Below are 57671 nucleotides of genomic sequence, written 5' to 3' on the forward strand. Positions count from 1 at the left end.
CCCCCCACCAACACCCCATCTCCCCGGGCTAAACCGGCAATGGCGCCCCCACCCACCTTGGGGGGGTGGGCGGCCCCCCCCGCTCCTACAACAGCTGCGGGCCCCGCTGATTCCGCAGGTGCTGCCGTTGCCAGCCCCGCCTGTTTACGCAGGGCCTTCAATTTGTCCAGGCTGATGCTCATGGCAGCAGGTCGACGGCCTCGTCCATGACGATGGTTGGCACCTGGTCGCAACGCTCGGCCGACAACAGCGACAACACGGTCAATGCCAATGCGCGTGGTGTCGGTCCCTTTTCATCTTCCTGCGCAGCCAGCACCGGGCCAACGCAGGCCGGACAGCCGGCATTGCAGTCGCAACGCTCCACCAATTCCAACGCGCGCTGCACCAGCTCGCCTTGGCGCTGCCACAGTGGTTCGCTCAGGCCCACGCCACCGGGGAAGTTGTCGTACAGGTAGACCGTGGGGACGAAACTCTGCATCAGTTCCACCGAGGCTTCGCCGGCTTCATTACCACGCAGCTGACCGCGGCCGGTCTGGTCGGCGATTGCAAACCAGGCACCATCGCCATTGCCCACTGCTTTCTGCAGATCGCGGGCGTCGGCCATCACCGCGACGGTGGCGACGATGTGCAGCGCATAGGCGGCACCGAGGAAACCGTCCAGTGCATCCTGCTTCTGCGCGAAGCTACGCAGCAACGTCGCCTGCGGCAGCTGCCACCAGACGGACGTGGTGTGCAGTTCCTGATCGGGCAGGTTGACCGGGCCGTAGCCGATGTTCTCGTGCGTGTAGTAGCGGATCTTCTTGTAGCCGGCCACGCGCCGCACCACATGCACTTCGCCGTGGTGTGAATCGCCACGGCCGGCGCCGTTGCCATCAAAGCGGTCCAGTACTTTCAGCTTGGTGTAGTCGATGCTGTCGGTGTAGTAGTCGACGTGCGTGCGGGTCACGTAGGCCTTGCGGCCGTCCCAGTCCAGCCGCTCCACCTGGTACGGCGTGCTCTGCACCATGTGGATGGCGCCTTCGTACAGCGTCAACGCAGCGGCGGAGTAATCCACCTCGGCGATGATCTGCTGCTTGCCGTCGCTGCGGTCCACCACCACGAAGTTGCCATCGGCCACCGCGCGCAGGCTCACTGCGTTGGCGGGATAGCTGTCGGCGATCCACTCCCAGCGGTCGCCTTCCTGGTGCACCACTTCGGTCTCGGCCAGCGCCTGCAGGAATACCAGCGGATCGATCGGCCCGAACGGCTCACCAGCCAGGAAGGGCAGCTCGAACGCCGCACAGCGGATGTGATCGAACAGGATCAGCGGCTGGTCCGGCGAAATGCGTGCATGCTCGGGCGTCGCGTTGGCGAAGAAATCCGGATGCCGCACCACGTACTGGTCCAGCGGCTGGCTGCTGGCCACCATCACGCCCAGCGCGGCCTGCTGACGACGACCGGCGCGGCCGAAGCGTTGCCATGTCGCCGCAACGCTGCCGGGGTAGCCGTTGAGGATGACCACGTCGAGCGCGCCGATATCCACGCCCAGCTCCAGCGCCGAGGTGCTGACGATGCCGTCGATGTTGCCGGCGCGCATCGCCCGTTCCACCTCGCGGCGCTCGGTCGGCAGGTAACCACCGCGGTAGGCGCGGATGCGCGCCGGCTTGCGCGGGTCGTTGTCGAAGATGTCCTTCAGGTACTTTGTCAGCACCTCCACCATCAAGCGCGTCTGTGCGAACACCAGGGTCTTCAAGCCGCTCTTGATCGCGATGCGGGCAATACGATTGGCTTGTGATCGTGCCGAGGCACGCAGGCCAAGGTCCGGGTTGATCACTGGGGGGTTCCACAGCAGCACGTGCTTGGGCCCGGTCGGTGCGCCGGACTCCGTGATCGCATGCACCTTCTCTTCCACCAGCGCCTCGGCATGCGCATGCGGGTTGCCGATGGTGGCCGAGCACAGGATGAACTGTGGTTGCACGCCGTAGAACGCGCAGATGCGCTTGAGCCGGCGGATCACATTGGTGACATGGCTGCCAAACACGCCGCGATAGGTATGGATCTCGTCGATCACCACATAGCGCAGGTTCTCGAAGAACTGCGCCCATTTGGTGTGATGCGGCAGGATGGCCTGGTGCAGCATGTCCGGGTTGCTGACCACGATGTCACCATGCAGGCGGATCGCTTGCCGCGCATCGCCGGGCGTGTCGCCGTCGAAGGTGAAGGCCTTGACGCCGAGGTCACCGGCGCGGTTGAGCTCCAGCAGTTCGGCCACCTGGTCCTGCGCCAGCGCCTTGGTCGGGAACAGGTACAAGGCCTTGGCATTGCCCTGCATCGCCGCGCTGACCACCGGCAAGGTGTAGCACAGCGATTTGCCGGAGGCGGTAGGCGTGACGATGGCGACGTGCTCGCCACGCTGGCTGGCGTCCCAGGCCTCGGCCTGGTGCGAGTACAGCTGCTCGATGCCGCGTGCCTTCAATGCGGCTTTCAGCGCCTCGGGCACGTCATCGGGAATCGGCGCATAGCTGCCTTCGCGGCCGGGAATGGTGAAGCTGCCGGTGACCCGGTCCTTGTAGCGCCGGGCCAGGCGCTGGCCGAGCAGCGAGCCGTCACGCGATGGCAGGCCATCGGTGGTTGCCAGCGCCCGTTCGCTGGCTTCGGTGCGGGGAGCGAGGGAAAACGCCATGCACGCAACTGCCGATCAAAGAGTCTTATGGAAGCATATCGCCGTCTCAATGGCTGAGACGGCGATATGCCGAAGCGAGCGGCATGCCTGCGCAGCACGCCGCGCTCCAGGTTCGGGTCCTTGCCGGCGAAGCTCAGAGCATCTGTTGCTGCCCGGGGGGCGGGCGCTTGCGCATATCCTCGGTCAAGCCTGTACGCCGCCGCCTGGCGTTGCGTATGCCAATGAACAGCCGTGGCAGTTGGCTGCCGAGCAGGGCCAGGGTCAGCAAAAGCAACAAGGTGGCGCCGATGGCGGAGGGCGTTTTGCTGGGGTCGCCGTCCAGCGCCGAGAGTTCCACACGCAAGCCGTCGCCGGTTTGGGTCACTCCAACGACGCGGGCATTGATTTCGAATGGTGACTCCTTACCCAGCAGCTGCTGGGTGCGCTGCCATTGCTCCAGCAAACCGTTCGCGCCGTGGTGGTCGTCGCTTCCGTAGTCGCGACCGCTATCAGCATCTTCGGCAGAAGGATCTGCAGCGCGTTCATCCACCGCCAGCGTCACCCCATCCTTGCCTTGAGCCAGGATCTGCGCTGTTTGCCTGGACAGCGCGTGGGCGATGTCGGCGGAGGCGAAATCACGGGTAAGCCCGCGGATGTTCTCGACGTCAGCGATGTTCAGTTCGATGCTGTTGAAGGCACGTGGAAGGTCCCCCAGCTTGCGCAGTTCCTGCGCCAGCGCCGGCCAGTCCGTCAGCGACCTGCTCCCGTTCTCATCATGGACTTCAAGTTGCAGCGCTTGTGCCAGCGAGCTCTTCAATGCATCACATTCGGCAGATGCGGTGGCGCAAACAGTCTCCAGCAGAGACACCAGGTCATGCAGCCCACTGACTTCCAGCACCGACGCGGATGCGCCGAAGGGATAGCTGCCCGTACCTGCCATCATTGCGGTGAGCATCGCCTGTGAACTGGACCTGCGTGTCTGCAGGTAATCGCCGGAGTACAGCGCCATGAGCGCTGGATCCAGCTGGAGCGAGCCCGCCTGGACGGGCTTGCCGCCCCAGCGGACCTGCAGGCAATCGGCGCTGGCAATCATTTCGCCGGAGTCGTCGCGGTGCGATGTGGGTGCACAGAACCCCGTACCGGAGAGGCGCAGCGTATCTCCGCGCGATGGCGGATTCTTCAGCAGCGATTGTGCGCTTGCATCCTCTCGCACCTTGCCGGGGATGATCGCGGCAATGCTGGTTTTCAGCTTCGGGATGACGCCATCATTTCCCGCCAGCAATAGCATCAGCGCAAACACGCCCACCAAACTCAGCAACAGCGGTGTGCGCCAGCGGGCTTCAGGGAAGCGTCGCTGTTCGTCTTCCAATGACCAGCCGTTGCCGAGCCCGAGGACTCGGCCACTGTCGCGGTCAACCTCGATTTCGACCGATTCGCCGGAAGTGACGCGGCCGCTGTTGCGCCAATGAGCGGGCAGGTGCAGCTTCAGGCTGTCGCCGAGAAGTGCATGGGTGTTGACCACGGCGGCGTTGCCGGCGGCGCGTTGGGTGAACATCAACAGCGGGCCGCGGGCGCGATCAACCTGGCGTCGTGGGAGGGCATCCGCGCGCGGGCGTCGCAGCGCCAGCATGATGCCGACAAGCACGCAGCCCAACCCGCCAACGATGAACATCGTCTGCGCAATCCTGCCCAACGGGCACGCCCCAAGCCACAGCAGGATCACCGCTGCCAACCAGACCAAGGCCAGTGCTTTTTTCCAGCGTTGCTGCAGGCGCAGCTGCGCTTCGACCGCGGTCTCGGTGCGCTGATGCAACCATTCAACCGGATCAGCAGTCGGCGTGGTTGGGGCAGTCGGCACAACGCTTCCGGGAGCACGCTCGGACCGCGCGGGTGCGGCGTCTGTTGCGGCGGCAGTTGCTGGCGTGCCTGCTACCGCACGCTGGCGGCCGCTCACCACATCGAAGCCGTTCAATGTGACGACGATGGCGATATCGCCGGAAATCACCACTTCCGCATCGTTGTCGGCGCCCACAAACGCCGGGGCGTCGTAGGGCATCAGCACGGTCACGTCATTGATGGTGTCGTGCAGGGTGGTGCCACTGTTGATGCTCACACCATGCTGGCGGTACGGCCCTGTCAGGCGGCGGACCTCGGGTTGGAACAGCAACTTCTCCGTGACCTTCAGCGGCTCCAGGGCTGCGATTTCCGGTTCCGTCAGCGGGCGCGTGACCGGCGTCCTGCGTAATACCTGCAAGGCATCATGGTTGGCCGAGCGCCGTGACTGGTAGATCAGATAGCTGACCAGGGCGAAACCCAGCAGCAACAGTTTCACAACGATATAGAAGCTCATGAATGCAACCTCTGCGCGGTTGCCCCATTTGAGCGCGCATACGCGCCTGCCATCCTGACCATCGTTCCTCCTATGAACTGATCGGCGAAATCCATTTTGTGCTGCAGTCAGTGACCGTCGCCAGGCACTGCACCGGTGAATGTGAATGGACATCATGGGTGCCCGGCCACCTGCCACGAAATTTGAAGGTGGCGCCGGTAATATCGTGTGGCTCGGGCGTTCATGATAGGACGGGTAGGTGATGTGGCGATACAGGACGATGCTGGTAGTGCTGGGGGCCCTGGCATGCTTCCACGCGCAGGCCCAACAAGTGCCGGTAGCACCGCCTGCGGAAACCACCGCTGCGCCTGAAGCGACCCTGCCGACGGATCAGGATGCGCAACTGCCTGCAGGGCAGGACAACGTCACCACCCTGGGCGAGGTGCGTGCCATCAAGCCCGAGGACGACGAGCCGCTGGACCTGTACCGCTTCAAGAACCCGGTGCAGGCCGCGCCCAACCGTTTCAGCAAGAACTGGAGCGAGCCACCGACGCCCGAGCAGGTCGGCATGAGTGGCGGCTACCTGATGATGGGCATCGGCTATGGCCTGATGAAGGCCGCGCAGGGCCTGAACAAGCTCACCGGCGGCCCCGACCAGATCCAGTCCGCGATTGCCCGGCCACCGCCGGAGCTGACCGAGGACGAGCAGCGGCGGGCGGCCGAGTACTGCGCGATCAACGGCTGCACCGTGCCGGAACGCTGATACGGGGGCTGTTCCTGGCATGGCGGCAGCGGCGTCAAGCCGCGCGGTATCGGCCGGATCCGATTAAAGTAGCGCCCATGGATAACCAACAGATTCCCGGTGGCCTGCTCATTGCCATCGAAGGCATTGATGGCGCTGGCAAGACCACGCTCGCTCACACTCTGGCCCAGCACCTGCGCGCTGCAGGGGCACAGGTCGTACTGGGCAAGGAACCGACCAACGGCCCATGGGGCACCCGCCTGCGCGCCACCGCCGCCACCGGCCGGCTGAGCCCGGAGCAGGAGGTCGAATACCTGCTGCACGACCGTCGCCAGCATGTGGAAGAGGTCATCACCCCGGCCCTGGCCCGTGGCGAGATCGTCATCCTCGATCGCTACTTCCCGTCGATGGTCGCCTACCAGGGCGCCGCCGGCCTGCCGCTGGACGAGATGCTGCAGGCCAACGACTTCGCGCCGCGCCCGAATTTGCTGCTGTTGCTCGACCTGCAGCCGGAGCAGGGCCTGGAGCGCATCCGCGCGCGTGGCGACAAGCCCAACCACTTCGAAACCGCACAGAACCTGGAGCGTTGCCGGCTGATCTTCCAGCAGCTGGAGCTGCCCAACAAGCAGATCATCGACGCCAGCCGCAACGAAGCCGAAGTGCTGCGCGATGCGCATGCGGCGATTGCCGCGGCCTTGGCGTTGCGCGTCGGTGAAGCGGGTGCGCAGCTGCTGCAGAACGTGCAGGGTTTGGAGCTGTAGAAGGCTGTTGAACCTGTAGGAGCGGCGTAAGCCGCGAAGCTGACAATGCCTCAGGTGCAGGCAATACATGTCATCTGCTGCTGTACGTGCTTCGCGGCTTACGCCGCTCCTACAAGCACACTGATTGCCCTGGTTCGTCACCCCTAGCGCTCAACAAGAACATGATTTCCCGGCTACAACGCTCGAACAGGCAAGCAGCGGCACAGCCGCCGCTGCACCCCCGCAACCGTCACCAGGGCCGCTATGACCTGGTGCGCCTGGTCGCGGCAAATCCGGCCTTGCGTGCGCACCTGATCCGTACCCCGGCCGGCACCGACAGCATCGATTTCAGTAACCCGGCTGCCGTGCGCGAACTCAACCGCGCGCTGCTCGCCAGCGACTACGGCATCCAGCAGTGGGATATCCCGGAGGGTTACCTGTGCCCACCGGTGCCGGGCCGGGTCGACTATCTGCATTGCCTGGCGGATCTGCTGGCTGCAGACAACAACGGCGTGATCCCACGCGGCCCCGGCGTGCGCGCGCTGGACGTCGGCGTCGGCGCCAACTGCATCTACCCACTGCTGGGGCAGGCCGAATACGGTTGGCGTTTCCTTGGCAGTGATATCGATGCGGATGCCTTGCAGGCCGCCAATGCCAATGTGCAGGCCAATGGTCTCGGCCAGATCATTGAACTGCGCCAACAGCATGCACGCGGCAATCTGTTCGCTGGCCTGCTGCAGGCCGATGAGCGTTTCCACGTGACCCTGTGCAACCCGCCGTTCCACGCATCGGCCAAGGAGGCCGCGCAAGGCAGTCAGCGTAAGCTGCGCAACCTCGGCGGCGCGCAGGCAGGCTGCCGCAAGGCACCTGCGCTTAACTTCGGTGGCCAGGCCAACGAGCTGTGGTGCACCGGTGGTGAGGCCTCATTCCTGCGGCGGATGATCCGCGAGAGCGCGGATATCCGGAATCAGGTGCTGTGGTTCAGTTCACTGGTGGCCAAGAGCGAGCATCTGGCCGATATCCACAAGCAGCTGGGCAAGGTTGGCGCAGCTGAGGTGCGTGAAGTGGCAATGGCGCAGGGCAACAAGCAGAGCCGCTTCGTTGCCTGGAGTTTCCATTCAACCGCTGCGCGCAAGGCGTGGTTGCAGGCAACGCAGGCCTGAATCGTCAGACCGTAGCCCGGGTAAGCGCAGCGCACCCGGGAAGTGGGGAGCAGGAAGTCTTTCCGAGCACGCCCCAACAGCCCGGGTGCGCTGCGCTTACCCGGGCTACACGAGCCAATCGCACGTCGCCCAATTGCAACGCTGCGTGGTTTCAAACCGGCTTCAAGCCGATACGCCGGCCAGCACCGCGTACATCACCACGAAGGTGACCAGGAAGAAATAGATGAAACCGATGAAGCTGTAGCGCAGCAGGGTCAGGATCGGATTGCCGCCGTATACGCGCTGCTGCATCCAGAACAGGTAGACCGGCACCGCCAGCCACAACAGCACATACAGCCAGGCGCAGATCGAGCTGACCACCGCATTGCCGATCGCGCCGCTGATACCGGCGATGAGGAAGGTGGTCAGCAGCACCAGCATCAGCCAGCAGTGGCTGTACAGCGCCACCACCAGATGCTCCAGATAGCCCATCGGCCGGCGCAGGATGTAAGCGACGCGCAACACCAGCGCGAAGATCGGCATCAGGAAGAACAGCGCGCCGGGCAGTGAGGTCAGGATGGCCTGGACATACAGATCGGTCTTGTTGCCCATGCGCTCGACGTTGGCCTGGCCATTGGCCAAGCGACGGTTCAACCAGTTGCTGACGAATTTCGGCCAGCCCTCCAGCACGATGGGATTGGTCTCGGCGTCCCAGGGTTTGCCGTTGACCGGGACATTGATGAAGACGGCCTTCTTCTCGGCGCTGACGCGGTCCGCTGCGTCGTTGGCACGCGCCAGCGCCGAGTCGGTAGCGCTGCGTGCGGATGGCTGCGTGTTTGCTTCGAGTTCCGCAGTGCGCTGCGCAGCTGAGGTGTTGATCGCTGCCATGGCAATGGCAAGCGCTGGCACCGCCGCAGGGTTCGTCTTCTGCTGTTGCTCGATCTGCGCCACCTGGGTGGCGCGCACGGCTTCCACCTCGGCCACGGTCTGCGCCTTGGCGAAGGCCGGATCGGCGTTGCTGCCGGTGCCGAAGTCGTCGCTGTGCAGGGTCAGTTTGCCGACGAAGAAGGTAAACAGGGTGAGGATCACGAACAGCCGCAGCGGCTGCACATAGCCGACGCGCTGGCCCTTGAGGAAGTTGACGGCAATCCGGCCCGGCACCAGCAGATCGCGCAGGGTGCGGAAAATGCGCCCATCCAGATGCCAGAACGATTCGAACACCTCCTCGACCGCATGCCCGAAGTTCTTCAGCGGGTTATGCGCCGACTGCCCGCAGCCATGGCAGTAGTGGCCCTGCAACGGCGTGCGGCAGTTCTCGCAGGCACCGTGCTCGGAAGTGGAATGCACGACTTCGGTCTGGCTCATGGCTGGCGCGGCGGGCAACGGTTGGAAGCCGCATACGATAACGGGGTTTTCCGGCTTCGTTCAGTATCAGTTCAAGAAAAATTCAAAACGAAGTAAAGCCCCTCTCCCGCCTGCGGGGGAGGGGTTGGGGTGGGGGGAAGCTTCTGGCACGTAGACCCAAAGTCCAAACCACCCGACTCAGGAACCCCGCACCTTCCGGTGCCACAACGCATTGACGATCACCCAGCGCCCGTCAAACCGGCCCATCTGCAGGTGATCGATGAACCATGGGCTTTCCAGCCGCACCGTGGCGATATCCTCGTCCACCTGCAGCACCGTCACCGTGCGCTGCCACTGCTCGCGCGGCGTCTTCAGCGCGCCCTCGCGGGTGAAACGGATCAGCTCATCCGAACTCATCCGGCCCAGCCCCAGGGTTTCATTCGGGTTGGCAACGAGGTTGCGCTTGGCCAGGTCTGGATGCAGCGCACGCGTCACCCGTGCGACATCGCCTTCCAGCTGGCCGTCCATGTAATCGTAGGCGGTGGCCTCGATGGCCTGCAGGGTGGCCGCATCCGGAGGCGACGCCGCGGCGCTGCCGGCGACGCAGAGCATTCCCACGACAAACACGCGTAGTGCGGCAGACAGCATGACGAGCCCCTGATAGTTGGAACAAAAAACTGCGCGGCGATGGGACGCCGCGCAGCGCAAGCTAGCTATGAGCTTGAGATTAGGCTTGAGCGAATATAGTTGCGGGACGAATCAATAAATTTGGTTAGCCATTTTGTATCTTCGCTCAGATTCTCAACGGTTCTGTCCAAAATCAAAAGTGATCCGTGTGGATTTGATAGTGAGAGCGGAGCAGATATGTTAAGTATGACTGCTACATCCGTGAAATTTATATCTATCTTCTCTGAAAGGTCTGTGCACTTTTTCAGTGCTACTTCAGAGAAACCAGGGGCTGGTCTATGCAGTATCTCATTGGTCAACTTTCTGTAAGGTAGTAGGGCATTATGAAGTGATGGCCGCCGGTTCTTATCGTAATAGTAGGGATGAGTTACGCCAGCGGCACCTATGGTGCACATAGGATATATGCCCGTATTGGCCATCGCGGTGACGAAATTCTGCAAAGAGTTGACTATGTGCATGTTTGCAGACAGGCGATCAGTTGCGCGCAGCGTGGGTCCGACAGATAGGCATCTGTACATCAAGTATAGAAGTTTTGCGCGTCGCTCAATTGCGGGATAGTTCTGCAAATCTTTCAGCGAGGTCTTTCTTGTCATCATTTTGAATATTTCTGCAGGATCGTTGTGAAGCGCGCAGATAAATTCAATGACAGATGACCAGGATTCATCCTCTAGATGTGTCTTTACCAGCTCAAGATCCCTTCGGCATTCGATCGAATTTTTGGCAACAAAGTAGTCCTGGATTGATGCGTGACTAAAGCAAAAAGACTCAATGGAGTGTCTCTCGAGGATTCCGTGGTGGCGCTCAATTTCTTCCACCACATTCCGAACTTCAGAAATGTCAATGCCAATTCTTTCTAGGTACGTGGCAGCAAGCGAAAAAACCGATTCGTCCGTGAACGTATAGGTTAGGCTCTGGCTAGATGCTTCTCCCGCAATGTGTTCAAAAAGCCGCTCCTTGTGCATGTCTGACAACGATTCATAAACAGACATGCGCCTAAAACCACGAGTTGTATCCCAGTCGCGCAAGAGAGTCTCGACACATCGCTTGTAGACCTCCACTTTTCGTCTCGGAAGCGCAAGATCGTGTTTGAACTGGATGCAGAGAAGACTGAGTAGAAGAGGAGTCTCTGTCAGCTCTGAGAGACTTTGATCATTATTGATGACGCCAATAAGCTTCTCGCCCATTGGTCGATCACTTTTGAACCAAGATCGTATGATTCGCTCAACCGCGACTTTCGTTAGTTTTACAATTTCGACTTCGTCAAAATTTGATAGAACTTCTTTATAGTCGGCGGCTCTGCAAGAAACGGCTATTTTATTGTCGGGGTAAAGAGTGCAGAACTCAGTTATCCGCTCTATTACCTGCTTTCGAGACCCGTCAGGGACTTCATCAAGTGAGTCAAGTAGAACTACGGACAGGCCCTTTTTTATTGATCTTTCAATAAAATACTTGGCATGCTCACCTTCTTTGCTGATAAGTGGGCGGCAGATGTATTCTAAAAGAGTAAGATTGCTTCTAGATAGCTCTGGAAGCGATATGTAAAAAGGCAGTTTTGATGTTCGGAGCTTGCTGTCTTCGAATATCTCTTTATCCGAGTACGCTAGTGCGAGGAATTTCAGAAAGGTGGTCTTGCCCGCGCCCGGCCCTCCAAGTACTACCAGTCTGTCGCTTTTCTCAAATTGCTCCGCCCCATCGATTTTTTTCGACTTGGATTTATCAAGAGCTGAGTCTATCTTCGCGCTTTCAATGGAGTGCCACTCTGGGGCATAGAGTCTACGCTTGATTGCGCTTGAGACAGTTGTTGGATAATAGAGATCCCGAAGTGGCATGGAGTTAGTCATGCCCAGGACTTTCATTTTTCCTACAACTTCCTTCAACTGAGAAAAGTGGGTTGATCGATATTTATTAAATATATCAATCGCCTCAGTCCCGTTGTTCAGTCCTTTGAAAACTGCTGCGATAGATGATTTGATTGGCTCATCAAACCAATTTATTACTGGAATTTCCATAGTCCGATCTGACTCCCCTGATCCATTGGTAGTGACGTGAAGATTCCTTCACGCCGCGCAAGATTTCAAGAGGTATCGAGCGAGGCGGTTACCTACAGCTCGTTGCTGGAGGATTGTGTTAGCCGCATGGGGGATCGTTATTGCTTCTGCGCGATCAGTTAGCTGGATAGCTCAAGCAATGATGAGCTCCTAACGCTGTTGGTGAATTATTCGTCGGAATTTAGTGAAAGCCCCTGCCGAGCATGGCTCGGCACTACAGGGGGGCAGAAAGCAGAACGCCACGCATTGCGTGGCGTTCTGTGTTCAACAATTGCGGTAAGCCATCAAGGCATTACGGGTGGCGTATACGCCAGCGTCGCACCCAGTGCCCACAACAGCAGCAGTACCAGCGGGGTGTGCACCAGCAACTGCACGAAGGTGAAGCCGATCAGGTCGCGTGCCTTCAGGCCGAGTACGCCGAGCAGCGGCAGCATGTAGAACGGGTTGATCAGGTTGGGCAGGGCTTCGGCGGCGTTGTAGATCTGCACCGACCAGCCGAGGTGGTAATGCAGTTCATTGGCCACCTGCATCACGTACGGGGCTTCGATGATCCACTTGCCGCCGCCGGACGGGATGAAGAAGCCCAGCACCGCCGAGTAGCTGCCCATCAGCAGCGCGTAGGTGTCGTGGCTGGCGATCTGGGTGAAGAAGGTGGAGATGATGTGGGCCACGCTATGGCCTTCGCTGCCGTTGACCGTGGTCATGATGGCGGCGATGGAGCCGTACAGCGGGAACTGGATCAGCACGCCGGTGGTTGAGGGCACGGCGCGCGATACCGCATCGAGGAAGCTGCGCGGGCGCCAGTGCAGCAACGCGCCAGCCATCAGGAACAGCAGGTTGTAGGTGTTCAGGCCAGAGATCGCCTGGATCGCCGGTTTGGTGCTGAACTCGTGGATCAACCAGCCAGCAGCCAGCGCAACCAGCAGCAGGATCAGCAGCGGGCTGTGCTCCAGCCATTCGCCGGGGCGGGTCGGCTTGGCCTTGGCCGGGGCGGCATCGGCGGTGACATCGACGCCGCAGTCGGCGGCATCGCGCGCCGAGTTGGCGGCCGGTGCGGTGACGTAGGCAATGATCAGTGACACCACGACCAGCGCGGCCAGCAGCACGCCGGACTGCCACAGGAAGATGGTTTCGGTGAACGGGATGACGCCGGTGATCGACAGGATCGACGGCGGCAGGCTGGCCGGGTTGGCCTGCAGCTGTGCAGCCGAGGACGACAGGCCCAGGGCCCATACCGCACCGAGGCCGAGATACGCCGCCGCACCGGCGGCGCGGTAATCCATCTTCAACTCGCTGCGGCGGGCCAATGCACGCACCAGCAGGCCAGCGAATACCAGGCTCAGGCCCCAGTTCAACAACGATGCGGTCATCGACACGATGGCGACCAGGGCGACCGCGCTGCGGCCGTTCTTCGGCACGCGGGCCAGCCGATCGATCAAATGCGAGGCCGGACCCGACGAAGCCACCACATAGCCGCCGATCACCACGAAGGCCATCTGCATGGTGAAGGGGATCAGGCTCCAGAAGCCATCGCCGAAGGCCTTGGCGGTGTCGGTAGGCGCGGCGCCTATGGACAAGGCCGCCAATGAGACGGCGGCCAGGGCGAGGGCGGCGAACACCCAGGAGTCGGGGAACCAGCGTTCGGCGAAATTCGCACAGCGGATCGCAAAGCGCGCCGAGGCGGTGTCTTGGGTGGTGGGCTGCATGGGGCGGATACCGTGGGGAAGCAACCCGGGGACGGTAACGCGGCAGCGATGATGCGCGGAACTGGACCTTCGGATAGTGCCCGCGTATTCATGCGAAGACGCCGCCTGCGGCGAAGCGGCGTCTCCGTGCTTACCCAGCGGCTTACTTGCCGGCAGTCAGTGTGGTGTAGCTGGTGATCAGGTTGCGGTAGTCGGGAATGTGGTTGGAGAACAATGCACCCAGGCCTTCCACGTCGTTGCGCCAGTCACGGTGCAGCTCGCAGGCCACGCCGAACCAGGTCATCAGCTGCGCGCCAGCCTGTTCCATGCGGCTCCACGCGGCCTGCTGGGTCATGCTGTTGAAAGTGCCCGAGGCATCGGCGACGACGAACACCTCGAAGTCCTCGGCCAGCGCCGACAATGCCGGGAACGCCACGCAGACCTCGGTGACGACGCCTGCAATCAGCAGCTGCTTCTTGCCGGTGGCCTTGACCGCCTTGACGAAGTCTTCGTTGTCCCAGGCATTGATCTGGCCAGGGCGGGCGATGTACGGCGCATCCGGGAACAAGGCCTTCAGCTCCGGCACCAGCGGGCCATTCGGGCCGTTCTCGAAGCTGGTGGTGAGGATGGTCGGCAGCTTGAAGTACTTGGCGATGTCGGCCAGTGCCAGCACATTGTTCTTGAACTTGTCCGGATCGATGTCGCGGACCAGCGACAGCAGGCCGGCCTGGTGATCGACCAGCAATACGGCAACGTCATCTTTGTTGAGGCGGGTATAGGGCTTGCTCATGTGAGGCTCCGATGTTTCCTTCTCCCTCCGGGAGAAGAGCTTGTCCCCGCGAAGGCGGGGATGCCCCGAAGGGGCGGATGAGGGTGTGGGTGCGCACTGCTGTGATGCTGAAAGAATTGGATGGTTTGTTTATCGCTGGCTTCGTCTGCCTTCACCCCAACCACCGCTCCGCTGCCTCTCTCACCCCGAAGGGAGAGGGGCTTGCTTAGAGACTTGCTTCAGCTGCGCTGCGAATCCAGCTGCTCGTGGTTGGTCACCACTTCCTGCGCCTTGCTGTAGCTCTCGATCAGCAACTGGTAGTTGGGGAAGATATTGGTATAGGCCTGCGCCCATTCGGCGGCGTCTTCGCGGTTCCAGGTCTTCTGCAGTTCCGAGGCGACAGCAGCCACATCGATGACCACGACGCCGGCCTGCATCATCCGCGCCAAGGTGATCTCCTGCGCCTGCTTGGAATAGGTGCCGGAGGCATCAATCACCGCGAACACCTGGTAGCCATCGGCGACCGCTGCAATCGACGGGAATGCCATGCACACGCTGGTGATGGTGCCGGCGATGATCAGCTGCTGCTTGCCGGTGTCCTTCACGGCCTGCACGAAGTCGGGGTTGTCCCAGGCGTTGATTTCACCCTTGCGAGCCACGTACTTGGCGTGTGGCGCGTTCTGGTGGATTTCCGGAATCAGCGGGCCGTTCGGGCCCTGCGGCACCGAGGCGGTGGTGATTACCGGGATCTTCGCCAGCGAGGCCAATTTGGCCAGCGTCGAGGCCAAGCGCCGCAGCGTGGTGAACGGCATATCGTGCACGGTCTGGAACAGGCCGCTCTGGTGGTCGATCAACAGCATCGCGACGTTGTTCGGGTCGATGACGGGTTTTGCGCCGTTGAAGTTGGCTACTTGAGGGAAGGTATACATGGCGAGACTCTCTTGGATCTGGATGACATCGCAGCGTGCGCAGAGCAGCGGTGCGGGGAAGAGATGACCGGGATGGGCCCTGTCATCGGGGACTACGCTGTTGTTTGCTTGGTACTGACTTCGTTCGCCCTCACCCCAACCCCTCTCCCATGGGGAGAGGGGCTTGAGCATCACGCTGCGATCTGGCCGAAGCGGCCGGAGTTGAAGTCATCCATCGCCTGACGGATTTCTTCCTGGGTGTTCATCACGAACGGGCCGTAGCCGGCGATGGGCTCATCGATCGGTTCACCGGCCAGCACCAGCACGGTGGCGTCGGCGTTGGCTTCCAACTGCACTTCGCCGGCCTGGCGGTCGAACAGCACCAGCTGGCCTTCGCGGGCAACCTGGCTGCCGTTGAGCAGCACGGTGCCGTGCAGGATCACCATCGCCACGGTGTGGCCCTGCGCGAACTGCAGGGTGGTGTGCTGGTCACGCGACAGGCGCATGTCCCACACGTCCATCGGCGTATGCGTGCGGGCCGGGCCGCGCTGGCCGCCGAACTCACCGGCGATCACCCGCACCGTGCCGGCACCATCGGCCAGTGGTACCACCGGGATATCGGCGTTGCTGATGTTCTGGTAGCCCGGTGCGGCCATCTTGTCCTTGGCAGGCAGGTTGACCCACAGCTGCACCATCTCCAGCTTGCCACCGCGCTGGGTGAAGGCTTCGGAGTGGAATTCCTCGTGCAGGATGCCCGAGGCAGCGGTCATCCACTGCACGTCACCCGGGCCGATCTCGCCACCGGCGCCGGTGGAGTCGCGGTGCGCCACTTCACCGTCATAGACGATGGTGACGGTCTCGAAACCACGGTGCGGATGCTGGCCGACGCCGCGCGGGGTCGGCGCGGGCTCGAACTCGGCCGGGCCTGCATGGTCCAGCAGCAGGAAGGGGCTGAGCTGGCGGCCGTGGGTGTTGTACGAAAACAACGAACGGACCGGGAAGCCATCACCGACCCAGTGCGGGCGGGGCGCGCTGTACAGGCCACTGATCTTCTTCATCTGTCTGCTCCTTGGGCGGCGCGGGGTGCGCCGGCGTTGGAGCAAAGATTAGATTTGGGACGATCACGCCGGTAGACGGCAAATAATGGTCTGATAGTCCTATTTGGTGAACACTGGAGCCGCAATGCTCGACCTGAACGACCTGTACTACTTTGCCAAGGTGGTCGAGCACGGCGGCTTTGCCCCGGCCGGCCGCGCGCTGGGCGAGCCCAAGTCCAAGCTGAGCCGGCGTATCGCCCTGCTGGAGGAACGGCTGGGCGTGCGCCTGATCCAGCGTTCCACCCGCCACTTCTCGGTCACCGAGGTCGGCCAGACCTTCCATGCGCATTGCCGGGCGATGCTGGTGGAGGCCGAAGCCGCGGCCGAATCCATCGAGTTGACCCGTTCGCAGCCGCGCGGTGTGGTGCGGGTCAGCTGCCCGACCATGCTGCTGGATTTCCGGGTGGCGGCGATGGTGGCCGAGTTCATGGCGCACTGCCCGGATGTGGAAGTGCACCTGGATGCCACCAACCGCCGCGTCGATGTCATCGCCGAAGGCGTGGATGTGGCCATCCGCGTGCGCCCGCCGCCGTTGGAGGACAGCGAACTGGTGCTGAAGGTCTTGGGCGAACGTACCCAGTGCCTGGTAGCCGCGCCGTCGTTGCTCGAAACGCACGGGCATTCGCACGGCCCCGCGGATCTGCACCTGCTGCCCAGCGTCGCGCTTGGTGTGCCGCAGGGCGAACACGTCTGGCGTCTGATCGGCCCTGATGGCGCGATGGCCGAAGTGCCGCATCATCCGCGTTTGATCACCCGCGGCATGATGGCGTTGCGTGCCGCGGCACTGGCGGGCGTCGGCGTTGCACAGTTGCCAACGATGATCGTGCGCGATGCGCTGGATGCAGGGCAATTGGTCAACGTGGCCCCGGACTGGGCGCCGCCGAAGGAAATCATCCACGCGGTGTTTCCCTCTCGTCGCGGTTTGTTGCCGTCGGTGCGTTTGTTCATTGATCACCTGGCGGCGTCCTTCGCTGCGCTGGATGAATCCTGATCGAGGCACCGACCGCCAAGCGGTGGTCACGGAAATTGAACGGCGCATTGGCAAGAATGAGCGCTTCGCACAAACGGAGTTGCTGCATGCGTGTTGCTGTCCTGTCACTGGCTTGTCTCAGCGTTCTTGTCGCCGCCTGCGGGCGCGATGCGCCTGCCGATCAACCTGTTGCTGCAACGCCGGAAGCTGCACCTGCAGCGACCGCTGCGCCAACGGCCTCCAACGCGGAAGTGCTGACCGCAGGCAGCATCGAGTTTCCGGTGATACCGACCATCATGGTGCCCAGCATCATCGGCAGCGGCCCGGCACAGAAGCGTCTGGAGCTGTCGATGCAATCATTGATCGATCCGGTCGCCGGCATCAGCGTGCGCCCGGCCAACTGCGCCACCGATGGTGGACTGGTCAATGAAAGCGGCTTCACCAATGTCGACGCACAAGGCAACCTGGAGCGCGTCGGCGGGCACGGCGTGTTCAACATCGGTGCCGATGGCAGCGGCCAGGCGGTAACCGGCGACGGTGTGGTGGAAGTGAAGCCCGATGGCAGCGGCAGTGTGGTCAACGAGGCCGGTACCTTCGAGGTGAATGCCGATGGCTCAGGCACCTATGTGGGCGCGCACGGCAATATCGAGCTGGATGGCAAGGGTGCCGGCAGCTGGGTAGGTGGCTTCGGCAGCATCGAGAACCACGGTGATGGCTCAGGCAGCTGGGTGGGCAGCGATGGCAACATCGAGATCAACGCCGACGGTTCTGGCAAGTGGATCGGCGGCCCTGAGGGTATCGTCGAAAATCGCGGCGACGGTACCGGCACCATCGGTGCGGTGCCGCGCGAAGTGAAGATGGCGCCACTGCCGCCGTTGCCGCCCGCCGGGAAGTTCCCGCTGCTGGACAAGTTCAAGCCGTCCGGTGCGCCGTGCGGCTACGTGATCACCCTCAACGACAAGGTGTTGTTCGATTTCGACAAGGACATCATCCGTCCTGATGCCGGCAAAGTGTTGGATGTACTGGCGACGGCGCTGGGTAAAGTGCCGTCCAGCGCGATGGAAATCCGTGGTCACACCGATGCCAAGGGCAGTGACGACTACAACCAGGACCTGTCCGAGCGCCGCGCCCAGGCCGTGCTTGCGGCATTGCGCCAGCGTGGCAGTGCCACCGACGCGGCAGCACATGGCTATGGTGAATCACAGCCAGTTGCGCCCAATGAGGTAGGCGGCAAGGACAACCCGGGCGGCAGGCAGTTGAATCGTCGCGTGGAGATTTTTGTAAGAACCTGACGGCTGTTCTGTAGGAGCGGCGTAAGCCGCGAAGCCACTGCTCCCACCGGAGCAGCAGACAGCCAGATCCAACCCGGCCGAATAGCAATAGCCACGAATGCCCAGCTTGCAGGCATTCGTGGCTTCGCGGTTTACGCCGCTCCTAAAAAACCGGGCAATCTGGTGATCATTGGTTGGTGCATGAGGCCCCTGCCGAGCATGGCTCGGCACTACCGATGATCTGCAGATGACCATCGGCCCGTGTCATGCCGGTCGGGCTTGTCGCATCATGGTCTTCTCAGACATACGAGAGGTTGGTGATGCATGTGTTCCGTCCTGCAGTACTGGGGTTGGCCCTGATGGCCGCCATGGGTTTGGCCAACGCGGCGCCGGCGGTGGCTGACGTGGACGCACGCGGGGTGAAGATCAGCGAGGCCGCGTATCCGGGCACCATCCGCCTCGAAGTGGACGCCACCGACCTGGGCCAGCGCGTGTTCAAGGTGCGGCAGACCGTACCGGTGCAGCCGGGCCTGCAGCGCTTCCATTACCCGGCCTGGTTGCCGGGCAGCCATTCGCCCAGCGGCCAGATCGAAAAGCTGGCCGGGCTGGTGATCAACGCCAACGGCCAGCGTCTGGAATGGGTGCGCGACCCGCTCGATGTCTACACCTTCAACGTGCAGGTGCCCGAAGGCGTCAATGAGCTGCGCATGGATTTCCAGTTCCTCAGCCCCACCGATTCGGCACAGGGCCGCACGGTGATGACGCCGAACATGCTCAACCTGCAGTGGAACGCGATGCTGCTGTACCCGGCCGGTCACGCCGCACATGCCATCACTTACCAGGCCAGTGCGCGTTACCCGCAGGGCTGGGATGCAGCCAGCGCCCTGACCGTGGCCAGCCGCAACGGCGACACCGTCAACTATGCACCGACCAATCTGGAAATCCTGGTGGATTCGCCGGTGTTCGCTGGGCGTTACCATCGCATGTTCGATCTGGCCCCGGCCGGTACGCGCCCGGTGCGCTTGAACGTGTTTGCCGACCGGGCAAAGGATCTGGAAGCCAAGCCCGAGCACATCGAGCAGCACCGCGCGCTGGTGACCCAGGCACGCAAGCTGTTCGGTGCCGAGCACTACGACCATTACGACTTCCTGTTCGCGGTGACCAACCAGCTTGGCGGCATCGGCCTGGAACACCAGCGTTCCAGCGAGAACAGCGAAGACCGCGATTACTTCAGCGGTTGGGATGCCAAGGTCGGTAGCAGTGATCTGCTCGGCCATGAGTACACCCACTCCTGGGATGGCAAGTACCGTCGCCCGGCCGACCTGGCCACGCTGAACTACAACGTGCCGATGCAGGGCAGCCTGCTGTGGGTCTACGAAGGGCAGACCCAGTACTGGGGCAATGTGTTGACCGCGCGCGCTGGTATCCGACCTTTGGACGCCTCGCGTGATGCGCTGGCGATGGTTGCTGCAACGTATGCAGACAACCGCCCCGGCCTGGAGTGGCGTTCGTTGGGCGACACCACCAACGACCCGGTGATCGCCCGTCGCAAACCCAAGCCGTACCGCGGCTACCAGATGAGCGAGGACTACTACCAGGGCGGGCAGATGCTGTGGCTTGAAGCCGACGTGCGCCTGCGCACGCTCAGTGGTGGCAAGCGCAGCCTGGATGATTTCGCCAAGGCCTTCTTTGGCCAGAATGATGGCCAGTGGGAGCGCCCGGATACCTATACCTACGACGACGTCGCCGCGACCCTGGAGCAGGTGCAGCCGACCGGTGACTGGTCGCAATTTCTGCGTGATCGTCTCGAACGCAGGACCGGCCTGGTTGGCGGTATCGAAGCGGCTGGCTGGAAGCTGGTCTACAAGGACAAGCCCAGCGCCTACTTCAAGGCGACGATGAAGGGCCGTGGTGCCAACTTCATCTATTCGCTTGGTGTTTCCTTGAGCCCGGCCGGTTACGTCAACGAAGTACGCTGGGACAGTGCGGCGTTCAACGCCGGCGTCGGCACCGGCATGCAGGTGCTGGCAGTGAACGACCTGCAGTACAGCGCCGACGAGCTGGAGGAAGCCGTGCGTGCTGCCAAGGACAGCAAGCAACCGGTGCGCCTGCTGGTGAAGGAAGTGGATGTCTACCGCACGCTGAGCATCGATTACCACGGTGGCCTGCGTTACCCAACGCTGGAGCGGATCGAGGGCAGCACCGATTACCTCACGCCCATCTTCACCGCCCGCAAATAAACGGGGGACTGTAGTGCCGAGCCATGCTCGGCAGGGGCTTTACCAGCAAGATCAACAGCCTCCCCCTCATCCCAACCCTTCTCCCGCAAGCGGGAGAAGGGCTAAAGCCAAAGCCAAAGCCAAAGCCAAAGCCGAAGCCGAAGCCGAAGCCAAAGCAGAAGCCAAAGCCGAAGCCAAAGCCAAAGCAGAAGCCAAAGGCCGCCGGCACCTGTAGTGCCGAGCCATGCTCGGCAGGGGCTTTGCAAGGAAAGCCACAGCCCAGGATGGCTGCGCTCTACAGGTAGGGCCGCCGGCTCCAGGCAGATCAGTTCGCTATCTGCACATCATCGATATACACATTGAGGTCATACGCAGTGTTGGCGTGATACAGCCAGATCGCATCCAGCGTGACATTGCTGCCGGTGATCGCCCCATTGCCATTCACCCACGCATTCCACTGCGCCGCGTCGTTCAATGACCACGATACATAGGTCCAGGTATTGGCAGCGATGGCCTTGCTGCTTGAGCGCTCGGTGCCATCACTGTCGTCGATACCGATGCCAACCGTGGTTCCGGTACCGCCACTCCATACCCAGAACCCGACGACACCATTGGCGCGGGTCAGCGCGGTATTGCTTGCAGGCGCACCACTTCCCGACAGCAGACGCACCGCCCAGTCGGCAGCGCTCGCGGTGTTGTCCTTCAGCAGCAGCCGCAACGAACAGCTCCCGTTCTTCTGCGTGGTGCAATCCCTTGTGGCGGTGGATGCCGTGCTGATGCCGGTAGTGCTACCCGAATAGCTGGGGCTGGTATCGAAATGGCCGACGCTGCTCTCGAAGCGATCCAGGTACGTGACCGTGCCGGTGCCACCACCGCTGCCCGGATTCAGCAGCGCGTAGTACTTGGACCAGTTCCAGTTGATGCCCGGGTCGGTATGCGTCTGCCCGCTGTAATGCTGGTGGCCCTTGATCTTGACGCTGGCAGCCAACACGTTGATGCCGCTGCTGGATGCCCCGCTATACGCACTGGCGCAACTGATCGCGCTATACGTGGCGCAGAAGTTGCGAACCAGTGCTGCCGAAGCGTCATACATGGCATTGGTGTACCAGGAGCTGTTGTCGACGTAGCCCTCGTGCTCGATGCCCAAGGTGTAGCTGTTCTGGCTGCCGACGTGCCAGGCGGTATCGGCATTGCGCACCATCTGCGTAACCTGTCCGTCGGAGGAGCGGATGACATAGTGCGCGCTGACCTGCGCGGAAGCATTCTTGAACCAGGAGATGGTGCCGGCGTAGCTGCCCTGCGTGGTGTGGATGGTCACTGCACTGATCGTTGCCGAACGCGATGCCGCGTAGTTGGAGGTCGAGGCGGCGCTCCAGATCGCGGGGCCATAGTCGGTGCTCTGGATGCTGGCATCCAGCGCGGGGTTGGCGGCGGTGTCTCCGGCCGCAGTGCTGCCTGCCTGCAGGGTTTCGCTGATCGGGTCGATACGGAACGCGTCGGTCTCGATGCGATCCCTGCTCACATCCAGGCGCACCATCGGCGCGCGCAATGTCACCAGCTGCGGCGCGTCGAAGGCCAGCTCCCAGGCGATGGCGCGCTCGGGTACGACGATGCCGCGATCATTGACGCCGCGGTCCTGCGCCAGCAGCACATCGTAGGCAAAGCTGGTGCGCGCATAGTCGTCGACTGCGCTGCGTGCAGCCAGGCCGCTGCCGCGAGGTGCGTAGCCGGCGTAACGCATCAGCGCAGGGCGGATCGCTTCAGCTGTCGGCGTGCTGCCAGTGCCGGCACCGGGATGATCCTGGCGGATCTGCGCATCAAGCAAGGCAGCGGCGGCGAGGATATTGGTGGCCGCGTCGCTGCGCACGGCAGCTGCGGATACGCCAAGCAGCTTGGCCGCTTCGCCAACCTGGTCCTCGAAGCCGCCACCGGCATACAAACCCATCACGCCCCACGCGGGTGGCATGCGCAGATGCGCTTCATCCTGATCGGGTGCATCGGGTTGCAGCGGCGACCAGCGGCTCTGCACAAATGCCAACGACTCCAGCGTGCCGCGCGGGATGCTGGGGTAGCGTCGATAGGCTTGCTGGAAGTAGCGCACATACATCGCCCGCAAGGGCAGCATGCGTGCTTCTTCCATCTTCAACTGCATGTCCAGCACCTGTTCGTTGTTGGCAACAGGTGCCTTGATCGTGGTTTGGGCAAGTGCGGGAACAACTACGGCACTGTTGATCACGGCAGACAGCAGCACGGCGGTATGACGGTGCATCATCGGTAGGACCCCCAAAGCTTGGAACCCCCTGCGGTTGTGGTTCTACCGCAGCGGGCCCGCTCGCGGGTGAAGGGGAAGATCAATCAGTGATGGGGTTCAAGGAGTTGTTGGATGGGTTGCATGTGGGTGCGACCGCAATCCAAAGCGAAAGGCACGCCTCCCCAACCCGTCCGGCCCGAAGGCGTAGCCTTCGGTCGTTCATCAGGCCGCGCGCCAGTGGCGCGCAAGCAGGCCTTCTTCACCCCCTTGCCTGCGGCAAAGGGAGGGGGCTGATCATGGGCTCCGAAACGTTATGTGCTGACTTGCCTTCCCATGCATGCGGGGGAAGGTGCCCGAAGGGCGGAAGGGGGCGTTGTTGATGTTGCTCTTTCCGAGCCATCACTCACTTCAGTCTTGCGCTGCCGCTCCACCTGTTCGCCTGCGCTCCAGCCACCAAAGCAAGGAGGCGATCAGCACGAACCCCAGCAACCAGGGCCAACGCGGCCCCGGGATCGGCAGTGGGGTTGCACGTACTGCACTGTCGCTCAATGCAAACGTCGCATCGCGCATCTGTTGTGCATGCAATGCGACTGCTTTCTCCGGATCCAGCAGCAGCAAGCTCTGTTGCTGTTCGCCTGCTTCAACGCGGTGCCATCCGGCCATCTGTGGCCACGCCGCAACACAGTTGCCAGCGGAAGGATCGGGCAGTAGTTCGGTACGACTCCCGTCCTCGGCGACCATTTGCGCCGGAGCGGTCAGTCCGCAGAGGCTGATGCGTTCGCCACTCCAAGCCCAGGCGGGCAGTGGCAGCGTGGGCGAATCCGCAAGCGATCGGGCTGTGCTCGCCAAGGCGGCGTTCCACAGTTCGGCGTGTGCGTCGGCATGGCCCGAGAGCACCAGCGCATAGCTGTCAGTGATCGGCAGCACGCCAACCCTGCCCAGGCCAAGTGCGCGCCAGCCACCTATCGCGCTGCCGTCCGCGGCGCGCAGCAAGGGCACCACATCAGCGCTGCTGAATTCCAGATTGAAGCGCTCGACCGCGAGCGTGGTCCTGTTCTGTTCGGCATCGGTGATGTTGCGTAGTGCGACCGGCTTGGTCTGGTCACCGCCGCGTGTCTCCAGGCCCCATTCGCGCAACGCGCGGCGAGCGCTGCCGTCGAGTGCACCGCTGGTACGCACCAGTACACCCAGTCCGCCGCGTATCGCCTCGGTGATCGCCGCACGCTGCGCGGATGACAGGCCCGCAAGCCGGCGCTCATCAAGCAGCAGCAGGTCCAGGCGGGCGAGACTGGCAGCATCGAGAGAGGCCGGCGCATCGCCCATCTGCAAGCCGCCACCGATCAACATGCTGGTCTGCAGCTTTGCGCCGATATCGCTGCCCCAACGTTGCAGGTACTTCAGTTCAGGACCAGGTGCACCGGCGAGCACGCGGATGCTTGGCGCAGTGCTTGCGCGTACACGCACGGGTACCGGAAGTTGGTCCACTATCTTGCCGCCGGCATCCAACACGCGCAGCGTAAAGACCACGTCGCCGGGCTCGCGGGCGCTGGCACGCAAGTCCGCACGGCCTGCTGCGTCAACAGCACTGATATCGACACGATGAGCGGCAGGGTCCAGCAGTTCGACGCGGGCATCAGACAGGCCCTGCACGCGGCTGTGCACGGTAAAGGCCGCACCCGGCGCGAGCAACGGCGGCGCCTGCAACTCCACCAGCCCCCGTGGTGCAGGGCCGGGCAGGAAACGCAGCGGCGGCAGCGCGATATCACGATCACGTGCAGGCAGGCCTTGGCCGACGATCACCAGCTCGCGCGTGCCCGGATGCTGGCGCAATGCGGTTGCAAGATCCGGCGCCGCTGCTGCTGACAGCAAGGTCGTCGCTTCGGGCAGGCGCACATAGGCCGCCGCGGGCACGGCAGCCAGGTCAGCGGCACCAGCCCCTGCCGTGGCTACAACCAGCGTTCCAGCGTGTCCGGGGCGCGATGGTGGCTGCAATGTGAAATAGAGCAACACCCCGGCTGCAAGCTGCAGCAACAGCAGCGCGGCAAGACGCGGTGCGGAAGGTCGTGGCGATAGCGCGAAGCGCAGACTGCCCAACACCACGGCCAGTGCAATCAACGCAAGCGGGAGCCAAGCCATCATCGTGCTGGCTCCTGCGGTGCCGAAAGTGCTTCAAGGTAGCGGCGGCCGCTGGCGTCCGCGGCAGCGCGGCGCGCGGGAGGTCCTTCAGCGCGTCGCAGTGCCGGCCACAGTTGCGCACGCAGTTCGTTGCGACATGTGCGGCAATCGGGCTGCTGGCGAAGCGCGTCTATCGCGGCAACGACGTCCAGTGCATCCGGTACGGCATTGGGGTTTGCATCCAGCCAGCGCGACAAGGCATCAAGATCGACACTCTCGTCGCTGGATGCCAATGCATGCCATGCGCTCGCAACGACAGCATCTCCCGCAGGACGCGCTGCCAGTTGCACGCTGCGATTGCCAAGCCCATCGCGCTTGCCGGTCATGCGGCGCGCCATGTCGATAGGCGGCAGCTCGCTGCCCACGCGGGCCAGATAGATGCGCTCGGCCTGCTGTACCTGCTTGATGAAGGCCAGTGCCTTGTAAGCGTAAGGCAGCGCCTGGTCCGGATGGCCCTGGCGCAGGTGGCCCTCGGACTGCCACATCTGGTCGAGCGCGGACTTGAGGATGGCGCGGGTCTGCGGATCGAGCAGGGTGGCGGCTTCGGCGTGGTCGTGGGTATGTCCGTACTCGGACAGCACGTCGGTGGCGCTGCCGAACACCGGTGTGCTTTCAGCTGTGCCGCCGTGGTCGTGGCCGTGTCCATCATCTTCGGCATGATTGGCGTGATCCGCATGCCCTTCGCTGCTTGCGGCATTGCCTGTGGGCAGATCACCGGTCGGTGGAGCCTTCGCACCACCTTCGGCTTCTTCGCCGAGGAACTGACCATAGCGCAGGCGCAGGATGCGCTGGTCCACGCCGATCGCATCGGAGCGCTTGATGAAGGTATCGGCATCAAGGCTGCCGCGTTGCTTGAGCAGCGCTTCGGCGTCGATGATGATCTGCCGCTGGCTGCGGAAATAGGCCGGCATCACCTTCTTGATCGCGCCTTCCAGATCGCTGGCCTGCACCTGTTGTTCGCTGGGCAGGCGCAGGATCAGGCTGGCGCTGCGCGCTTCCTGTGGCTGCGGACTGCGGTTGTCGCGCACGCTCAGGCGGGCGACCAATTCGTCGCCAGGGTCCAGGCCCAACGCGGCCAGGTCGGCGCTGTAGGCGAAGCGTCGTGCCGTAGCCGGGCCACTGCCGGTCAAGGTGAGCTGGCGCTGTTGGAACGTGATGTTCTCGCCGCTGCCTTTTGCAGTGGTGATATCCAGCGTCGCAGTGTTGTTCACGCCGAAATCATCGGTGGCCTCGAAACGCAGTTGCCATGTGCGCTGACGCGGTGCGGCTTGATTGAGGGTCTGTGCGGGTTCGATGACCTTGACCTGCGGCGGACGATCGATCACCACATCAAGACGATAGGCGCGTCCAGCAGCTGCCATCGCCGGTTCGGTCTGGATGCGGTACAGGCCTGCACGCTGCAGCACCTCGCTAGCGCGCCAGTAATCGCCATCGCGCTGCAATGTTACCCGGCGGCCGTCGTGGAACTGCAGCCACACTTGCTGCGGCTGTGGTGCGAACTGTAGGCGCCATTGCAGACGGCTGCCTTGCAGGGCGCGTGCATCGAGCTTGTCGCCGGCCGTTGCTGCCTGGCCGCTGTAGGCCGGGGGCGTGATCTGCAGCCAGCTGCCGCGCAATGCAGGTGTGCTGTCCGTCGCGGCAGTTTCGGTGGCGCTTCCACCAGCGACAACAGGAGCGGTGGCTGTAGCGCGCGGCCACAGCAGCGCAGCACCCGCGATCAGAGCGGCAGCCAACAGGCACAACAACAGTCGCCGCCAGGGCCAGGCAGGACGCAGGTCCGGTGGATTGCTTTGCAGGCGCTGTTCGACATGGCGGCGCTGGCGTTGCTGCAGCGGGTTGAGCGTGGGGGCGGTGGCGAACAGCAGGTCAGCACTGTCCTCGAAACGCGGGTGATCGTTCAGACGCGCGACCAGCCAGCGCGGATCCAGGCGGCGTGCACGCCAAACCGCGACGCCAACAGCAACCAGCAAGGCCGCCGTGGTGGTGATGTAACCGGCGTCGAAGCCGAACATGCGCATTGCCAGCACGCCGACAGCCAGTGCCAGCGGCAGGCCGGCGGACAAGGCAATCAGCAGCGTGCGTCGCCGTGCAGCGCGCAGAAGAGAGGGCGCGCTCATGCCTGGCCCCGGCGACGCGGTGCGCTGGCCAGCCAGCGCTCAAGCAGGAACAGCAGGGCAATCGCCAACAGCAGCCAATGGTTCAGTTCGGTTGCGGGCTGCGGGTAGGGGGCAGCGCCGGTCTCCGGTTGCATCGTTGCTGCGAGCGCGCGCCGTGGCGTCGGCGCAGTCTGCAGCACACCGCGCAGGTCGTTCGGGAAATTCGCGTCAAGCAGCGTCGGCAAGCTTGCCGGCTGCAATGGTGTTGCGAAACGCAGCCACTGGCCTTGCGCCGTGCCAATCTGTTCGATTACCAGCACACCGTTGGCATCACGCCATAGTGGTGTGCGTTGTGCGTCGGCGGGTACCGGTGTGCGTGCATCCACCAGCAGGCGGCCGCCGCGCTGCAGCCATGTGCCGGTATCGGCGGGTAATGGCTTGGACGACAACCAGACGCGCAGCTTGTCGTCATTTCCGAATGCGACGGTGTCGTTTGCCGTCTCTGGCTTTGGTCCACGCCACGCGCTGGCGACCGCATTGAGATAGCGCAAGCCTTGCCTGCCAACTTCGTCGTGGCGGATCCGCAGTTCCGGCGCGGCAATGACGGCTGGTTTGTTGGCAACTGCGCTCTGCTCAAGTACCTGCCAGCGCACTACACGCGAAAGCTGTGGCCGTTGTGGGTCCAGCCCATCGACTACCGACGGGACAACCACGGTGAGCGTGGCATCGGCAGGTAGCGATGCGTCCAGCTCACGCAACAGGCTGGATACTGGCTGTGGACCTTGCGGCGCTGCGGTCTTGTCGATTTTCGGGAAGCCCGACGCCAACCATAGCCACTGTGCATCGGCATTACCCACGGCGCGTTGGGCGGCGGCAAGATCAACACCGGGTAACACCGCGACGCGCGGCTGGGTATCAGGCACCCCGGTCAATGCTGGCCGTGCCAACAGGACGGCAAGCAAGGCGAGCAGCAGCAAGCGCAGCACCAGCAGCGGCCATTCGTCGAAGCGGATGCGGCGGCGCGGACGCGGCCTGGCTGATAGCCAGCGCAGCGCGGCGAAATCGATGATGCGTTGCTCGCTGCGGCGGGCGAGGTGGATCAGCAGCGGCAGCAACAGTGCTGCCAATGCAAGGAAGCCGGCTGGGAACAACCACAGCAGGTTCATGCGCCGCTCCCGGCACGGCGTCCGAACAGGCGCTGCAAGGGTGCGTCGATGGCTTCATCGAGATAGGCGGTGTCATGGCGGATGCCGGCGGCCTGCAGCCGTGCGTCCAGCACGCGCTGTGCTTCCTTGAAACGGGCGAGGTATTCGGCGCGCACCGTTGCGCCATCGCTCAGCAGCTCATCGCCGGTTTCCGGGTCACGAAAGCGATGGCCATCGCGGAACGGAAAATCGCGCTCTTCCACCGTCAGCAGCTGCAGGTGCACGACATCGCGACCGGCCTTGGCCAGGCGCTCGGCCAGTTCAACACCTGCGGCATCAAAGCCATCGCTGATCATCACCACCAGGTCATTGCTGGCGATGCGTTCCCACAAGGGAGACAACTTCTGCTGTGGCGGCCATTGCCCTGCAGCCTTCAACCCATGCAGCTGCAGGTGCAGCCGATCACGCTGGCGCAGGCCGTTGCCGGCCGGCAGCAACTGCACGCCATCACCGCCAAGTGTGATCAGGCCGAAGGCATCACCCTGCTGCATCGCCAGCTCGGCAAGGCAGGCGACCAATGCCTTGGCCGCGTCCAGGCGCTGCCAGTCGGGCCGTGCCTGATCGGCCTGTGCCATCGAGGCGCTGGCATCGAGCAACAGCCAGACGGTGATCGGACTTTCGCGTTCGGATTCGCGCACGAAGAAGCGGTCCGAGCGCGCATAAAGCTTCCAGTCGATCTGGCGCAGCTCATCGCCCGGCTCGTAGGCGCGGTATTGCGCGAATTCCAAACCGGCACCACGGCTGCGGCTGGCATGCGCGCCGATGCCACGGCTGCCGCTGGCCCGCTGCGGCCACAGCCGCAGGCTGCGCAGGCGACTGCGCACGTCGGCGGGAATCAGCGGTGGCGTGGGGGCAGCCATGTGCAGAACGTCTTGTCGATCAAGCCGGGAACGGCACCGCGCGCAGCAGGGCGGCGATCACGTCATCGGTACTCTTGTGCTCGGCCTCGGCAGCGAACGACAGCAGCAGGCGATGACGCATCACTGGCGCGGCCAATGCCTGCACATCCTCGCGGGTGGCGGCGAAGCGACCTTGCAGCAGGGCGCGTGCCTTCGCCGCCAGTACCAGTGATTGACCGGCGCGCGGGCCGGCACCCCATTTGATCCAGTTGTTCACTTCGGCAGGCGCGCTGGCGCCGGGCCGGCTGGCACGGACCAGGCGGGTGATCCAGCTGAGCAGGTCGGGGCTGATGTGGACTTCACGTACTGCTGCCTGCAGGGCCTCGACCGCTTCGGCGTCCATCACCTTGGGAACGACGCCGCTGCGGCTGCCGGTGGTCTGGGCGAGGATGTCGCGCTCTTCGGTTTCGCTCGGGTAGTCAACGCGGACATGCAGCAGGAAACGATCCAGCTGTGCCTCCGGCAGCGGATAGGTGCCGGCCTGCTCGATCGGGTTCTGCGTGGCCAGCACGAAGAACGGCGAGGGCAGGGCGTAGGTGGTGCCGGCGTAGCTGACGGTGCGTTCCTGCATCGCCTCCAGCAACGCAGCCTGGGTCTTGGGCGGTGTGCGGTTGAGTTCGTCAGCCAACAGCAGGTTGGTGAAGATCGGGCCTTGCTGGAAGCGGAACGCGCGCTTGCCAGTGCCATGGTCTTCTTCCAGCAGTTCGGTGCCGAGGATGTCGCTGGGCATCAGGTCGGGGGTGAACTGCACACGTCGAAACTGCAATTCCAAGGCTTGGCCGAGTGAGCGTACCAGCAGCGTCTTGCCCAGGCCGGGCGCGCCTTCGAGCAGGCAGTGGCCGCCGGCCAGCAGGCCGATCAACAGTTGTTCGACGACCTCGTGCTGGCCGACCACGGCCTGTGCGAGCGCGCTGCGCAGCTCGTTCAAGCGCGGCAGCAGGGAATCGACATCGTGGCTGGGATCGGGGGCAGTCATGCGGTCACCTGTGGGGTCAATGCGTCAATGCGTACATCACGATGTTCACGCCGAATTTGGTGTTGTCTTCGGCCAGGAAGCGTTTGTTGCGCCAGTCGTAGTCCCATTCGCAACCGTAGTCCTTGTTGCTGTAGAGCACGCCCAGCCGGCCATCGATCTCGATGCCCTTGAGGTAGTCGTGAACCAGGTCATCACCCCAGCCGTTCAGCTCGAAACCGGTGGCCGGGGGGCCTTCGGGGAACTTGAAGAAGCTGTTGTAGATGGCGTGGGTATTGGGCAGTTTCTTCATTGCGTTGGCGCCGAAGATGCTGCGCATCTGTGCTTCGAAGGAGGTGGCGAACAGGCCGTCGATGTCGTGGTTGCAGTCATCGACGAAGACGAAGCCGCCGTTGCGCACATAGCGTTCGAAGTTGCGGCGCTCTTCCGGATTGAACTCGACCAGCTTGTGCCCTGAGAGATAGCAGAAGGGTGCGGCCAGCATCTTCGGGTCAGACAGCGCGATGACGTGTTCCTTGGGGTCTACGCGCAAGGTGGTGTAATCGACCAGCGAGGTGATCAGGTTGGACGGCATGCGCGCGTCCACGTCCCAGTCGCCGGAGTCGTAGCGCAGGCGGGTGAACCAGAAGTCGTAGCGGCTGGCCTGCGCGCTTGCGATGCCCGGCAAGGCGGCGCTCACCGCGCCGCCCAGCAGCAGGTGAAGGAATTGCGCTCGCGTCAGACGGGGTGGGGACAAAAGCAGAGGACTCGGTTTAAGCCCCTCTCCCTTCGGGAGAGGGGTTGGGGTGAGGGTAAGCGCTTCAGGCCCAACCCTCATCCGCCCTTCGGGCACCTTCTCCCGGCGGGAGAAGGGAAATCAGTTACACCGCATCCGACAACGAGGTAAACGTGAAGTCACGCAGCTTCATCGGCGGGATCATCATCACGAAGCTGGACTCGTCACCGGCCACGCGCACCGGCTTGCCCAGCTCGTCGATGTTGTTGAGCATGATCACCGGCGACTCGTTGAAGCGGAAATTCTTCACCGGGTGCTTGATCTGGCCGTTCTCGATGTAGAAGGTGCCGTCGCGGGTCAGGCCGGTCAGCAGCACGGTCTGCGGGTCGACCATGCGGATGTACCAGGTGCGGGTGACCAGGATGCCCTTCTCGGTACCACGCACCAGTTCGGCGATCGACTTGGTGCCGCCGCTCATCAGCAGGTTGCCGGCGCTGGCCTTGGCCGTTTTGCCCTGCTTCTGTGCCCAGTAACGCGAGTAATCAAGGTTGGCGACCTTGCCGTCCTCGATGATGGCGATGCGCTCGCGCGGCATGCCTTCGCCATCCCACGGCAGCACCGCTGCGTCCGGATGCCAGGGATCTGCGAACAGATTGACCTTGCTGTCGTAGACCTGCTCGCCCAGTTTGTTGCCGCCGCCCTTCTTGGACAGGAAGCTGCGGCCTTCATCGGCCGAACGTGCACTGAAGAAATTCATCATGAAGCTGATCAGGCCAGCAGCGGCCGCCGGCTCCAGGATCACCGTGTACTTGCCCGGCTCCAGTGCCTTGGCTTCAGCCGATTCGGTGGCCTTGCGCTTGGCGATCTCGATGTCCTGGTCGGCCTTGAAATCGGCAGCGTTGGCGAGGTTGCGGCCAACCCAGCCCGAGCCGCGGCCGTCTTCGGTACGCACGGTGCAGGTGTAGTTGAAGTTGGTGGTCTTCTGGTAGCCGAAGTTGCCATTGCTGTTGGCGATGGCGACAAAACCGTTGCCGTCTTCCAGGAAGCCGGCAGCGATCAGGCCATGGCCGCGGCAGGGGGTGATGGAGTCAGCGGCCACCTGGGCGCGGAATTCCGGGGTGATCGCCGCGGTCGATTCGCTGAAGGTGGGGCTCGAACGGTATTGCTGCTTGCCGATGGCCGGCATGAACTCCGGGTTCTCCGGTGCCAGCTTGGCCAGGTCCTCGGCGCGGCGGACCACACGCTCCAGCGAGGCGTCGTCGAACTCGTTGATCGACGCAGTGCCAACGCGCTTGCCGAAGGCAACCTGCACGGCGAGTTCGGCATTGCTGACGATACCGCTGGTGGAGACGTTGTTCAGCGCGAAACGGATGTTGCCGTCGACCGAGCCGGCCAGCGTGGCGGTGCATTCATCGGCCTTGGACAGCGCGATGACCTTGTCCAGGATGGCCTTGGCTTCCTGTTCGGTGAAGATGCTCATGGTTCAGAAGCTCCTTGACGATCAGCCGAGGCTGCGCGCGGTATTGATGACGTTGATGCCGTCGAAACGGGCGGTGGACGAGCCGTGCGACACGGCCGAGACCTGGCCTGGCTGGCCCTTGCCGTCGAAGAACGAACCGCCCAGGCGGTAGTCGCGTTCGTCGGCGATGGCGCTGCAGGCGTTCCAGAATTCCGGGGTGCGGATCTGGTAGGCCACGTCCTCGAGCATGCGGGTGATCTGGCCGTTCTTGATTTCATAGAACAGCTGGCCACCGAACTGCGCGTTGTAACGCTGCTGGTCGATGGAGAACGAACCGTCGCCGATGATGTAGATGCCGTTCTCGACGTTCTTGATCATGTCGGCCACCGACAACGGGGTCTTGCCCGGCGCCAGCGACACATTGGCCATGCGCTGGAACTGCACGCTGGACCAGGAGTCGGCGTAGCAGCAGCCATCGGATTCGGTCTTGCCGAGGATATGTGCCTGGTCACGGATGGTCTGGTAGTCGACCAGCTTGCCGTCGCTGATCAGCGGCCAGCGCTTGGTTTTCACGCCTTCGTCGTCGTAGGCAACGGCGCCGAGCGAGCCCGGCTGGGTCTTGTCGGCAAAGATGTTGACCTTGTCGCTGCCGTACTGGAAGCGCTGCTCGCGCTTGTCCAGGGTGGCGAAGCTGGTGCCGGCGTAGTTGGCTTCGTAGCCGAGCACGCGGTCCAGTTCCAGCGGATGGCCGACGGCTTCGTGGATGGTCAGCCAGGTGTGCGACGGGTCCAGGACCAGGTCGTACTTGCCCGGCTTGACCGACGGTGCCTTGAGCTTTTCCTGGGTCTGCTTGGCGGCGGCGATGGCGTCTTCGCGCATGTCATAGGACTGGCCGTAGACGGTGACGCCATTGGGCAGCACGGTCTTGCCGGAGGCGTCGCCATCCAGGTATTCGTAGCCCAGGCCCATCGGCGAGGACAGGCCGGCGCGGGTGCGGAACTTGCCGCTGGCCTTGTCGATGGCGGTGACCGTCATCGGTGCCCAGATGCGGTGCACGTCCTGGTCGATGTAGGAGCCGTCGGTGGAAGCGAAGTACTTCTGTTCGTTGACCAGGAACAGCATGGAGTTGACGAAGCTGGCGCCGGCGCCGATGGCTGCGGCATTCACGCCCAGCAGCAGATCGGCCTTGTCCTTGATCGGCACTTCCATCGCGTTCTTCTTGATCGGCGTACGCCAGCTGACCTCGCCGTAACCGGGTGCCTTGGCGAACTGCACCGGCGCGGTCTGCACCTTGGCATTGGCCTTGGCGATGGCGGCGGCCTGCTGCGCGGCCTTGACCACGCCGGCAGGGCTCAGGTCATTGGTGGCGGCAAAACCCCAGGCGCCGTTGACGATGACGCGGATGCCGGTGCCGGTGGATTCGGTGTTCACCACGTTCTGGACCTTGTCCTCGCGGGTGATCACGAACTGGCGCAGGTAGCGGCCGATGCGCACATCGCAGTAAGTAGCGCCGGCGGCACGCGCGGCATTGAGCGCGTCATCGGCCAGGCGCTTCTTCAAGGCCGGATCGAGTGCGGTCAACAGGTGCTCGGCGGCGATGGCCTTGCCGAAGAAGGACGGCACCATCAGGCCGCCAGCGGTAAGCCCGGTCAGGGCTAGGAAGTCACGTCTCTGCAAGGCTGCTCTCCACGGGGCAAGGCCCGCAAGGCGGGCGCTACGGCAACAAATGACGGTGGCTTCGCGGTGTTCTGCGAACTGTTCGATTCTTGCGGGCAGGTGTTTGCAGCGGTAGTGACTTTAGGCATGGACTGACGATTTATTTGGGGTTTCTGCGAAGCGCTCCCTCTCCCCAGCCATCTCCTTCGCCTGTTGCCAGAAGGGCGCGGGCTTACTCCCTCCCTTTCGCATAGCGAAGGGGAGGGTGGGGGAGGGGTAAGCCCCTGCTGTGCCGGCAAGCAGGCAAACCATCCAATCACCCAACCACTTCCAGCAACACCTTCTGCAACCAGTCCACGAACACCCGTAGCCGTTGCGAAGGATGGCGACGGTGCGGGAACAGCAGGTGCATTGGCATGGGATCGGCACGATGCCCGGGCATCACTTCCAGCAGACCGCCAGCCGCCAGCTCGGCACGCACGTCGTAGGCGGGAATCTGGATCATCCCCAGGCCGGCGATGCAGCAGGCGATATAGGCCTCGGCGCTGTTGACGGTGACCCGCCCCGCCAAGGGCTGGCTGCGCAGGACGCCGTTCTCGCGCCATTCCCAGGACTCGACCCGGCCGTTGCCGGGGGAGGCATACAGCACGCCCCAATGCATGCCGAGCTGCGAAGGATGCATGGGCATGCCATGGCGTTCCACGTACGCAGGGCTGGCCACGTTGATCAGCGGCAACTGGCCCATGCTGCGTGCCACCAGCCGTGAGTCCTGCAACGGACCTACCCGCAACGCGCAATCCACACCGTCCTCGATCAGGTCGATGCTGCGATCGGTCATGCCCAGTTCGACGTCGATCTGCGGAAACGCCTGCAGGAAGCCGGGCAATGCCGGGGCGATGACCAGGCGACCGATGCGGCCGGGCACATCCACCTTGATCCGCCCACTCAGGGCCTGTGGTGATTGCCGGAACAGCTGCTCGGCCTCGTCCGCATCGGCGATCAACTGCTGGCAGCGGGCATGGAACAGCAACCCATCCTGGGTTGGCGTGACCCGCCGGGTGGTGCGGTGGAGCAGGCGCGTGCCCAGCCGCTGCTCCAGCGTGCGTACCGCCTCGGACACCGTGGAGCGCGGAAGCTTGAGCTGGTCGGCGGCGCGGGTGAAGCCGGCGCAGTCCACTACCCGCACGAAGACGCGGTACAGCTCGATACGATCCATGGCGATTGTCCGGATGGGCCGACAAGTGAAGTCAGAATGACCGGCTTTATCCGGAAAACCAAGTCGATAGGCTCTGTTGGCATTCCCCCAAGCCACAGGAGTTCGCAATGACCGACCATCGCATCCACGGCAAGACCATCCTCATCGCCGGCGGCGGCAAGAACCTGGGCGGCTTGTTGGCCCGGGATTTCGCCAGTCAAGGCGCCAGCGGCGTGGCCATCCACTACAACAGCGAGGCGGCGCGTGCCGAGGCCGAAGCGACCGCCGAAGCGGTGCGTGCAGCCGGCGCCAATGCACATCTGTTCCAGGCCGACCTGACCTCGGCTGCGGCGATGGAGCAACTGTTCGATGACGCGAAGCAGGCCATGGGCCGCATCGATATCGCCATCAACACGGTCGGCAAGGTGCTGAAGAAGCCGATGACGCAGATCAGCGAGGCCGAGTTCGATGCCATGGATGCGGTCAACAACAAGACCGCGTTCTTCTTCCTGAAAGAAGCCGGTCGGAACCTCGCCGACAATGGCAAGGTGTGCACGCTGGTGACGTCCTTGCTGGGCGCATTCACCCCGTTCTATTCCAGCTATGCCGGCACCAAGGCACCGGTGGAGCACTACACGCGTGCGGCGGCCAAGGAATTTGGCGAACGTGGGATTTCAGTGACCGCGATTGGCCCGGGACCGATGGACACCTCGTTCTTCTATCCGGCCGAGGGTGCGGATGCGGTGGCCTATCACAAGACTGCAGCGGCGTTGTCGCCGTTCTCCAAGACCGGGCTGACCGACATCGAGGACATCGTGCCGTGGGTGCGCTTCCTGGTATCCGAGGGCTGGTGGATGACCGGGCAGACGATCCTGGTCAATGGTGGGTATACGACGCGGTAAGGCGGTTGACCTTCTCCCTTCGGGAGAAGAGCTTGTCCCCGCGAAGGCGGGGATGCCCCGAAGGGGCGGATGAGGGTACGAGTGAAGTCCGGTGGCGGGGATCAAAGACGACAAACGGCTTGCGTCGTGCTTGAGCATTCGCCGGTGCCCCCATCGCTATTGCTAGCAACCCCCTGCAGCGCGGCTTCGCCCGTACCCTCACCCCCAACCCCTCTCCCGATGGAGAGGGGCTATCCGCATCAGCCGAGGCTGCGCGCCGTATTGATGATGTTCACCCCATCAAAACGCGTCGTCGCCGAACCGTGCGATACCGCTGATACCTGCCCCGGCTGGCCTTTGCCGTCAAAGAACGAACCGCCCATGCGGAAATCGCGTTCATCGCAGATCGCGCTGCAGGCATTCCAGAACTCAGGCGTACGGATCTGGTAGGCCGCATCCTCGACCATGCCGGCGATCTCACCGTTCTTGATCTGGTAGCAGAGCTGCCCACCAAACTGCGCGTTGTAGCGCTGCTGGTCGATGGAGTACGAACCACGGCCGTGGATGTAGATGCCGTTCTCTACGTCCTTGATCATCTGCGCTGGGGTCAGCGGCGTCTTGCCTGGCGCCAGCGACACATTGGCCATGCGCTGGAACTGCACGCTCTTCCACGAGTCGGCATAACTGCAGCCGTGCGAGGCGTTCTCGCCGAGGATATGCACTTCGTCGCGGGTGGCCTGGTAGTTGACCAGGATGCCGTCCTTGACCAGATCCCACTGCCTGGTTTTCACGCCCTCATCGTCATAGCCCACCGCACCCAGGCTGTAAGGCACGGTCTTGTCGGCGGTGAAGTTGACGATGTCGCTGCCCCAGCGGAAGCCGGCCTCGCGCTTGTCAAGCGTGGCGAAGCTGGTGCCCGCGTAGTTGGCTTCATAGCCCAGCACACGGTCCAGCTCCAGCGGATGGCCGACGTTCTCGTGGATGGTCAGGAACAGGTTGGACGGGTCCAGCACCAGGTCGTACTTGCCCGGCTTCACCGACGGCGCAGTGAGCTTGGCACGCGCCTGTCTGGCAGCGGCAATCGCATCTTCCACCGGATCATAGGAATGGCCGTAGGCCACCACGCCGCCGGGTAGCTGGTGCTTGTCGGCGGCATTGCCCTCGAGGAACTCCCAACCCATGCCGGCAGGCGCCGACAGCCCGGCGCGGGTGCGGAACTTGCCGCTAGCCTTGTCGATGGCGGTGGCGGTGAATGGCAGCCAGATGCGGTGTACATCCTGGTCGATCCACGAACCATCGCTGGAGGCGAAGTACTTCTGCTCATTGACCAGGAACAGCTGCGAATTGATGAAGTTGGCACCGGCATTGATCGCCGCTGCATTGATCGACAGCAGCAGCTCGACCTTGTCCTTGACCGGCACCGCCATCGCGTTCTGGCGGATCGGCGTCTTCCACTGCACCTCGCCCACGCCCGGTGTCGGTGCCAGCTGCACCGGTTTGGTCTGGATCTTCGCGTTGGCGCGGGCAATGGCAATCGCCTGTGCCACCGCGGCGGCCACGCCCTGCGTGGTGGATTGGTTGCTGGCAGCAAAGCCCCAGGCACCATTGACGATAACGCGGATGCCGACGCCGGCCGACTCGCTGTTGGTGACGTTCTGCACCTTGTCTTCGCGGGTGACGATGGCCTGGTTGAGGTAGCGGCCGATGCGCACGTCGCAGTAGCTGGCGCCGCCCTGCTTGGCCAGCGCCAGCACGGTGTCGGCCAGCAGCTTCTTCTTGGCGACATCGGCCGGGGCCAACAACTCCTCGGCAGCGATCAGCTGTGCATTGGGCAGCATGAAGCCGGCGAGGCCGAGGCCGGAGAGCGAAAGAAACTGGCGGCGTTGCATGACGGGCGGAACTCCAGAGCCAGCGATGCAATGCATCGCACAAGACCCCTGAATCTCGGTGGTGCGGGGGTTCAGGCACAAGTGACCATGGTCATGCATGGCGTTAAACAGGCACTGCGGCACAATCTGCGCAGCATTCCCCGGGCCCCACGCGATGACCACCAAGCCGTACTCCGAATCCTGCGAGCGCAACAGCGCACCCATCCTGCAGGTCCTGCAGCAGCATCTGGGCCAGGCCCGCACTGTGCTGGAGATCGGCAGCGGCACCGGCCAGCATGCCGTGCACTTTGCCGCTGCGATGCCGTGGCTGCGTTGGCAGGCCAGCGATCACCGCGACTACCTGCCCGGAATACGCCAGTGGCTGGACGAGGCAGCACTGCCGAACGCCCCCACGCCGCTGGAACTGCAGGCGGTGATTGGCGAAGGCCTGCAGCCCTTGCCGCCGTTGCCGGTGCATGACGGCGTAACCGGCTTCGATGCGGTATTCAGTGCCAACACCCTGCACATCATGGGTTGGGAAGAAGTGCAGGCGCTGTTCGCCGGGCTGCCGTCGCTGATGGCGCCAGATGCGTTGTTCATCGCCTATGGTCCGTTCAACTATAGCGGCGCCTTCACCAGCGACAGCAACCGTAACTTCGATGGCTGGCTGAAGGCGCGTGACCCGCGCTCGGGCATCCGCGATTTCGAGGCGGTTGATGCCTTGGCACGCGCGCAGCAGCTGGAGCTGCAAGAGGACGTGGCGATGCCGGCCAACAACCGTTGCCTGGTATGGCGACGGATGCCCGTTTGAAGCCGGGCGGGCTAGGATGCGAAGACTTCAGGCAAGGGGCGGGGCGTGATGCAGGGACGTAAGTGGTTGGTGGCGATGGTGCTGGGCCTTGTTCCGCTGGCGAGCTTGCAGGCGCAGCCGCTGGATGCGCGGGCTGCGGCGATGCAGGTGCAGGCAAGCTACCCGGGCGTGATCGAGCTGGAGGTGGATGCCAGCGACATCCAGCGCCGCATCCAGCGCGTGCACCAGCGCATTCCGGTATCGGCCGGTGCGCTGACCCTGTGGTACCCGCAGTGGATACCAGGCAATCACGCGCCAACTGGCCCGATCAACCAGATGGCCGGGCTGGTCATCCGTGGCAACGGCCAGGTGCTGCAGTGGACGCGTGATTCCGGCGACATGTATGCCTTCAAGCTGCAGGTGCCGGAAGGCATCGGCGTGCTGGATATCGAGTTCCAATACCTGTCACCGACTGCCAGCGACCAGGGCCGGGTGGCGATGACGCCGAACATGCTCGACCTGCAATGGCATCGCGTGCTGCTGTACCCGGCCGGCTATGACGCACGCGGCATCCAGGTCAAACCCAGCCTGCGCCTGCCCGACGGCTGGCAGAGCGGCACCGCGCTGGATGTTGCACAGCGCAGCGGCAGCAACGAACAGTACGCGCCGGTGTCGCTGATGACCTTGATCGATTCGCCGGTGTTCGCCGGCCAGTACTTCAGGCGCTTCGCGCTGGACGAGACATCCAAACAACCGGTGTGGCTGGACGTGGTCGGCGAAAACCCGCAGGGCCTGCAGGCCGATGCCAAGGTGCTGGATGCGCATCGCGCGCTGGTGCGCGAGGCCGATGCAGTATTCGGTTCGCGTCCGTACACGCGTTACAACTTCCTGCTGGCGGTATCGGACGTGTTCAGTGGCATCGGTCTTGAGCATGCGCAGAGCAGCGAGAACGGCATGCACGACGGCTACCTGCGTGGCGAGCGGCCCTTCCTCGACAACGACCTGCTGCCGCACGAATATGCGCATGCATGGGTAGGCAAGGCCTGGCGTCCACGCCCGACCTGGGTACCGCATTACAACGCACCGATGCACAACGACGAGTTGTGGATGTACGAGGGCCAGACCCAGTATTGGGCGGTGGTGTTGGCAGCACGTTCCGGGCTGTGGAAGCCGGACTATGCGATGGCGATGCTGGCACAGCTGCAGGCCAACTACGCAACACAGCCGGGCCGGCAATGGCGCGACCTGCACGACACCGTGCACCAGGGCATCCTCGACTTCAATTCCAAGCCGCAGGCATGGGCCGACTGGCAGCGAGCGTTCGAGTTCTACAACGAGAGCACGCTGCTATGGCTGGGCGTGGATGCACGCCTGCGCAGCTTGTCGAAAGGCAAAGTCACGCTGGACGATTTCGCCAAGCGCTTCCACCAAGGCGGAAAGCAGGGTGAGATCCGCCTGTATGACCGCGCCGATGTGATGCGGGGCCTGGAAGCAGAGCAGCCCGGCGCCTGGGATGGCTTCATCGGTAGCCGCCTGGATGCGCGTGATGGCAAGGCGCCGGATGGTTTGAACGCTGCGGGCTGGGAGCTGTACTTCGATGACCAGCCGAATCTTGTGGTTGCGGATGGCGAGGCCGATGGCGCTACCGACCTGCAGTATTCCTTGGGTTTGAAGATCGGCAGCGATGGCGTGCTGCAGGCGGTTGGTTGGGATAGCCCTGCCTTCAAGGCGGGCTTGGCCAAGGATGTGACGATTGTTGCGGTGAACGGCTTGGCTTACAGCGGTGGGCGTATCAAGCAGGCGCTGATTGATGGCAAGCAGAACGGCACACCGATCGAGTTGATCGTGCGACAGGCGGACAGCTTCCGTACCGTGCGTATCGACTATCGCGAAGGTCTGCGGTATCCGCATCTGCGGCGGATCGCGGGGACGGCGGATCTGTTGACGCGGATTCTGGCGGCGCGGCGGTAACGAGCCACCTCCTTCTCCCGCCGGGAGAAGGTGCCCCAACGGGGCGGATGAGGGTAAGAGCGAAGCCTCGTGAAAAGTATCGCGCGGGCTTTGCCCCAACCCTCACCCCAACCCCTCTCCCGTAGGAGAGGGGCTTCAAGCGAAAGCAACAGCCTCAGTATTCGATCCGATACCCAACCCCAAACGTCCGCCCCTGCGCCGGTACGCTCGACAGCTTGCCGTAGGTCGCCTCCGCCTGCTGGCCATACACCGTCTTGTAGTCGCGATCAGCCAGGTTGTAGACGCCCACGCTGAAACGCCCACCCGCCAGCGGCAGTTCGCCGATCAGATCGAACACGGCATAGCCACGGATCTTCGCCGCCGGTGTCGCGCGGATGGTTGGGCTGACCGAAGCAAGCTGCGCATCACGCCAGGCATCGTCGGTACCACCGACGGCCTGGCCCTGCAGGCGTAGCAGACTGTCGTTGGCAAAGCGCCACTGGCCATGCACACCTGCCTTCAACGGCGATACACGGAACGCATTGAGCTCGCGCCACTGGCCGACCGCATCACGGTACTGGCCGCGGGTGCTGGCCACGCTGGCACCCAGTTCCAGCTGCGCGCTAGGCGTATAGCGCAGGTTGGCTTCCACGCCGTAAACGCGCTCGTCGGTATCGGCCACCGACACACTGTAGTTGCGGTTGAACTGCACGGTCTTGTCCGAGCGGTTGTAGAACGCGGTCACTGCGCTCTGCAGCTGCGTGTTGTTCAAGCGCCAGCCCAGCTCGTAGTTGTCGACCTTGATCGGGCCGATGTTGCGGCTGTCGATGACGAAGTTGGCCGGCACGTCACGCAGCATGCGCTGCGTATCGGGCAGGCTGAAACCCTGCGAGAAGTTGGCGAACAACTGCTGCGCATCGCTGAACTTGTAGACCACGCCGGCATTGAACAGCGTCTGCGAATGGCGCACGCGGCCACCGGCCAGCAGTTGCGGCTTATAGCCGGCCACCGCGTCGGCGGTGATCGCCTCGGTGTAGGGCAGCGAATCGTCCACGTTGTTGCGCAGGATCTGGTGGCGCACGCCGGCCTGCACGCTGAAACGTTCGCTCAGCGCATGGTCGGCCTGCAGGAACAGGCCGGTGGTGTCCACGCGCACATCCGGGCCCATCGCGTACTGTGCAGTCGGCACGTAGCTCAGGCCATTACTGGCGATGAAGCGGTTGATGTCGTACATCTGCCCGCGCTGGCTGTCCTCTTCGCGCTCATGGTCCACGCCATAGGACAGCTGCAGGCTGCGCCCGCCGATATCGAACCCTTTGTGGAGGGCGCTGCGCAGGCCCCAGACGTCGATATCGGTATTGGACTGCATGGCCACATAGGCATAGCCACCAGGCAGCGCCGGGTGCACCAGCGTCGATACCGACGGGAACCAGCGGCCCTGCTCATTGCGGTAATAGGCTTCCACGCTCAGCTCCTGGCCGCCGAACACATCGCGGTTGCGGTATTGCGCATTGATTCCTTGGTGGCGGGTGCGCGGCTGTGCGTTCAACTGCAGACCATCGACGGCGTTGTGGCTGGGCTGGAAAGCGGGGTTGAACAGCACCGCCAGGCGCGGGCCGTAATCCGGGCCGTAGTCGCTGTCCTGCTGGTCGTCATACCAACGCACGCCCACGCTGAGCTGCTGGGCCGGGCTAAGCGCCCATTCAAGGCGCGCGTTGAGTTCCTTGGTCTCGGTGTCCTGGCGGTCGGTCTGGGCGATCTCCGGGCCGATGCGGCGGCCATGCGCGTCCAGCGATGCACCCTGGCGGCCATAGGCGATACCGAAGGCACCGCTGAAGCTGTCACCGCGCACGGTCATGGTCTGCGCGGCGTTCCAGGCCAGGTTGTCGCTGGATACATCGGAGGGCGTGCGCAGGCCGAGCTGGCTGGCCAGCTGCACCGGCGCGTCGCCCGGCTGCAGGGTGATGATGTTGATGATGCCGCCGCTGGCACCGGCGCCGTACAGCGCGGTGGCACCGGAGATCACCTCGATGCGCTCGATCATCGTCGGCGAGATGCTGTTGAGTTGGCGTGAGCCATCGCGTGCGCCGGTCAGCGGCACGCCATCGATCATCACCTGCACGCTGCGGCCACGCATGGTCATGCCGTAGTTGCTGGTGGTGCCACTGGCCGGTGCCAGCGACGGCACCAGCTGGCCGAGGATGTCGGCGGTGCTGCGACCGGCAGCGGTCTGCTGGGCGATCTGCTCGCGCTCGATGGCGTACACGGTGCCGGCGATCTCGGCCACGCTGCGTGCGCCGCGCACGGCGGTGACGCTGACGGCATCCAACTGGCGGGTGCCGCTGGTGGTGTTGGCCTGTGCTGCCAGCTGGCCACTGATGGCCAGGCTCAGCAGGGCGAGCGGAAGCGTTGCTGCGGTATGCCGCATGGTGTCCTCGGAACGTATCAGGGAGAAGAAGGGGAGGGCGCGAAGCGGCGCAGCAGCGGCCGGCACAACAGCAACCCAAGCGCGGAGACGATCGCCAGCGCCACGTAATAAGCGGGGTAACCCAGGCCCTTGGCGAGGAAGCCGGACAAGGCACCACCGATGAAATAGATCAGCAGTTCGAAGCACACCAGCAGGGTGAAGTCGGTACCGGCCTGCTCGCGCGAGCTGATCCGCATGAACAAGGCATACAGGCTGGTCATGGCGACATAGCGCAGGGCGAGCAGGGCGATCACCAGCGCGCCGAGCCCAAACTGCGAGGAGGCAAGCACACCGCTGTACAGCAGGCCCGCCAGTAGCACGTACAGCAGCGTGCGCCACCAACCGGCGTGCATCAGCAGCTGTTCGGCGCTGCGCTGCTTGAGCAGCCAGGCCGCGCCCACCGCAGCCAACATGCCAACGCCGGCACCGCCCACCGAGATCAGCAGGCCGATCTCGGTCAGGCTCCACTTCTGGTCGACCAGCAGCGGATTGACCATCGCCATCGCCGGTGCTTCCACCATGCGATACATGACGATCAGCAGCAGCGCCCAGCGCAGCTCGGGCCTGCGCAGCGCACGCAGCACGCTCGGCCGCTGGCTGGCCGCCGGCCGTGGCATCTCGTTGATCTGCTGCACGGCGAACAGGGTCAAGGCACTCATCGCCGCCAGGCTGAGCAGGGCCACGTTCCAGCCGCGGGTTTCGTACAGCCACAGCACGCCTGCGCCGCCGACCATGCTGCCCAGCGCCACGCCCACGCTCTGCGCCATGCTGCCGAGGCGGTGCTCGGCCGGTGCCAATGCTTCCACCGTATAGCCATCGATGGCGATGTCTTGGGTGGCGGCGATGGTGGAGATCCACATGCCGACCAGCACGAACACGGTCAGGCCATGGTCCAGGCCGGTGAAGGCCAACACCAGGATGCCGACCAGCAACAGCAACTGGGTCAGCCACAACCAGCTGCGGCGCCGGCCCAGGGCAGGTAGATGCCAGCGGTCCACCAGCGGTGCCCACAGGAACTTGAACGCCCACGGCAGGTATAGCAGCGACAACATGCCGATCCAGCGCAGGTCCACGCCCTGGCTGCGCAGGATGGCGGGTACCGCCACGTTGTAGAAATACAGCGGCAGCGCATGCGCCATGTACAGCACCACGATCACGCCCAGGCCGAAACGCGAGGCCGCGCCGTGCTCAGTACGCATCGGCATGCTCCAGCTGTTGGCCGACCCAGCGCATGCCGTCGGCGTCGTCAGTGGTGACGTAGTAGGGCACGCCCCAGGCCGCGTGCAGGGCCGGCGTATCCAGCCGCTGCTGCTCGGCGGCGCTGCTGGCGATGCGCACCAGGCCCTTGCAGTAAACGCGGAAGGCCGGCTTGTGCTGCTTGTACCAGACCGCCTGGATGGCGCGGTAATCGTCACTGAAGCTGGCACCGGGTACGGTGCTGGCGATGAAGTAGAACGGCGTGGCGGCTACGATCAACGCTTCCACGCGCTGCAGCCAGTGGCGGATCTCGTCCGCGCTGACCGCATCGTGGAACACGGCGCGGACAACGGCCGCCTGCTTGATCGTCAAACCCATTGCCACTGACCTTCACTGAATACGAGGCAGGGCCGTCCATACGCGGCCCCTCAAATAAGAATAGTTATCAATACCATTGAAAGTTTAGGCGCAGCGAAGGAAAATTTAGGCAGGACCACATTCCGGGATGCCCTGCATGCAGGTTTTCACCTGCGCCGAACTGATGACCGCAGCCCACGCGCTGGGCGGGCAGGTTGATTTCAATGCCGGCATGGCCGACGCCACGCCGGTGCTGGCCGGCTGGCAGCAGGTGCACGCGCTGGACGATGGCGTGTCGCTCTACCTGAGCCGCAGCCGCGACATGGTGGGCGGCTGCAGCCACAACCGCCTGGCAGCTGGCATCACTGCCGGTTTCCTGGTGGATGGCGAGGCCGACGTTGCCATCGGCAGGCATCGCTTGCGGCTGGAGGGCAACCATCGGCGAATGCCGACCATGCTGGTCCACCTGCGTGAGGAAGACAGCTTCCAACGCCATTGGCAGGCTGGACGACAGGAAGGCAAGGTCAGCCTGCACCTCAGCGATGACTGGTTGCAGCGGCAGTTGCATGCCGATTCCCGTGGCAGTGCCCGATTGGCACGCGTTTGTAATGGCCATGCCGACAACCATGCATGGCGGCCGCCGGCGCCGTTGTTGCAGCGGGCGACGCAACTGTTGGAGAACAAGACCGGTTCGCTGCCATTGCTGCGCCGCCTGCAGCAGGAGAGCTTTGCCTTGGAACTGGCAGCGGACGTGCTGCAGACACTGGCCAGCGAGGGCAGCGAGAAGCCTTTGGGTGCGCACCTGCAGCGCTGCGTCATCCGCCTGCAGCAGTGGTTGCAAAGTGGAGAGGCCGACACACTGAGCATCGCGCAGATGGCGCGCCAGCTCGGCACCAATGCGGTGGACCTGCAGCGTGGCTTCCAGCATTGCCATGGCCAAAGCATCGCCAACTACCAGCGCGAGCTACGGCTGGAACGCGCCCGCCAGGCACTGCTGCGCCAGCGCGTTCCCGTGGATGTGGCCGCCACCATAGCTGGCTACGCACACACCAGCAGCTTCAGCGCCGCGTTCAAGCGCCAGTACGGCACATCACCCTCGCAGCTGAAGTAGCCAACACAGTGCTGTAGACGCTGCGGCGGTCGCGTTGATTGTGGAGGTTGTGGGAGCGGCGTAAGCCGCGAAGCCACCAAAACCAAACGTCTGCACGGTTCGTGCATTCAACGATACCTGCTGGCAGCGAACGAACTGATCAGCAAACGCGCAGAGCGTGATCATTGCGCCGAACGTCCTGATAAACAGCGTGACTCAAAGCCACCGCACCGCGTGACGCAGCAGCTGCATGTTGCATGCAGAGATCACACCAACTTCGTGCACGCCTAGCAGCCGACCACGATGCCAATTCATACCGATGAATTGGCGAGTCGACGACATCACTGCATGCCAATCAGTGCGGAAGCGCACACCTGTTCACCCGCATATTTTCACCTCGTATCTGCATAGATGACTGCGAGCACCACGCATTGGTGCATCAAATTCAACGGCATTCCTTGAGCTTGCTGAATTCAAGCCGCAACGCTGCTCATTCAAGCACCTTCACAGTTCATTTATCTGTGCAAACGTCAGCTGAAAGTGCATTACGCTGCTCTGCAAAAACGTAGCTATATTCGAGATCCCCCAAACGTAGGAGGAAGTGGAATGTTCATGACCAAGCAGAAAATGGTGATGGCGCGTACGCTCGGCGTGGCAGTCGTCGTCATGAGCCTGGCATCCTGTGCAACCTATAAAGAAGAGTTTGCAGGGATCAACTCACGCCTCGACCAACTCGACACGAGGGTACAGGGCGCGGCACAGAGCGCCGAGTCCGCCAATCAGTCCGCACAGCAGGCCAACCAACGACTGGATCAAATTGAAGGTCGCGTCCAGCAACTCGAAAGGGCACCACGCCGCACACCGCGCGGCTGATCGCTCCGTTCAATTCACGATGAATACCTGAATTCAGGATCCGGTGGCCTTTACCGGCCACTGGTTTCCTCCCCTCGATCAGTCTTCATTGCAAGGAACCGTCCCATCCGTACGCACACCTACCCTGTAATCCTCGCCGCCCTTGGCGTGCTGGCGTTCGCGAGCATCGACGCGGCCAGCGCCAAGGACGCTACCGCGCAACAAACGGCATCTGCCGTCGATCAGCTTCCGCCGGACCAGAAGGTGTCCGACACGGTGATTGAACTCGCCGGCTGGGTTGTCGCAAGCAAGGACAACCAGGGCTATCCGTTCGCCATCATGGACAAGGCCGCTGCACAGATCCTTGTGTTCAGTGGTGACGGCCGACTGCGCGGTGCCACGCCCGGACTGTTTGGCTCGGCAACCGGCGATCACGTAGCCCCAGGCGTTGCCGGCCTCGCGCTGCGCGAGATTCCGGGCCGCGACCGCACCACCCCTGCGGGTCGTTTCATCGGCGGCTTCGGCCCCTCGCTCGACGCGGGACGCGTGCTGTGGGTGGACTACGATTCCGCGGTCTCCATCCATCCCACCGCTACCGGCGTACCGGCCGAGCGACGTGCAGAGCGCCTCGCATCGCCAACGCCTGACGACAATCGCGTCACCCACGGCTGCATCAACATCGCGCCGGACTTCTACGAACAGATCGTCAGCCCGACATTCGAGCGCGGCGGCCTGTTCTACATCCTGCCGGACAAGGACAGCCTGGAAGAAACCTTCCCGGAGTTCGCAAAGAGCCGCGCCACCGGGACAGACAACGAAGGCAAACACGCAGGGCGCTGAAGAAGGTGCCCTGCGTGCAGATCCGCGCATCAGCAGCGGGAGGCTCCTTCTTTTGTAGGAGCGGCGTAAGCCGCGAAGCAAGCGACACCAACCGAACTACCAATGCGAACGAATCAATCCACAGTCCTATCAACAAAGCCGCGCGTATAAGGCAACACCTCCAAACTACGCCGATCCACGTGCGCCAAAACTTCGTTGAAACCAAACGCAGGCTCCCAACCCAATGCCCGCCGCATAGCGGCATTGTCGTAAACCCGATCAATGACTGATGGCAGTGGCCAACCACGCCGCTCATGCTCGGCAACCAACTCCGGGCAACGCAGACGCAGCACTTCAACGGCATCACGCCCCAACTGCTCAAGGTCTTCGCGCTGAAACGGCGTCGAACCACTGACAACAAATCTACTGAACGAACCAGCCGGCAAGGCCAACGCCGCCACATGCGCATCAGCAACATCGCGGACATCAATGCCGCGATGCAGGCGCAGCACCGACATCTGATCCGCAGGCTGCGGGAAGCAACGCGACATGCGGATGACGCTACGTGTCAGCCCTGCACCGGACCACTCGGCCAGGACCTGCTCGGCTTCCAGCTTGGTGCGGTGATACACCGTCTTGGGCTGCGGCACCACGGACTCATCGATCCATGTGCAACCCTGTTCGGCGACAGCATCGCCATACAGTGCGGTGGTACTCGTGTAGACCACCTGCTTCACACCTGCCTGCTGCGCAGCTTCCAGCAACTGCTGCACACCCGCCACATTGACCCGCTCGAACTCGCGATCAGATACCAGGCCGACATGCGGCGCATGGTACGAAGCGGTGTGGAAGACCACATCCACGCCCTGCAATGCCGAGTGCAGCAATCGGCTATCGGTGAAGTCACCAATAAGCGACGAGCAGGAGAAAGGGGAGCGGTCGAGGCCAACGACCTCATGGTCTGCGGCAACCGCGTTGTGGATTGCGCGGCCAATCCGGCCTGAACTACCGGTGATAAGAGCTTTCACGGAAAAGTGCGTCTGGCGCCCGGGATCTGCCGGGATGGATGCATGGTAAATCCCTTGTTGCATCTACGGCTACATGAAGGGCGCGCACATGCCTGCCCCTTGCTGGCCGAGAGCTACCGGCCGAACAAGGTAGGAGTCGCTGGTGGTGTCCACAGTCCGGCTGGGTGCCAGCTGTGAAGGTGACGTGCCCTGAATCAGCGGTAGGAACGGTCACTACGGGCGCGTCCGCAGCCCGTGGTGGCAACAAGTGTGCTTCCCGACCCGGGCCCCGCAAAAATGTAGCACCGGCATGTCGAGATTCACCGCTCTGGTTCGCCGAGCTGATACACACAGGAGAATTTCATGGCCCAGAACAGCTTCCCTTCCAACCATCACCACCGCCTCGATATCCTCAACGGGTCATGGCGGACCACCATCACCGCGTTGGAGCCTGATGGCGGCGAAGGGGCCACATCGCAGACATCTTATATTTATTCATGGGTACCGAATGGACATTTTCTGATGCATTAAGTGGACGCCATGATGGGATCGCAGCGCGTGCAGTCGATCGAGATAATCGGGATCAACGCCACTTCCTGTGAGTTCTTCAGCCGAAGCGACGATCCTGACGGCAGCACCAATGATTTCGTATTCAGGATCGACGGACGCAACTACGTGATTGTCGGGAAGGGCTGGCGATTCGTTGGGCGCTTCAGCGATGACGGATCGCAGGCGGACCGCAATTGATGGGCGAGTGGACCCAGCAGGATGGCGATCGTTGGAAGCCCTTTGTCAGGATCGACCTTAAGAAGAAGCTGTGAGCATCATAGGGAAGCTTCTGTAAGTGACAAAGGATTCCGGAGCCGAGCTTCGGAATTGGGCGACGGGAGGGTTTGGTCGCAGGCTGACCAGGTCGAAATTGTTGGTTGATTAGCCAGCTATCTGTTTACCGCACTCTGCCTCCTGGTTACTAATTCCTGCATTTCCATGTTTAATTTGCCTGCTCATTGATCGATCCGGATTATTAGGGCTGGTACAAAAAAGCGATATTGCATGAAGCAATATTTTTAGTTGTGGAATCATTCGGTGGCGGATTTCATGTCAGACAACAAGAAGTCTTTAACATCCCAAAATAATTCCGAGAACCGAGAAAATTTGGATGCATCCAGTTGAGGGACGATATCTCTAGCGAACTCCAACTTGCCCCTCGAAATTTCTCGTGTTTCTGGAATGTCACTTTTCTTTGTGTCAATCACTAAGCCAGGTCCATTCTTAATTCTGATCTCTATGTCAGGATATCTTAATTCCAAGCCACGCCCCTGCTCGTTCTTTTTTTCTAGGACATCATCATCAAAAAGAAATTCTATGGAGTAGTTCTGCATCTCCACATACATTTCTCGATCTTTAGGGGCGGGTATCAGCATCGCTCCTGCTCGACCGCTCTCCGATAACTTTCCTGGCTTGGCGTACTGACCTTCACCTCTGTCTCTAAAATATTTTGGAAGTTTCTTGTAGGCGTCGACCCCTTCGCGATCATTATCAAATAGAGCCAATGCTGGATATGCATTGTCCTTTCTGACAGTAGATATGAGGGTGGAAAGTGTTTGTGCTCCTCCGGAACCGCCCTTGGTTCCTCCAGTTATATCGCATTCCTTAATCAGAAATGGCATTTCCTCCTCTGGGAAAAGTTTGTTATAAGCAGTGTTTAAGATCATGCGATCGGTTTTTCCCTCCACATATAGCACCGGCTTGGTAACTGCGATCAATCCTCGCCTTAATGCAACAAGCTCTTTGTGGGAGCTGCTTAAAAGCTCATCTTCAGGTGACCATTCTTTCTTTAGAGCTTCTTCAGTTAAAAAGTGTTGGCTTCTAATCATTGGGTCATATTCTTCGAGTATGTTGTACCTGCTATTTATCCTGTTTTGTAGCTCACTCCATCTATGTTTTCTGATCAGCATAAATATGTGGCTTGGTATATGAAAAAGATCCCATGTTAACATCGCCATAATGTCAGCTATGTCTGCAGGGCGTCTGTATTCAAAAACTATATCAAGCATTTCGGTAACTAGAATTCTGCCCGGATCGCTCGGCCAAAAATATGTGCCGTAGCCATATTCGTGCATGTCAGAAGCCTCAAAGCTCTTGAATATCATGCTCAGTAGAGACCCAGGGATGTTGAAGTCGGCAATGTCTTTAAGCATCCTGAGTACGAATAATGCTTCTATAACCCTCTCATGCTTTTCTGATATGGCTGGTACTAGGTCATTTAAGCGATCTAGTAGCTCTAAGGTTGCGCTGTCTCCCAGATAGTACTTTTCCTGCCATTTCTCAATAGGGGAGAAAGGATAACCAAATCCATCAATTGGATGGCTTTTGTCGAAATCTTCTTTTTCGATCATAAATTAAATCCATAAAATTGGAGGGTCCTCTGATTTTCCCTGCGCTCTGTGCGGCCCTCCGAGGTTGAAGGTGTAAATAATCGGGAAATGGTGGGGCTTGAAGATATTATACGTTTGGCTCCGGCGTCGCCGCGTGGCCATTCATTTCGGTTGCTACTTCATCCCAGGAGCCGGTTGGGTCGGGATCCAAGCCTAAATGTTGAAACGCTGATCGAATATTCAGTAGCTCACTTCCAAGATGGTTGTGTTTGCTTGTATTTGAAATCCATCCCGCAAAAGGCTCCATAATGCTGAGAATTGTGTCTTGAATGAACTGTCCGTCACCTGGATAGATGTGCAAAGAAAACAGGCGCGAAAATAGGGATCAGAGTCGTTTTTTCGCCTGCGCGCCGCAGTGCTGAATGCAGGAATCCGCCGAAAGAGTGCGTATGGCACCCCGCATCTGTCGGGGGAAGGTGAGCTTGGATCGTTTGCTGAACTTGCGAGTGGGCGGGGGAAATATTTGCACGTTTCTGGCCGGCATCGGACGCTCGGATGTTCGTCGCACTCTGACCTCTGCTTCCGCCCCTTGTTGTCAGCAGAGTTCGGCTCTGGTGCTTCCAATTCCCTAGAGCGGAAAGCAGGGGTCAGAGTCGAGTTCTCGCCAAGCTTCGAATTTCAACTATTCCGTCGAATGCTGACGCTAAAGGCCGCTCAAATAACAGAAAATTCTGAAATAGTCTCGATCAACAGTCCTGGCGCGCTCTTAACGGCCATGACACCTTTTAAACTTTGCTCCACTGCCGCACGGACACAGTTCATTTCGCCCCGGCTTTTTGGCCTTCAAGGGAGGGATGGCCATCTTTGACTGGTTAAGATTCACCACCTGCTTGGGGTGATCCATTTGCGCGGCGTCTTTGTAAATGTGGTCGTTTTCTTCCGTTCGCACCGACGGTATGTGGACCGCGAAGTACTGCGCCCGTTGATAGGTTCCATCAGCACTGACCTCTGCCACGACGCCGATGGCGTTAGAAGCATTGACGGCCAACGCAGCTGCGCTGGCCTTGTCGTTCACCCTCGCCCAGTCAACTTGGTGGTCGTATTGTTGAAGCCAGACGAAGAGAGGCTTGCCCTCCCCGTACAGAATAAAGTAGCGAGCGGGGTGTTTGTTCAGGGTCTGACGAAGATCGGACAGCATCTTGGCCAGATCATTTCGGCCTTCCTCTCCAAGATCACGAATATGGCTCTCCGCAGAAAGCCATCCTCTTGCTCGGGTGGCGTCGAGCGCCCCAAGCAACTTCAGCACCTCCTGTGGGAAGTCCTGCGTTGGAAACGGCCCGCTTTCCCAGTCCTCACCTTCAAAGCTTTTGTCGATGATATCGCTCATGCCGTCCCAGACGAGCATGTCCACCTTGTCACCCTTCAACTGATCAGCAATGTCCTGATCAAAACGGTTCTTCTTCAGGTACGCGCCTAGGTGATCGAACTCATCGAATAGGTGGGCGCGCCGCATCCCCGCCACTGCCTGCCGCACTTCCATGTAGTGGGCGAACTGGCCAGCCGTGGGAAGGAAACGCTTGAGCACAAAAAGTTCGTCGATAGACAGTGAAACGAACGCATGCTTTCCAAGCAGCGGCTCAACCTGCGGTAATTCCTTGTAGTATGTGGAAAACGGCGAGAACGACTCTACTGTCAGGCCGATTGGCACCATCACGCGATAGTCGGCGTGGCGGACACGGCCACACTCTTCGTATTTGCCGTCCACCAGATGGTAGAGGGGCACTTCATCCGCCGAATCTAGATAGTTGAAGAAGCGCTCGCATTGCTTGTATGCCTTGAGTACTAAGTCCTGTACAGACTGGGCGTGCCGGGCGAAATCAAGCGCCGGCGATGCGATGGTGGCGGCTGCACCGGCCTTGGCTTCAATGAGGAAAAGAACGTCATCAAGTAGGATGAGGGTGTCGTTTTCGGACCACTGTTTGTTTGCAGGATCCTTGTAGTAGACCTCCTGGAACACCGTGGCGCCGAGAAGCTGGGCCGCAAGAATTTCGGCGAAGGCAGCTTCGCTCATCGTCTTTTGCCGCTCTTCAAAGGTCTTCTTGTAGTCCGGCCTTCGCTGAAGGAGATTGAAAAGAAGCGCACGATATCCCGCATCGCGGGGGAAGCACGGGTCGATGGCGTAGTAGTCCGATCCAAGCTGGATTAGCGGTTTCTTCCGGGCAGGTAGTGTCCGGTAGGGTGTTCCCGCAAAATCGCCCGCCGCGAAGAATTCGGTTTCTTCTCCGCGCCGGTATGCCAAGTCCGTCAATAGCGTCGGCGGCAGTTTGGTGTGACGGCTCACGTTGGCGATGCCGCCCCGAAACATGTCATCCATCGCCCGACCGGCGGCTTTCGATTGTTCCGCATTTTCCGCCACCCATGCCTCCATAACGTCCTCCAGAGGCTTGTTCTGTGCCGTAGCGAAAGCTTGAGCCGCCTCAAACTGCGCCATCATCTCCATTATTGCGTCGGCTTGCCCGGACCGCGTTGCGTCAGCCATCGCTTGGAGGCCTTCCGCGATATCGGTGGCATCGACGCCATACGCTTCTTTCAGGACATCATTGTGTGGTGCCAGAACGTAGCTGTAGAACTCGCCCTCCAAGACTTGGTAGCGGTTCCCGCGCAGCATGACCCAAGTGGATTTCGCGCGGAATTCTATGTCGGCCGTATTGGGACCGAAGACACCATTTTTGGTATCGGCGGAAGAGACCATAGCGAAATACATGGCCTGTTCCCGCAGTTTCCGGCCAAGTTCAAACAGCTCTGCGCACTTGGCTTCGTCGAATGTCACGTCCGCAGGAGCGGCATCTGCCGCGAGAACCGCGTGCACGTACTCCAGCAGGAACTGATTTTCGTTGATCAGATCATCCGGGCCCGCGGCTTCATGTTGTTCTTGAGTAACGCTTTGGTCTTCTATCGACTTCATCATGTGCTGGGCGTAGATATAGCCGAGCAGATCATGCGGAGGCATGGCGACGATCAACTCGCGCATGCGGGCGGCAATAGCTTCCATGTCCTTCAACAAGGAAGCGGCAGCCTCTTTTCGTTCTTTTTCGCTCATAACTACCTACGTCTGATATCGCTAAATCCCAATTCATGCAGAATCTACCCCAACTGACGTAGCGACTGCTTTAGCTCGGCCGATCCGGAGATCGCTATTCGGTGGGGATCAACTTCCACTTCTGGCCGAAAGTGGACATTGAATAGGCTCCCCGTGCTTCCGAACTCATCCCATAATGGATACAACGGATTCCAACTATCGGAAGGTTAGGTCATATGCTCAAGATCGTGGTTGCTGCGGCACTTATGTTGACATCAACCAGCGCTCTAGCCCGCGACCGCCCCATCCGCTCCTGCGAAAAAGCCCCCCTCCTGGCCGAAATCCAGAAGCTGCTTCCCGATCACGTGATTGGTGAAACCGCAGATGTGGAACCGAAGCCAGTAGAGAAACTGCCCCAGTTCCCGCGCAGCATTTGGATGCGCTCCGGCAGCAGCCTGACCTGCGTCGTGGTTGTCCTGGACGAGACGGGCAAGCCGCAGGACGCCATCGTTTCCCATCCCTCCTGATTGGGGCTGACCGACCAGGAGAAGCAGGTGATTCTTTCTGTTCAATGGACGCCAGCACAGCTTGGCGGGCAAGCGCGGCCCTCACTTGTGTCCATGGACTTCGAGATCCGCTGACGCGAGTTCAGTCGGTAACGACCTACAGCTTCAACGTGGACGTTGAAGCTCAGGCCGTGCCATGCAACCGATAGGTTGCATGGCGCAGAGGCAACCTATCTGTTGCCTGTTCAGGCCGCCTGCACGATGTGCAGCGCCTTCGGGTTGCGCCACGTTGCCAGCAGCGTCGCCTCGCGCGCCTTGGCATCATGCAGGTGCGCTTCCTTGACGTGGCCGTAGCCGCGGATGTGCTCGGGGATGCTGGCGATATCCACCGCCAACGTCAGGCGACGTGCATCCAACGAGCCGATCAGTTCCTGCAGAGTCTTTTCGTAGTCAGCAATCAACTGACGCTCGCCGCGGCGTTCCTCGGTGTAACCGAATACGTCGAAGCGGCCACCGCGCAGGCCCTTGAACTTGGCCAGCAGGCCGAAGGCCTTGAACATCCACGGGCCGTATTCCCTTTTCTGCAGCTGGCCCTGTTCGTCGCGCTTGGCGAACAGCGGCGGGGCAAGGTGGAAACGCACCTGGTAGTCGCCTTCGAACTTCTCTGCCACGCGCTTGGCGAAGTCGCCGCTGGTGTACAGGCGGGCTACCTCGTACTCGTCCTTGTAGGCCATCAGCTTGAAGAAGTAGCGCGCGGCGGCTTCGCTCAATGCGGTGCTGCCCGGGATCGCTTGTTGTTCCGCCTTGCGCACGGCATCGATCAGCGTGCGATAGCGATTAGCGTAAGCGGCATCCTGGTAATCGGTGAGGAAGCTGCTGCGGCGGGCGATCAACTCGTCCAGCGAACGCGACAGGTGTGCGTCGTCCAGCGATGCGAACGCGGCTTCACCACTGGTCTGGCTGGCGGCGGGCAGGCCGCGGATATCCGGCTCGTTGCCCGGGTTGCGCGGTGCCGACGGTGCGCCGGCCTCGTTGCCTTCCCATTCGCCGGGCGGCAGTTCGCGCAGCGCGGCCGGCTTGCGCTCGGCATCGGTCGGCGCGTTTCGCACCAGGCCTGCGGCTTGCTGCACGGCCTGCGGATCGATCGCGGCCAGGCGGCCCCAGGCGAACGCGGTCTGGTTCATGGTCACGGCGGCGCCATTGAGCTCCACCGCACGCATCAGCGATTCCAGCGACAGCGGCACCAGCCCCTGCTGCCAGGCGAAGCCGAGGATGAACAGGTTGGAGGCAATCGCGTCGCCGAGCAGGGCGGTGGCCAGCTGGGTGGCGTCGAGCAGAATCGGGTCGCGACCGCCCAGTGCCAGTTTCACCCCGGCAATGATGTCGGCGGCCGGGAACTGCATGTCTGGATGCGTGGTGAAAGTACCCGGCATCGCTTCGTAGGTGTTCAACACCACCTGCGAGCGCTCGCCGCGCACCTTGGACAGCGCCCAATAGTCGTTGACCACGACCATGTCGCAGCCCAGCACCAGGTCGGCTTCACCGGCGGCGATGCGCACCGCGTGGATGTCGGCAGGGGTGTTGGCGATGCGGATATGGGTGGTGACTGCGCCGCCCTTCTGCGCCAGACCGGTCTGGTCGAGCACGCTGGCGCCCTTGCCTTCGAGGTGGCCGGCCATGCCGAGCAGCGCGCCGATGGTCACCACGCCGGTGCCGCCGACGCCGGTGATCAGGATGTTCCAGGGCTGCGAGAAATCGGTGCGGAAAGTCGGCGCCGGCAGGTTGTCGAGCAGGCTGGCGGAGCCACTCTTGCTGCCCTTGCGCAGCTGGCCGCCGTGCACGGTGACGAAGCTCGGGCAGAAGCCCGTCGTGCAGGTGAAATCCTTGTTGCAGTTGGACTGGTCGATGTCGCGCTTGCGCCCAAATTCGGTTTCCTTCGGCAGCACCGACACGCAGAAGCTCTTCTCGCCGCAGTCACCGCAGCCTTCGCAGACCAGCGAGTTGATCATAGTGCGCTTGGCCGGGTCGACGATCTTGCCGCGCTTGCGGCGGCGGCGCTTCTCGGTGGCACAGGTCTGTTCGTAGATCAGGATGCTGGTGCCCTTCACCGTGCGCAGCTGCTGCTGCACGGCGTCGAGCTCGGCGCGGTCGTGGTATTCCACATCGGCCGGGAATTCGTGACGACGTGACTTCCACTTGTTGATGTCGTCGGACAGCAGCACGATGGTGTGCACGCCTTCCGAACGCATCTGGTGGGCGATCTGCGGCACGGTCAGGGTGCCGTCCACCGGCTGGCCGCCGGTCATCGCCACCGCATCGTTGTAGAGGATCTTGTAGGTGATGTTGACGCCAGCGGCGATGGCCTGGCGGATCGCCAGCGAGCCGCTGTGGAAATAGGTGCCGTCGCCGAGGTTCTGGAACACGTGCTCGGTGTCGGTGAACGCGGCTTGGCCCGCCCAGGTGACGCCTTCGCCGCCCATGTGGGTGAAGGTGTCGGTGTCGCGGTCCATCCACGTCACCATGTAATGGCAGCCGATGCCGGCCAGCGCACGCGAGCCCTCCGGCACCTTGGTGGAGGTGTTGTGCGGGCAGCCGGAGCAGTAGTGCGGCACGCGCGGGAACTGTGCGCGCGGCAGCGCCATCTCGGCTTCCTTGACGTCCATCCAGCGCAGGCGTTCTTCGATCGACTCGGTGTTGAAGAAACGCTGGATGCGACGGCCGATCACGCCGGCAATCGTCGCCGGGGTCAGCTCGCCAGTGGACGGCAGGATCCACTCGCCTTGTTCGTCGTACTTGCCGACGATGGACGGGCGTGGGCCCCAGTTGGCCGGCCAGTTGTAGAAGTATTCCTTCATCTGCCGCTCGATGAAGGCCTTCTTCTCCTCCACCACCACGATGTCTTGCAGGCCGCGGGAAAATTCGCCAATGCCCTGCGGCTCCAGCGGCCAGGTCATGCCTACCTTGTAGACGCGGATGCCGATGTCGGCGCAGGCCTTTTCGTCCAGGCCCAGGTATTCCAGCGCCTGCAGCACGTCCAGGTAGCTCTTGCCGGTGGTGACGATGCCCAGCCGCGCCTGCGGCGAGTCCATCACCACCTTGTCGATGCCGTTGGCGCGGGCGAAGGCCTGCGCCGCCTTCACCGCATAACGGTGCAGGCGCATTTCCTGCTCCATCGGCGGGTCCGGCCAGCGGATGTTGAGGCCGGCGGCGGGCA

General features: G+C 62.3%; 42 protein-coding genes (1 of these 42 running past the window's edge). 15 read left to right on the forward strand and 27 right to left on the reverse strand.

Going from position 1 to position 57671, the window contains the following annotated elements:
- Positions 1–178: 178 nt before the first annotated feature.
- Positions 179–2662 (reverse strand): DEAD/DEAH box helicase, encoded by a 2484-nt coding sequence (locus tag AC1VWL_RS05020; protein WP_482985970.1) that lies wholly within the window; start codon positions 2660–2662, stop codon positions 179–181.
- Positions 2663–2795: 133 nt separating this feature from the next.
- Positions 2796–5330, reverse strand: a complete 2535-nt coding sequence (locus tag AC1VWL_RS05025; protein ID WP_482985971.1) for an IgaA/UmoB family intracellular growth attenuator — start codon at positions 5328–5330, stop codon at positions 2796–2798.
- On the opposite strand from AC1VWL_RS05025, the gene AC1VWL_RS05030 reads away from it, so the two are divergent.
- From AC1VWL_RS05030 to rlmF, 3 genes are all read left to right on the forward strand, one after another.
- Positions 5233–5733 carry a hypothetical protein gene (locus AC1VWL_RS05030; RefSeq protein WP_482985972.1) on the forward strand — a complete coding sequence of 167 codons (501 nt, stop codon included), beginning with the start codon at positions 5233–5235 and terminating at the stop codon, positions 5731–5733. The genes AC1VWL_RS05025 and AC1VWL_RS05030 overlap by 98 nt on opposite strands.
- 77 nt (positions 5734–5810) lie before the next feature.
- Entirely contained in the window at positions 5811–6473 is a 663-nt protein-coding gene (tmk, locus tag AC1VWL_RS05035; protein WP_481615304.1) for a dTMP kinase, read from the forward strand.
- A 161-nt stretch (positions 6474–6634) separates the two neighbouring features.
- Positions 6635–7615 (forward strand): 23S rRNA (adenine(1618)-N(6))-methyltransferase RlmF, encoded by a 981-nt coding sequence (gene rlmF, locus AC1VWL_RS05040; RefSeq protein ID WP_482985973.1) that lies wholly within the window; start codon positions 6635–6637, stop codon positions 7613–7615.
- A 162-nt stretch (positions 7616–7777) separates the two neighbouring features.
- Here the strand turns inward: rlmF and AC1VWL_RS05045 are convergent, their stop codons facing one another.
- The 7 genes from AC1VWL_RS05045 to AC1VWL_RS05075 form a co-directional block, all read right to left on the reverse strand.
- Positions 7778–8959, reverse strand: coding sequence for a DUF3667 domain-containing protein (locus AC1VWL_RS05045; RefSeq protein WP_482985974.1), 1182 nt, complete (start codon positions 8957–8959; stop codon positions 7778–7780).
- 177 nt (positions 8960–9136) lie between these two features.
- Positions 9137–9586 carry a nuclear transport factor 2 family protein gene (locus tag AC1VWL_RS05050; RefSeq protein ID WP_482985975.1) on the reverse strand — a complete coding sequence of 150 codons (450 nt, stop codon included), beginning with the start codon at positions 9584–9586 and terminating at the stop codon, positions 9137–9139.
- 65 nt (positions 9587–9651) lie between these two features.
- Positions 9652–11634, reverse strand: coding sequence for an NACHT domain-containing protein (locus tag AC1VWL_RS05055; RefSeq protein WP_482985976.1), 1983 nt, complete (start codon positions 11632–11634; stop codon positions 9652–9654).
- Between the two features lie 323 nt (positions 11635–11957).
- Positions 11958–13379: a short-chain fatty acid transporter gene (locus tag AC1VWL_RS05060; RefSeq protein ID WP_482985977.1), complete on the reverse strand. Its 1422-nt coding sequence runs from the start codon at positions 13377–13379 to the stop codon at positions 11958–11960.
- A gap of 142 nt (positions 13380–13521) precedes the next feature.
- On the reverse strand, positions 13522–14148 hold the full coding sequence (gene ycaC / locus AC1VWL_RS05065; protein ID WP_482985978.1) for an isochorismate family cysteine hydrolase YcaC: 627 nt from the start codon (positions 14146–14148) through the stop codon (positions 13522–13524).
- Positions 14149–14366: 218 nt separating this feature from the next.
- Positions 14367–15056 (reverse strand): isochorismatase family protein, encoded by a 690-nt coding sequence (locus tag AC1VWL_RS05070; protein WP_481534124.1) that lies wholly within the window; start codon positions 15054–15056, stop codon positions 14367–14369.
- Between the two features lie 170 nt (positions 15057–15226).
- Complete coding sequence (locus AC1VWL_RS05075) at positions 15227–16093, reverse strand: pirin family protein (RefSeq protein WP_481534123.1); 867 nt, start codon at positions 16091–16093, stop codon at positions 15227–15229.
- Between the two features lie 124 nt (positions 16094–16217).
- On the opposite strand from AC1VWL_RS05075, the gene AC1VWL_RS05080 reads away from it, so the two are divergent.
- The 3 genes from AC1VWL_RS05080 to AC1VWL_RS05090 all read left to right on the forward strand — a co-directional run bounded on the left by AC1VWL_RS05080 (position 16218) and on the right by AC1VWL_RS05090 (position 20613).
- Positions 16218–17123, forward strand: a complete 906-nt coding sequence (locus tag AC1VWL_RS05080) for a LysR family transcriptional regulator (RefSeq protein ID WP_296249089.1) — start codon at positions 16218–16220, stop codon at positions 17121–17123.
- A gap of 86 nt (positions 17124–17209) precedes the next feature.
- A complete protein-coding gene (locus AC1VWL_RS05085) occupies positions 17210–18394 on the forward strand; it encodes an OmpA family protein (protein WP_482985979.1) in 1185 nt (394 codons plus the stop codon).
- 299 nt (positions 18395–18693) lie between these two features.
- The gene (locus tag AC1VWL_RS05090) at positions 18694–20613 is read left to right on the forward strand and encodes a M61 family metallopeptidase (protein ID WP_482985980.1); all 1920 of its coding nucleotides are present in this window, start codon (positions 18694–18696) and stop codon (positions 20611–20613) included.
- 304 nt (positions 20614–20917) lie between these two features.
- On the opposite strand, the gene AC1VWL_RS05095 is transcribed toward AC1VWL_RS05090, so the two are convergent.
- The 10 genes from AC1VWL_RS05095 to AC1VWL_RS05140 all read right to left on the reverse strand — a co-directional run bounded on the left by AC1VWL_RS05095 (position 20918) and on the right by AC1VWL_RS05140 (position 35237).
- Entirely contained in the window at positions 20918–22864 is a 1947-nt protein-coding gene (locus AC1VWL_RS05095) for an N-acetylmuramoyl-L-alanine amidase (RefSeq protein ID WP_482985981.1), read from the reverse strand.
- Between the two features lie 387 nt (positions 22865–23251).
- On the reverse strand, positions 23252–24982 hold the full coding sequence (locus tag AC1VWL_RS05100) for a carboxypeptidase regulatory-like domain-containing protein (RefSeq protein WP_482985982.1): 1731 nt from the start codon (positions 24980–24982) through the stop codon (positions 23252–23254).
- Positions 24979–27135, reverse strand: coding sequence for a hypothetical protein (locus AC1VWL_RS05105; protein WP_482985983.1), 2157 nt, complete (start codon positions 27133–27135; stop codon positions 24979–24981). Before AC1VWL_RS05105 ends, AC1VWL_RS05100 begins: the two co-directional genes overlap by 4 nt.
- Complete coding sequence (locus AC1VWL_RS05110; protein WP_482985984.1) at positions 27132–28280, reverse strand: BatA domain-containing protein; 1149 nt, start codon at positions 28278–28280, stop codon at positions 27132–27134. Before AC1VWL_RS05110 ends, AC1VWL_RS05105 begins: the two co-directional genes overlap by 4 nt.
- Positions 28277–29179, reverse strand: coding sequence for a DUF58 domain-containing protein (locus tag AC1VWL_RS05115; RefSeq protein ID WP_482985985.1), 903 nt, complete (start codon positions 29177–29179; stop codon positions 28277–28279). Before AC1VWL_RS05115 ends, AC1VWL_RS05110 begins: the two co-directional genes overlap by 4 nt.
- 19 nt (positions 29180–29198) lie before the next feature.
- The gene (locus AC1VWL_RS05120) at positions 29199–30194 is read right to left on the reverse strand and encodes an AAA family ATPase (protein WP_482985986.1); all 996 of its coding nucleotides are present in this window, start codon (positions 30192–30194) and stop codon (positions 29199–29201) included.
- Between the two features lie 16 nt (positions 30195–30210).
- Entirely contained in the window at positions 30211–30912 is a 702-nt protein-coding gene (locus AC1VWL_RS05125) for a DUF4159 domain-containing protein (RefSeq protein WP_482986014.1), read from the reverse strand.
- Positions 30913–31051: 139 nt separating this feature from the next.
- On the reverse strand, positions 31052–32386 hold the full coding sequence (locus AC1VWL_RS05130) for a TldD/PmbA family protein (protein WP_296249069.1): 1335 nt from the start codon (positions 32384–32386) through the stop codon (positions 31052–31054).
- A 21-nt stretch (positions 32387–32407) separates the two neighbouring features.
- Positions 32408–34042 (reverse strand): TldD/PmbA family protein, encoded by a 1635-nt coding sequence (locus tag AC1VWL_RS05135; RefSeq protein WP_482985987.1) that lies wholly within the window; start codon positions 34040–34042, stop codon positions 32408–32410.
- 295 nt (positions 34043–34337) lie between these two features.
- Positions 34338–35237 carry a LysR family transcriptional regulator gene (locus AC1VWL_RS05140; protein ID WP_482985988.1) on the reverse strand — a complete coding sequence of 300 codons (900 nt, stop codon included), beginning with the start codon at positions 35235–35237 and terminating at the stop codon, positions 34338–34340.
- A gap of 107 nt (positions 35238–35344) precedes the next feature.
- On the opposite strand from AC1VWL_RS05140, the gene AC1VWL_RS05145 reads away from it, so the two are divergent.
- Positions 35345–36118 carry an SDR family oxidoreductase gene (locus tag AC1VWL_RS05145; RefSeq protein WP_482985989.1) on the forward strand — a complete coding sequence of 258 codons (774 nt, stop codon included), beginning with the start codon at positions 35345–35347 and terminating at the stop codon, positions 36116–36118.
- A 239-nt stretch (positions 36119–36357) separates the two neighbouring features.
- Here the strand turns inward: AC1VWL_RS05145 and AC1VWL_RS05150 are convergent, their stop codons facing one another.
- Complete coding sequence (locus AC1VWL_RS05150) at positions 36358–37986, reverse strand: TldD/PmbA family protein (protein WP_482985990.1); 1629 nt, start codon at positions 37984–37986, stop codon at positions 36358–36360.
- A 154-nt stretch (positions 37987–38140) separates the two neighbouring features.
- Here AC1VWL_RS05150 and AC1VWL_RS05155 point away from each other — a divergent pair, with 154 nt between their 5' ends.
- Together AC1VWL_RS05155 and AC1VWL_RS05160 are read left to right on the forward strand one after the other, a co-directional pair.
- Positions 38141–38776 (forward strand): DUF938 domain-containing protein, encoded by a 636-nt coding sequence (locus AC1VWL_RS05155; RefSeq protein ID WP_482985991.1) that lies wholly within the window; start codon positions 38141–38143, stop codon positions 38774–38776.
- A gap of 48 nt (positions 38777–38824) precedes the next feature.
- Complete coding sequence (locus AC1VWL_RS05160) at positions 38825–40726, forward strand: M61 family metallopeptidase (protein ID WP_482985992.1); 1902 nt, start codon at positions 38825–38827, stop codon at positions 40724–40726.
- Positions 40727–40880: 154 nt separating this feature from the next.
- On the opposite strand, the gene AC1VWL_RS05165 is transcribed toward AC1VWL_RS05160, so the two are convergent.
- From AC1VWL_RS05165 to AC1VWL_RS05175, 3 genes are read right to left on the reverse strand one after another with little or no spacing between them, the layout of a single operon-like run.
- Positions 40881–43133 carry a TonB-dependent receptor gene (locus AC1VWL_RS05165; protein WP_482985993.1) on the reverse strand — a complete coding sequence of 751 codons (2253 nt, stop codon included), beginning with the start codon at positions 43131–43133 and terminating at the stop codon, positions 40881–40883.
- Positions 43134–43150: 17 nt separating this feature from the next.
- Positions 43151–44371 carry an MFS transporter gene (locus AC1VWL_RS05170; protein WP_482985994.1) on the reverse strand — a complete coding sequence of 407 codons (1221 nt, stop codon included), beginning with the start codon at positions 44369–44371 and terminating at the stop codon, positions 43151–43153.
- Positions 44361–44747, reverse strand: a complete 387-nt coding sequence (locus tag AC1VWL_RS05175) for a hypothetical protein (protein WP_482985995.1) — start codon at positions 44745–44747, stop codon at positions 44361–44363. The genes AC1VWL_RS05170 and AC1VWL_RS05175 overlap by 11 nt, the downstream gene beginning before the upstream one ends.
- A gap of 136 nt (positions 44748–44883) precedes the next feature.
- Between AC1VWL_RS05175 and AC1VWL_RS05180 the strand changes: the two genes are divergently transcribed.
- From AC1VWL_RS05180 to AC1VWL_RS05190, 3 genes are all read left to right on the forward strand, one after another.
- The gene (locus tag AC1VWL_RS05180) at positions 44884–45837 is read left to right on the forward strand and encodes a helix-turn-helix domain-containing protein (RefSeq protein WP_482985996.1); all 954 of its coding nucleotides are present in this window, start codon (positions 44884–44886) and stop codon (positions 45835–45837) included.
- Positions 45838–46422: 585 nt separating this feature from the next.
- The gene (locus AC1VWL_RS05185; RefSeq protein WP_296249044.1) at positions 46423–46689 is read left to right on the forward strand and encodes a hypothetical protein; all 267 of its coding nucleotides are present in this window, start codon (positions 46423–46425) and stop codon (positions 46687–46689) included.
- A 147-nt stretch (positions 46690–46836) separates the two neighbouring features.
- On the forward strand, positions 46837–47508 hold the full coding sequence (locus AC1VWL_RS05190; RefSeq protein ID WP_482985997.1) for a hypothetical protein: 672 nt from the start codon (positions 46837–46839) through the stop codon (positions 47506–47508).
- A 113-nt stretch (positions 47509–47621) separates the two neighbouring features.
- Here AC1VWL_RS05190 and AC1VWL_RS05195 read toward each other — a convergent pair whose 3' ends face one another.
- Positions 47622–48515, reverse strand: coding sequence for an NAD-dependent epimerase/dehydratase family protein (locus AC1VWL_RS05195; protein ID WP_482985998.1), 894 nt, complete (start codon positions 48513–48515; stop codon positions 47622–47624).
- A gap of 342 nt (positions 48516–48857) precedes the next feature.
- Here AC1VWL_RS05195 and AC1VWL_RS05200 point away from each other — a divergent pair, with 342 nt between their 5' ends.
- Positions 48858–49025 (forward strand): hypothetical protein, encoded by a 168-nt coding sequence (locus AC1VWL_RS05200; RefSeq protein ID WP_482985999.1) that lies wholly within the window; start codon positions 48858–48860, stop codon positions 49023–49025.
- Positions 49026–49241 (forward strand): hypothetical protein, encoded by a 216-nt coding sequence (locus tag AC1VWL_RS05205; RefSeq protein WP_482986000.1) that lies wholly within the window; start codon positions 49026–49028, stop codon positions 49239–49241.
- Between the two features lie 332 nt (positions 49242–49573).
- On the opposite strand, the gene AC1VWL_RS05210 is transcribed toward AC1VWL_RS05205, so the two are convergent.
- Together AC1VWL_RS05210 and AC1VWL_RS05215 are read right to left on the reverse strand one after the other, a co-directional pair.
- Positions 49574–50893 (reverse strand): hypothetical protein, encoded by a 1320-nt coding sequence (locus AC1VWL_RS05210; protein ID WP_482986001.1) that lies wholly within the window; start codon positions 50891–50893, stop codon positions 49574–49576.
- A 745-nt stretch (positions 50894–51638) separates the two neighbouring features.
- Positions 51639–53972: a YecA family protein gene (locus AC1VWL_RS05215; protein ID WP_482986002.1), complete on the reverse strand. Its 2334-nt coding sequence runs from the start codon at positions 53970–53972 to the stop codon at positions 51639–51641.
- Between the two features lie 215 nt (positions 53973–54187).
- Here AC1VWL_RS05215 and AC1VWL_RS05220 point away from each other — a divergent pair, with 215 nt between their 5' ends.
- Positions 54188–54478, forward strand: a complete 291-nt coding sequence (locus tag AC1VWL_RS05220; protein WP_482986003.1) for a hypothetical protein — start codon at positions 54188–54190, stop codon at positions 54476–54478.
- 224 nt (positions 54479–54702) lie between these two features.
- Here the strand turns inward: AC1VWL_RS05220 and AC1VWL_RS05225 are convergent, their stop codons facing one another.
- Positions 54703–57671, reverse strand: the 3' portion of a protein-coding gene (locus AC1VWL_RS05225; protein ID WP_482986004.1) for an indolepyruvate ferredoxin oxidoreductase family protein. The gene runs 742 nt beyond the window's last position; only the last 2969 of its 3711 coding nucleotides appear in the window; its start codon lies beyond the right edge, outside the window; its stop codon occupies positions 54703–54705.

The organism is Stenotrophomonas sp. STEN063, assembly GCF_056854515.1.

Excerpts from the sequence above, each read along its gene's own strand:
- AC1VWL_RS05165 (WP_482985993.1), bottom strand. The coding sequence starts at position 43,133 with ATGCGGCATACCGCAGCAACGCTTCCGCTCGCCCTGCTGAGCCTGGCC.
- rlmF (WP_482985973.1), top strand. The coding sequence starts at position 6,635 with ATGATTTCCCGGCTACAACGCTCGAACAGGCAAGCAGCGGCACAGCCG.
- ycaC (WP_482985978.1), bottom strand. The coding sequence starts at position 14,148 with ATGAGCAAGCCCTATACCCGCCTCAACAAAGATGACGTTGCCGTATTG.
- AC1VWL_RS05150 (WP_482985990.1), bottom strand. The coding sequence starts at position 37,986 with ATGCAACGCCGCCAGTTTCTTTCGCTCTCCGGCCTCGGCCTCGCCGGC.
- AC1VWL_RS05175 (WP_482985995.1), bottom strand. The coding sequence starts at position 44,747 with ATGGGTTTGACGATCAAGCAGGCGGCCGTTGTCCGCGCCGTGTTCCAC.
- AC1VWL_RS05080 (WP_296249089.1), top strand. The coding sequence starts at position 16,218 with ATGCTCGACCTGAACGACCTGTACTACTTTGCCAAGGTGGTCGAGCAC.
- AC1VWL_RS05085 (WP_482985979.1), top strand. The coding sequence starts at position 17,210 with ATGCGTGTTGCTGTCCTGTCACTGGCTTGTCTCAGCGTTCTTGTCGCC.
- AC1VWL_RS05055 (WP_482985976.1), bottom strand. The coding sequence starts at position 11,634 with ATGGAAATTCCAGTAATAAATTGGTTTGATGAGCCAATCAAATCATCT.
- AC1VWL_RS05170 (WP_482985994.1), bottom strand. The coding sequence starts at position 44,371 with ATGCGTACTGAGCACGGCGCGGCCTCGCGTTTCGGCCTGGGCGTGATC.
- AC1VWL_RS05060 (WP_482985977.1), bottom strand. The coding sequence starts at position 13,379 with ATGCAGCCCACCACCCAAGACACCGCCTCGGCGCGCTTTGCGATCCGC.
- AC1VWL_RS05045 (WP_482985974.1), bottom strand. The coding sequence starts at position 8,959 with ATGAGCCAGACCGAAGTCGTGCATTCCACTTCCGAGCACGGTGCCTGC.
- AC1VWL_RS05215 (WP_482986002.1), bottom strand. The coding sequence starts at position 53,972 with ATGAGCGAAAAAGAACGAAAAGAGGCTGCCGCTTCCTTGTTGAAGGAC.
- AC1VWL_RS05050 (WP_482985975.1), bottom strand. The coding sequence starts at position 9,586 with ATGCTGTCTGCCGCACTACGCGTGTTTGTCGTGGGAATGCTCTGCGTC.
- AC1VWL_RS05110 (WP_482985984.1), bottom strand. The coding sequence starts at position 28,280 with ATGAACCTGCTGTGGTTGTTCCCAGCCGGCTTCCTTGCATTGGCAGCA.
- AC1VWL_RS05130 (WP_296249069.1), bottom strand. The coding sequence starts at position 32,386 with ATGAGCATCTTCACCGAACAGGAAGCCAAGGCCATCCTGGACAAGGTC.
- AC1VWL_RS05155 (WP_482985991.1), top strand. The coding sequence starts at position 38,141 with ATGACCACCAAGCCGTACTCCGAATCCTGCGAGCGCAACAGCGCACCC.
- tmk (WP_481615304.1), top strand. The coding sequence starts at position 5,811 with ATGGATAACCAACAGATTCCCGGTGGCCTGCTCATTGCCATCGAAGGC.
- AC1VWL_RS05200 (WP_482985999.1), top strand. The coding sequence starts at position 48,858 with ATGGCCCAGAACAGCTTCCCTTCCAACCATCACCACCGCCTCGATATC.
- AC1VWL_RS05090 (WP_482985980.1), top strand. The coding sequence starts at position 18,694 with ATGCATGTGTTCCGTCCTGCAGTACTGGGGTTGGCCCTGATGGCCGCC.
- AC1VWL_RS05105 (WP_482985983.1), bottom strand. The coding sequence starts at position 27,135 with ATGAGCGCGCCCTCTCTTCTGCGCGCTGCACGGCGACGCACGCTGCTG.
- AC1VWL_RS05140 (WP_482985988.1), bottom strand. The coding sequence starts at position 35,237 with ATGGATCGTATCGAGCTGTACCGCGTCTTCGTGCGGGTAGTGGACTGC.
- AC1VWL_RS05145 (WP_482985989.1), top strand. The coding sequence starts at position 35,345 with ATGACCGACCATCGCATCCACGGCAAGACCATCCTCATCGCCGGCGGC.
- AC1VWL_RS05120 (WP_482985986.1), bottom strand. The coding sequence starts at position 30,194 with ATGACTGCCCCCGATCCCAGCCACGATGTCGATTCCCTGCTGCCGCGC.
- AC1VWL_RS05185 (WP_296249044.1), top strand. The coding sequence starts at position 46,423 with ATGTTCATGACCAAGCAGAAAATGGTGATGGCGCGTACGCTCGGCGTG.
- AC1VWL_RS05160 (WP_482985992.1), top strand. The coding sequence starts at position 38,825 with ATGCAGGGACGTAAGTGGTTGGTGGCGATGGTGCTGGGCCTTGTTCCG.
- AC1VWL_RS05030 (WP_482985972.1), top strand. The coding sequence starts at position 5,233 with ATGTGGCGATACAGGACGATGCTGGTAGTGCTGGGGGCCCTGGCATGC.
- AC1VWL_RS05070 (WP_481534124.1), bottom strand. The coding sequence starts at position 15,056 with ATGTATACCTTCCCTCAAGTAGCCAACTTCAACGGCGCAAAACCCGTC.
- AC1VWL_RS05095 (WP_482985981.1), bottom strand. The coding sequence starts at position 22,864 with ATGATGCACCGTCATACCGCCGTGCTGCTGTCTGCCGTGATCAACAGT.
- AC1VWL_RS05210 (WP_482986001.1), bottom strand. The coding sequence starts at position 50,893 with ATGATCGAAAAAGAAGATTTCGACAAAAGCCATCCAATTGATGGATTT.
- AC1VWL_RS05020 (WP_482985970.1), bottom strand. The coding sequence starts at position 2,662 with ATGGCGTTTTCCCTCGCTCCCCGCACCGAAGCCAGCGAACGGGCGCTG.
- AC1VWL_RS05100 (WP_482985982.1), bottom strand. The coding sequence starts at position 24,982 with ATGATGGCTTGGCTCCCGCTTGCGTTGATTGCACTGGCCGTGGTGTTG.
- AC1VWL_RS05220 (WP_482986003.1), top strand. The coding sequence starts at position 54,188 with ATGCTCAAGATCGTGGTTGCTGCGGCACTTATGTTGACATCAACCAGC.
- AC1VWL_RS05115 (WP_482985985.1), bottom strand. The coding sequence starts at position 29,179 with ATGGCTGCCCCCACGCCACCGCTGATTCCCGCCGACGTGCGCAGTCGC.
- AC1VWL_RS05075 (WP_481534123.1), bottom strand. The coding sequence starts at position 16,093 with ATGAAGAAGATCAGTGGCCTGTACAGCGCGCCCCGCCCGCACTGGGTC.
- AC1VWL_RS05180 (WP_482985996.1), top strand. The coding sequence starts at position 44,884 with ATGCAGGTTTTCACCTGCGCCGAACTGATGACCGCAGCCCACGCGCTG.